This window comes from Schleiferia thermophila (assembly GCF_003337435.1).
GTDB lineage: Bacteria > Bacteroidota > Bacteroidia > Flavobacteriales > Schleiferiaceae > Schleiferia > Schleiferia thermophila.
This window is the reverse complement of sequence record NZ_QPJS01000002.1, coordinates 173015-230685: the sequence shown is the minus strand read 5'-3', so window position 1 is coordinate 230685 and position 57671 is coordinate 173015. Positions and strand designations below refer to the sequence as shown.

Annotated in this window: 50 protein-coding genes and 2 tRNA genes (2 of these 52 running past the window's edge); 15 read left to right on the top strand and 37 right to left on the bottom strand. The window is 44.9% G+C overall.

The features are described 5' to 3' along the window. The 12 genes from DES35_RS06165 to aceB all read right to left on the bottom strand — a co-directional run. Positions 1-37, bottom strand: partial view of an alpha/beta hydrolase gene (locus DES35_RS06165; RefSeq protein ID WP_114366115.1) — the 5' portion only. The gene continues 659 nt to the left of window position 1, outside the view; the window shows 37 of its 696 coding nt (coding positions 1-37); the start codon lies at positions 35-37; its stop codon lies off the left edge, out of view. Beyond that, positions 3-650, bottom strand: a complete 648-nt coding sequence (locus tag DES35_RS06160) for an AlbA family DNA-binding domain-containing protein (protein WP_114366251.1) — start codon at positions 648-650, stop codon at positions 3-5. The genes DES35_RS06165 and DES35_RS06160 overlap by 35 nt, the downstream gene beginning before the upstream one ends. Positions 651-672: 22 nt before the next feature. Beyond that, entirely contained in the window at positions 673-1317 is a 645-nt protein-coding gene (locus DES35_RS06155) for an O-methyltransferase (protein ID WP_114366114.1), read from the bottom strand. A gap of 79 nt (positions 1318-1396) precedes the next feature. After that, positions 1397-1672 (bottom strand): F0F1 ATP synthase subunit epsilon, encoded by a 276-nt coding sequence (locus tag DES35_RS06150; RefSeq protein ID WP_037359467.1) that lies wholly within the window; start codon positions 1670-1672, stop codon positions 1397-1399. A 17-nt stretch (positions 1673-1689) separates the two neighbouring features. Beyond that, complete coding sequence (atpD, locus tag DES35_RS06145) at positions 1690-3198, bottom strand: F0F1 ATP synthase subunit beta (RefSeq protein ID WP_037359464.1); 1509 nt, start codon at positions 3196-3198, stop codon at positions 1690-1692. Between the two features lie 176 nt (positions 3199-3374). Continuing rightward, positions 3375-4766 carry a YfcC family protein gene (locus DES35_RS06140; RefSeq protein WP_051889353.1) on the bottom strand — a complete coding sequence of 464 codons (1392 nt, stop codon included), beginning with the start codon at positions 4764-4766 and terminating at the stop codon, positions 3375-3377. A 72-nt stretch (positions 4767-4838) separates the two neighbouring features. Further along, positions 4839-5894, bottom strand: coding sequence for an NAD(P)/FAD-dependent oxidoreductase (locus DES35_RS06135; protein ID WP_037359461.1), 1056 nt, complete (start codon positions 5892-5894; stop codon positions 4839-4841). A gap of 6 nt (positions 5895-5900) precedes the next feature. Next, positions 5901-7169, bottom strand: a complete 1269-nt coding sequence (serS, locus tag DES35_RS06130) for a serine--tRNA ligase (protein WP_037359458.1) — start codon at positions 7167-7169, stop codon at positions 5901-5903. A gap of 32 nt (positions 7170-7201) precedes the next feature. Continuing rightward, entirely contained in the window at positions 7202-8215 is a 1014-nt protein-coding gene (gene recA, locus DES35_RS06125) for a recombinase RecA (RefSeq protein WP_037359455.1), read from the bottom strand. A 114-nt stretch (positions 8216-8329) separates the two neighbouring features. After that, positions 8330-9241: an AEC family transporter gene (locus DES35_RS06120; protein ID WP_051889352.1), complete on the bottom strand. Its 912-nt coding sequence runs from the start codon at positions 9239-9241 to the stop codon at positions 8330-8332. A 597-nt stretch (positions 9242-9838) separates the two neighbouring features. Further along, entirely contained in the window at positions 9839-11116 is a 1278-nt protein-coding gene (aceA, locus tag DES35_RS06115) for an isocitrate lyase (RefSeq protein WP_114366113.1), read from the bottom strand. A 35-nt stretch (positions 11117-11151) separates the two neighbouring features. Further along, positions 11152-12744, bottom strand: coding sequence for a malate synthase A (aceB, locus tag DES35_RS06110; RefSeq protein ID WP_114366112.1), 1593 nt, complete (start codon positions 12742-12744; stop codon positions 11152-11154). Between the two features lie 136 nt (positions 12745-12880). Between aceB and DES35_RS06105 the strand changes: the two genes are divergently transcribed. Genes DES35_RS06105 through DES35_RS06095 form a run of 3 tightly spaced genes read left to right on the top strand, consistent with a single transcriptional unit; the run spans position 12881 to position 16316 of the window. Beyond that, positions 12881-14371 (top strand): helix-turn-helix domain-containing protein, encoded by a 1491-nt coding sequence (locus DES35_RS06105; protein ID WP_114366111.1) that lies wholly within the window; start codon positions 12881-12883, stop codon positions 14369-14371. Next, positions 14368-15321 carry an alpha/beta fold hydrolase gene (locus tag DES35_RS06100; protein ID WP_037359443.1) on the top strand — a complete coding sequence of 318 codons (954 nt, stop codon included), beginning with the start codon at positions 14368-14370 and terminating at the stop codon, positions 15319-15321. Before DES35_RS06105 ends, DES35_RS06100 begins: the two co-directional genes overlap by 4 nt. An 11-nt stretch (positions 15322-15332) precedes the next feature. After that, a complete protein-coding gene (locus DES35_RS06095; protein ID WP_037359440.1) occupies positions 15333-16316 on the top strand; it encodes a GHMP family kinase ATP-binding protein in 984 nt (327 codons plus the stop codon). Positions 16317-16413: 97 nt separating this feature from the next. Here DES35_RS06095 and acnA read toward each other — a convergent pair whose 3' ends face one another. The 3 genes from acnA to mutS all read right to left on the bottom strand — a co-directional run bounded on the left by acnA (position 16414) and on the right by mutS (position 22270). After that, a complete protein-coding gene (gene acnA / locus DES35_RS06090; protein WP_037359437.1) occupies positions 16414-19140 on the bottom strand; it encodes an aconitate hydratase AcnA in 2727 nt (908 codons plus the stop codon). A 19-nt stretch (positions 19141-19159) separates the two neighbouring features. Further along, entirely contained in the window at positions 19160-19636 is a 477-nt protein-coding gene (locus tag DES35_RS06085; protein ID WP_114366110.1) for a Dps family protein, read from the bottom strand. Positions 19637-19714: 78 nt separating this feature from the next. Next, positions 19715-22270 (bottom strand): DNA mismatch repair protein MutS, encoded by a 2556-nt coding sequence (mutS, locus tag DES35_RS06080; RefSeq protein ID WP_051889357.1) that lies wholly within the window; start codon positions 22268-22270, stop codon positions 19715-19717. Between the two features lie 48 nt (positions 22271-22318). On the opposite strand from mutS, the gene DES35_RS06075 reads away from it, so the two are divergent. Next, positions 22319-22867 carry an RNA methyltransferase gene (locus tag DES35_RS06075; protein WP_037359431.1) on the top strand — a complete coding sequence of 183 codons (549 nt, stop codon included), beginning with the start codon at positions 22319-22321 and terminating at the stop codon, positions 22865-22867. 2 nt (positions 22868-22869) lie between these two features. On the opposite strand, the gene DES35_RS06070 is transcribed toward DES35_RS06075, so the two are convergent. Further along, complete coding sequence (locus tag DES35_RS06070; protein ID WP_037359428.1) at positions 22870-23766, bottom strand: flavin reductase family protein; 897 nt, start codon at positions 23764-23766, stop codon at positions 22870-22872. A gap of 125 nt (positions 23767-23891) precedes the next feature. Here DES35_RS06070 and DES35_RS06065 point away from each other — a divergent pair. From DES35_RS06065 to DES35_RS06045, 5 genes are all read left to right on the top strand, one after another. Then, positions 23892-23973, top strand: a tRNA-Leu gene (locus DES35_RS06065). Positions 23974-24031: 58 nt separating this feature from the next. Beyond that, positions 24032-25486 carry a sodium:solute symporter gene (locus DES35_RS06060; protein WP_037359425.1) on the top strand — a complete coding sequence of 485 codons (1455 nt, stop codon included), beginning with the start codon at positions 24032-24034 and terminating at the stop codon, positions 25484-25486. 40 nt (positions 25487-25526) lie between these two features. Then, positions 25527-25603: transfer RNA gene (locus DES35_RS06055), tRNA-Ile, on the top strand. 161 nt (positions 25604-25764) lie between these two features. Further along, a complete protein-coding gene (locus DES35_RS06050) occupies positions 25765-27321 on the top strand; it encodes an AAA family ATPase (protein ID WP_114366109.1) in 1557 nt (518 codons plus the stop codon). Then, positions 27318-28925, top strand: a complete 1608-nt coding sequence (locus DES35_RS06045) for a VWA domain-containing protein (RefSeq protein ID WP_051889351.1) — start codon at positions 27318-27320, stop codon at positions 28923-28925. The genes DES35_RS06050 and DES35_RS06045 overlap by 4 nt, the downstream gene beginning before the upstream one ends. An 18-nt stretch (positions 28926-28943) precedes the next feature. Here DES35_RS06045 and DES35_RS06040 read toward each other — a convergent pair whose 3' ends face one another. The 6 genes from DES35_RS06040 to DES35_RS06015 all read right to left on the bottom strand — a co-directional run bounded on the left by DES35_RS06040 (position 28944) and on the right by DES35_RS06015 (position 33835). Beyond that, positions 28944-29363 carry a hypothetical protein gene (locus DES35_RS06040; protein WP_125039402.1) on the bottom strand — a complete coding sequence of 140 codons (420 nt, stop codon included), beginning with the start codon at positions 29361-29363 and terminating at the stop codon, positions 28944-28946. 114 nt (positions 29364-29477) lie between these two features. Further along, positions 29478-30488 (bottom strand): type I glyceraldehyde-3-phosphate dehydrogenase, encoded by a 1011-nt coding sequence (gene gap / locus DES35_RS06035; RefSeq protein WP_114366108.1) that lies wholly within the window; start codon positions 30486-30488, stop codon positions 29478-29480. 11 nt (positions 30489-30499) lie between these two features. Next, the gene (gene pfkA / locus DES35_RS06030) at positions 30500-31483 is read right to left on the bottom strand and encodes a 6-phosphofructokinase (RefSeq protein WP_114366107.1); all 984 of its coding nucleotides are present in this window, start codon (positions 31481-31483) and stop codon (positions 30500-30502) included. 77 nt (positions 31484-31560) lie between these two features. After that, complete coding sequence (locus tag DES35_RS06025) at positions 31561-32661, bottom strand: DnaJ C-terminal domain-containing protein (RefSeq protein WP_037359408.1); 1101 nt, start codon at positions 32659-32661, stop codon at positions 31561-31563. A gap of 13 nt (positions 32662-32674) precedes the next feature. Continuing rightward, a complete protein-coding gene (locus tag DES35_RS06020; RefSeq protein WP_037359407.1) occupies positions 32675-33220 on the bottom strand; it encodes a nucleotide exchange factor GrpE in 546 nt (181 codons plus the stop codon). 72 nt (positions 33221-33292) lie between these two features. Continuing rightward, positions 33293-33835, bottom strand: a complete 543-nt coding sequence (locus DES35_RS06015) for a TlpA family protein disulfide reductase (protein WP_244906326.1) — start codon at positions 33833-33835, stop codon at positions 33293-33295. 24 nt (positions 33836-33859) lie between these two features. On the opposite strand from DES35_RS06015, the gene DES35_RS06010 reads away from it, so the two are divergent. Next, the gene (locus DES35_RS06010; protein WP_037359405.1) at positions 33860-34261 is read left to right on the top strand and encodes a hypothetical protein; all 402 of its coding nucleotides are present in this window, start codon (positions 33860-33862) and stop codon (positions 34259-34261) included. Positions 34262-34264: 3 nt separating this feature from the next. Here the strand turns inward: DES35_RS06010 and DES35_RS06005 are convergent, their stop codons facing one another. The 7 genes from DES35_RS06005 to DES35_RS05975 are packed head-to-tail and all read right to left on the bottom strand — an operon-like array spanning position 34265 to position 41246. Then, entirely contained in the window at positions 34265-35269 is a 1005-nt protein-coding gene (locus DES35_RS06005; RefSeq protein ID WP_037359403.1) for an FAD:protein FMN transferase, read from the bottom strand. 57 nt (positions 35270-35326) lie between these two features. Next, complete coding sequence (nqrF, locus tag DES35_RS06000) at positions 35327-36631, bottom strand: NADH:ubiquinone reductase (Na(+)-transporting) subunit F (RefSeq protein WP_114366250.1); 1305 nt, start codon at positions 36629-36631, stop codon at positions 35327-35329. A gap of 12 nt (positions 36632-36643) precedes the next feature. Further along, positions 36644-37261, bottom strand: a complete 618-nt coding sequence (gene nqrE, locus DES35_RS05995; protein ID WP_037359401.1) for an NADH:ubiquinone reductase (Na(+)-transporting) subunit E — start codon at positions 37259-37261, stop codon at positions 36644-36646. 12 nt (positions 37262-37273) lie between these two features. Then, entirely contained in the window at positions 37274-37957 is a 684-nt protein-coding gene (locus tag DES35_RS05990; protein ID WP_185714351.1) for an NADH:ubiquinone reductase (Na(+)-transporting) subunit D, read from the bottom strand. Between the two features lie 11 nt (positions 37958-37968). Next, the gene (gene nqrC, locus DES35_RS05985; RefSeq protein WP_037359399.1) at positions 37969-38658 is read right to left on the bottom strand and encodes an NADH:ubiquinone reductase (Na(+)-transporting) subunit C; all 690 of its coding nucleotides are present in this window, start codon (positions 38656-38658) and stop codon (positions 37969-37971) included. 3 nt (positions 38659-38661) lie between these two features. Next, positions 38662-39855, bottom strand: a complete 1194-nt coding sequence (locus DES35_RS05980; protein ID WP_037359396.1) for an NADH:ubiquinone reductase (Na(+)-transporting) subunit B — start codon at positions 39853-39855, stop codon at positions 38662-38664. A gap of 41 nt (positions 39856-39896) precedes the next feature. Beyond that, on the bottom strand, positions 39897-41246 hold the full coding sequence (locus tag DES35_RS05975) for a Na(+)-translocating NADH-quinone reductase subunit A (protein ID WP_037359393.1): 1350 nt from the start codon (positions 41244-41246) through the stop codon (positions 39897-39899). 165 nt (positions 41247-41411) lie between these two features. Here DES35_RS05975 and DES35_RS05970 point away from each other — a divergent pair, with 165 nt between their 5' ends. The 4 genes from DES35_RS05970 to rlmB all read left to right on the top strand — a co-directional run bounded on the left by DES35_RS05970 (position 41412) and on the right by rlmB (position 44504). Then, a complete protein-coding gene (locus DES35_RS05970) occupies positions 41412-42152 on the top strand; it encodes an SIMPL domain-containing protein (RefSeq protein ID WP_114366105.1) in 741 nt (246 codons plus the stop codon). Positions 42153-42248: 96 nt separating this feature from the next. Beyond that, a complete protein-coding gene (locus tag DES35_RS11675; protein WP_037359529.1) occupies positions 42249-42449 on the top strand; it encodes a membrane or secreted protein in 201 nt (66 codons plus the stop codon). Beyond that, positions 42422-43798, top strand: coding sequence for a GWxTD domain-containing protein (locus tag DES35_RS05960; protein WP_051889350.1), 1377 nt, complete (start codon positions 42422-42424; stop codon positions 43796-43798). Before DES35_RS11675 ends, DES35_RS05960 begins: the two co-directional genes overlap by 28 nt. Further along, positions 43746-44504, top strand: coding sequence for a 23S rRNA (guanosine(2251)-2'-O)-methyltransferase RlmB (rlmB, locus tag DES35_RS05955; RefSeq protein WP_037359387.1), 759 nt, complete (start codon positions 43746-43748; stop codon positions 44502-44504). Before DES35_RS05960 ends, rlmB begins: the two co-directional genes overlap by 53 nt. On the opposite strand, the gene DES35_RS05950 is transcribed toward rlmB, so the two are convergent. The 3 genes from DES35_RS05950 to lpdA all read right to left on the bottom strand — a co-directional run bounded on the left by DES35_RS05950 (position 44472) and on the right by lpdA (position 49754). Beyond that, complete coding sequence (locus tag DES35_RS05950; RefSeq protein WP_114366104.1) at positions 44472-45623, bottom strand: cysteine desulfurase family protein; 1152 nt, start codon at positions 45621-45623, stop codon at positions 44472-44474. The genes rlmB and DES35_RS05950 overlap by 33 nt on opposite strands. Positions 45624-45641: 18 nt before the next feature. Next, on the bottom strand, positions 45642-47156 hold the full coding sequence (locus tag DES35_RS05945) for an aminotransferase class V-fold PLP-dependent enzyme (RefSeq protein WP_051889348.1): 1515 nt from the start codon (positions 47154-47156) through the stop codon (positions 45642-45644). A 1206-nt stretch (positions 47157-48362) separates the two neighbouring features. Next, the gene (gene lpdA, locus DES35_RS05935; protein WP_037359381.1) at positions 48363-49754 is read right to left on the bottom strand and encodes a dihydrolipoyl dehydrogenase; all 1392 of its coding nucleotides are present in this window, start codon (positions 49752-49754) and stop codon (positions 48363-48365) included. A gap of 342 nt (positions 49755-50096) precedes the next feature. Here lpdA and DES35_RS05930 point away from each other — a divergent pair, with 342 nt between their 5' ends. Continuing rightward, the gene (locus DES35_RS05930) at positions 50097-50543 is read left to right on the top strand and encodes an Hsp20/alpha crystallin family protein (protein ID WP_037359378.1); all 447 of its coding nucleotides are present in this window, start codon (positions 50097-50099) and stop codon (positions 50541-50543) included. Positions 50544-50659: 116 nt separating this feature from the next. Here the strand turns inward: DES35_RS05930 and DES35_RS05925 are convergent, their stop codons facing one another. The 5 genes from DES35_RS05925 to DES35_RS05905 form a co-directional block, all read right to left on the bottom strand. Beyond that, positions 50660-51544, bottom strand: coding sequence for a hypothetical protein (locus DES35_RS05925; protein ID WP_125039400.1), 885 nt, complete (start codon positions 51542-51544; stop codon positions 50660-50662). Positions 51545-51546: 2 nt separating this feature from the next. Continuing rightward, entirely contained in the window at positions 51547-52023 is a 477-nt protein-coding gene (locus DES35_RS05920) for a DUF5004 domain-containing protein (RefSeq protein ID WP_037359373.1), read from the bottom strand. Between the two features lie 21 nt (positions 52024-52044). Continuing rightward, entirely contained in the window at positions 52045-53427 is a 1383-nt protein-coding gene (locus DES35_RS05915) for a RagB/SusD family nutrient uptake outer membrane protein (RefSeq protein WP_114366103.1), read from the bottom strand. 12 nt (positions 53428-53439) lie between these two features. Beyond that, positions 53440-56472 (bottom strand): SusC/RagA family TonB-linked outer membrane protein, encoded by a 3033-nt coding sequence (locus DES35_RS05910; RefSeq protein ID WP_114366102.1) that lies wholly within the window; start codon positions 56470-56472, stop codon positions 53440-53442. Between the two features lie 409 nt (positions 56473-56881). After that, on the bottom strand, positions 56882-57671 hold the 3' portion of the coding sequence (locus tag DES35_RS05905; RefSeq protein ID WP_114366101.1) for a SusD/RagB family nutrient-binding outer membrane lipoprotein. It continues 530 nt past the right edge of the window; the window shows 790 of its 1320 coding nt (coding positions 531-1320); its start codon lies off the right edge, out of view; its stop codon occupies positions 56882-56884.

Genomic DNA, 57671 nt, shown 5'->3' with positions numbered 1-57671 from the left:
GATTATTGGTCTGCACTTGTGAATAAAATTCGGCCATTGACGATGTGTGTGTCCACCAGGTTCCAGTAGATAAATCGGGCGAGTAGCTCAGCGGCCCGCCTGCGCTGAAGACCGGTGTTTTTCTGAAAATTTTCCAGTGAAATACCTGTGGGAAAATTTTCGATGATTTTTAGTCCGTCTACGATTTGCTTTTGGCTCAGGCGTTTTTTTGGTGCAGTATCGGATGCATATCGCCACAGCTCCAGGTGAACGGGTGAGGCGAGGAGATTCTGGTCCAGGTGTCGGATGTACGCCCATGATTTTCGGTGAATGTCCTGGGCTTTAATTCCTTTGACCTGATCTTCCGGCACGACGACTTCCAGCACTTTTTTGCCCTCTACTTCATGTTCCACTACTGTGAGTGAAAGGGGCCTGTTCAGGTATAGATCGTTGGCAGCTTCGATCATGTAAAATTCTTCATCGCTTCTGACCCCGGCAATGCGCCCGTTGTCTTTCACTCCAATCAATAGCCTGCCGCCTTTTGTATTGGCAAAGGCAGACAGACTGATGGCAATCTTCCGGCTGTCGTTGATAGCAAATTTGAAATCCAGCTGAAGTCCTTCGCCATGGCTGATAAGTTCAGACAGATAGGACGGAGCCTGTAGTTGCATTGGTATGGGAATTTTAAAGTCTTCATTCACTTATTTTGCGCATTATCATCAATCCGTCGCGCACCGGGAGCAATACATTTTCTACGCGTTGGTCATTGTGAACGAAAGTGTTGAATTCCCGGAGTGCACGGGTCTCCGGGTCGTTGACTGTTTCATCACACACCTTACCACTCCACAGCACATTATCGGCGATGATAAAGCCTCCCGGTTTAAGGGCAGGTAATACCATATGGTAATAATTGAGGTAGTTTTCCTTATCGGCATCGATAAATACCATATCCCATGAACCTTCGAGAGTGGGGATAATGTTCATAGCATTGCCTATGTGCAGTTTGATGGTTCTTTCCATACCGGCCTTATTTATATACGTTTCGACCATAGGCTTTAATTCAGCATTGATGTCGATGGTGTGTAATTCTGCACCGCTGGGCAGGACTTCGGCCATGGCGATGGCTGAATATCCCGTGTAGGTGCCGATTTCGAGTACGCGCTTTGGCCGGATCATGGCAGTAAACATGCGCAGGATTTGCCCCTGCAAATGACCGCTGCACATTCTGGGCATCAAGACTTTGAGGTACGTATCCTTTTCCAGCTCTTCCAAAACGAAGCCTTCATGACGTGTGTGCTGCTCAGCATATTTAGAGATGTGCTCCGGAATAAAATCCATAGGTGTCGTATTTAACAAATTAAAAAAAACCCCGCCATATGGGTGGCGGGGTCGAAGGTACATTGTATCGAAAAAATAATTAATCCACGAGGATAATCACCTTGTTAGCCAGCACTTCTACCACGCCACCTTTGATGGGCAAGAGGTACTGACTACCGGAAGTCTTTTCAAATACAGACGGGAGGTCAGCAGTTTTTTCTGAAATTTCAAGTTTTATGCTTCCGCTGGTCAGAGTGGAAATCAAAGGGGCATGGTTGTCCAGAATCTGGAACAATCCATTCGTTCCCGGCAGTTGAACTGCTTTGGCCTGACCTGAAAAAACTTTGCCTTCCGGTGATACGATTTCTACATTCATCTTTTAAAGATTTCGACTTATTTGGTCTCAGCGAGCATTTTTTCTCCTGCTTCGATCACGTCTTCAATGGTACCTTTCAGGTTGAAGGCGGCTTCGGGATATTGGTCCATGTGACCGTCCAGAATCATATTAAAACCTTTGATGGTATCTTCAATACTTACGAAAACGCCGGGAATACCGGTAAATTGCTCGGCCACATGGAATGGCTGAGAAAGAAATCTCTGCACGCGACGAGCCCTGCTTACCACAAGCTTATCTTCCTCAGAAAGCTCATCCATACCGAGAATGGCGATGATGTCCTGAAGTTCTTTGTAGCGTTGCAGTATCTGCTTCACTCGCTGAGCACAGCGGTAGTGTTCTTCTCCTACTATTGAGGGGCTTAAAATACGGGAGGTAGAATCCAGCGGGTCAACTGCCGGGTAGATGCCGAGCTCGGCAATTTTACGGCTGAGCACCGTGGTAGCGTCCAGGTGTGCAAATGTGGTGGCTGGTGCAGGGTCGGTAAGGTCGTCAGCGGGCACATATACTGCTTGTACGGAAGTAATGGAACCGCGCTTGGTGGAAGTGATACGCTCCTGCATGGCACCCATCTCTGTGGCCAGTGTAGGCTGATACCCTACTGCTGAAGGCATACGACCCAACAGAGCAGAAACCTCCGAACCAGCTTGTGTAAATCGGAAAATGTTGTCAATAAAGAAAAGGATATCACGGCCCTGACCTTCACCATCACCATCGCGAAAATATTCGGCAATGGTAAGACCTGAGAGGGCTACACGCGCACGGGCTCCCGGAGGCTCATTCATTTGTCCGAAGACAAACGTCGCCTTGGATTCCTTGAGCTGCTCAAAGTCAATTTTGCTAAGGTCCCAACCTCCTTTTTCGAGTGACTCCAAGAAGTGGTCTCCATATTTGATGATTCCTGATTCGATCATCTCACGGAGCAGGTCGTTTCCTTCCCGGGTGCGCTCACCCACACCGGCAAATACCGACAGACCGCCATATCCTTTGGCGATGTTGTTGATCAATTCCTGAATCAACACCGTCTTTCCAACACCGGCACCCCCAAAGAGTCCAATCTTACCTCCCTTGGCATAGGGTTCGATAAGGTCGATCACTTTAATGCCCGTGTAAAGCACCTCTGTAGAAGTGGAAAGTTCCTCAAACTTAGGAGGCGCAGCATGTATAGGTCTTCTCTTACCTTCTGTTACATCGCGGATTCCATCAATGGCCTCGCCCACTACGTTGAACAGACGGCCATGGATAGCTTCACCTGTAGGCATGGAAATGCTTGTACCCAAAGCTTTTACTTCCTGACCTCTTTGTAATCCGTCGGTTGAGTCCATCGCTATAGCGCGTACCGTGTCTTCTCCAATATGCTGTTGGGTCTCCAGGATGAGCTTCTGGCCGTTTTCTCTCACTATTTCGAGAGCTTCATAAATTCCGGGAAGTTCGTTACTTGTAGTGTCAAAGGTGACATCCACTACCGGGCCAATCACCTGTGATATCTTTCCAATTACGGCTGACATGAATGTATTTGGGTTAGTGAAATTTGCCGGCAAAAGTAGGCATCATCCTCCATGGCAAAAAAATGTTTTTTCGATTTTGTGACATCCAGCTTCGCCTACATTCTAACTGCCCAGGAAAATTTAATTTTTGTTTTACACTTTGTGCATCCATTGGCGGAGTCACACGTGCATTACGCTTATTGCCACACATTTGGAAAAAATACTCCGATAGCAAGTGCAATCCCTGCCAATATGACCAACCACAGTACTAATTTCATACACCATCGCACCCAGACATTGAAGGGGATCCCGGTCAAAGACAAGACTCCCACCGTGACTCCGCTTGTAGGTATTATCATGTTAAAAATTCCATCGCCAAACTGAAATGCCAACACAGCTGTTTGTCTGTTGATCTGCATCAGGTCTGCAAGCGGTGTCATTAATGGCATGGTAAGGGCTGCCTGACCAGAGCCAGAAGGAATGAAGAAATTGATCAATCCCTGTGTAAGAAACATCATCTGCACAGCAATTTCCCCGGGCAGACCTTCGGTCACTTGAACAATGCCGTATAACAGTGTATCAATAATTCCGGCATCTTCTGCCAGCACAAGGATGGACCGCGAAAGTCCGATTACCACAACCACAGGTACCATGTCCCTGCAGCCGTTTAAAAATGCATCTGTTGCTTCCTGTGGTTGTAACCTTCCGATTACAGCTACCACTACTGCCATGCCAATAAACATTCCTGCCAACTCGGCAATGTACCATTCCCATAATTTGACCCCGACCATCATCAGTACCAACCCCATTCCAAATATGATCAAAAGCGTGGTCACATTCCGCGAATGGGTTGGGTCCGAACCGGTTTCAAAACCACGAATATCCGAAAAGAAACCTGCCGAAGGATTTTTGGCCACCTTCCGAATATGTCCATACACATAGGCTATTGCAGCTAAAGTAAACACCATCCATACACCCATCCGATATTCAAATCCGGAGAACGGGGGTAATTGAGCGATTCCCTGCGCTACCCCCACGGTAAAAGGGTTAAAAGCAGCACCGGCAAATCCAACCGCAGCTCCCACAAATGGAATGGCTAAACCCGTGAGCGTGTCATACCCCATTTGATGGGCCATAGGAACTGTAATCATTACAAAAAGAAGGACTTCCTCACTCATTCCAAAGGTGTTTCCCGCCAGTGAAAAGACCATAAGCAAAAGAGCCGGAAAGAGTTTTTTTAGGCGTTTGTGTCTGGAGGTGACATGCACCATTGATTTGAGTCCTGCCTCAAGGGCACCTGTACGTCCTATTACCCCAAAAGCACCGCCAATCAGCAATACAAAAGCAATTACATCAGCAGAGGCACTGAATCCCCTGGCCGGTGCTGAGAGCAGCTCCATTACCGTAGGACGTATTTTTTGAATCTGCGAATAGCTTCCGGGAACAACCACCGTGATGCCATCCTCTTGCCTTCGTTGGTACTCACCCGAAGGCACTATAAATGCCAATACATATACCAATATCAGGATGCCTGATATCAGCAGCAAATTGTTGAGGGGTTTTGCAGCAATTTGATTTTGAGCGTTCATTGAGGAAAATTTTGCCTCCTTTTTGGCTTTCAAATAAAGTCGAAATACTCGAATACCCCTTGAATTCCGGACTCAATCCTTATTTTTCGGAAAACACCTTTTGATATCTGCTTCCTCAGGAACGGGACTGCCTTCTGTAATCCAATCGAGCAACCACTCCGACAGCTTAGGAGCCAACAATACACCCCGGCTTCCCAATCCATTGATGAAAAACACCTGCGGATGCTCAGGATGTGAGCCTATCATCGGCCTCCGGTCTTTGGTATTGGGACGTACCCCGGCCTCAGCTTTCGTCACGACAGGTGTGACCTCAGCGACCGACTTGAGTTCATCCAGCATCTGGCCAGCCATCAGCAGGTTGGGCTGAGGCGTCGGTCGTTTGAAGTCGTAAGTGGCTCCTAGCTTCCATTGGCCATCAGCCAGCGGCACTACAAAGTGGCTGAAATGTAGTATAAAATTCCAGTCTGCAGGCAGGTCGGTGAGCGTGAGTACATCCCCCCGCGTAGGGCGCATCCATGTACGAGGGAACCAGGGATTGTGCTGCCAGGCATACATTCCATCTGCAAAAACCACCCCATCGTACCACAAGCCCAGATATTCTACTCCCGAATCTTTAATTTTCAACTTGTCGTAAAAAAACTGCTCGTAGAATGCCCATTCCAAAAACTGCAATCTGCGTTGAACTCCCTCTATGTATTTGACCGTATTTACATATCCGGTCCGCAGCACCTTACCGGCTCCGTAGGGAGCCCGTATATACGCTGGCAATTCCACTGGGTCGGAAATTAAAAGTGTATTCCACAGAGGCAAGGTGCTCTTAACCTGCCACTCATTGACTTCTGCCGGAGAGTGAAAAATCCTGTATACAGGCATGGGATGAAAAAACACCTCTTCTGTAAGTGCTTGTGCTTTTGGGTAAAATGCTTCGAGTGCTTCCAGCATTTCTGCAGCCCGCCATACCAGAGTCATCCGTTTCAACACTATCGGATTCCATATGCCTGAGGCCACTGCCGAGCTGTTGCTTAATCCCGGCAGACCGATACAGGTTACCCGTATACCCCTTTCTTCGGCCAGAAGAGCCAGCGTGCTCCCGGCAATACCCTGACCCACAAGCAGCAGATGCTTCATCAGCTCTCAGATCGAGTCAAATCCGGCATACTGAGCCACTATTTCCGGCAGCTTTACCCTATTGCCATCAAAATTGTTTTCCAGCAATGCAGCCACTACCCGGGGAAGCGCCAGTGAAGAGCCGTTGAGTGTGTGGCAGAGCCGGTTTTTTCCATTGCTGTCTTTAAACCGGAGCTGCAGCCTGTTGGCCTGAAAGGTTTCGAAATTTGACACCGAGCTTACCTCCAACCACCGTTTCTGTGCCGCAGACCATACTTCGAAATCGTAGGTCATGGCACTGGCAAACCCCATATCACCTCCGCATAGTCTCAGAATGCGATAAGGCAATTTCAGCGACTGCAGCAATCCGGCCACATGATCTACCATCTCCTCCAATATCCGATAGGAGTCTTCGGGATGGCTGATCACTACAATTTCCACTTTATCAAACTGATGCAATCGATTTAATCCCCTCACATGGGCACCATAAGAGCCGGCTTCTCTGCGAAAACAAGGAGTGTAGGCCGTAAGCTTTTGAGGCAATTCATTTTCAGACAAAATCACATCCCTGAAAAAATTGGTCACAGGCACTTCTGCCGTTGGAATGGCATAGAGCCCGTCACGCTCAATATAATACATCTGACCCTCCTTATCGGGCAATTGTCCGGTGCCAAATCCCGACGCTTCGTTGACAAAATGAGGAGGTTGTACCTCCAAATACCCGGCACGTGTGTTGTAATCCAAAAAATACTGAATCAAGGCTCTTTGTAATCTGGCACCTTTTCCTTTGTAAACAGGAAATCCGCTACCCGTCACCTTTACCCCAAGCTCAAAATCAATGATGTCCAGCTCTCTGGCTATGTCCCAGTGTGGCTTGGCATCATCAGGCAATTGCAGCGGCTCACCCCATTGGGCCACCACTTCATTGTCCTCAGCAGATTTACCGGGCTTTACCGATCCGGCCGGTGCGTTGGGCACAGTGAGAAGAATATCGCGAAGTTGTATTTCAGCTTCTTTAAGCTGCTCGGTCAGCTCTTTGATGCGTTCTTTAAGCGCTGCACTTTTGTTCATCAGCTCCTGAGCTTCATTCCTTTTGCCTTCTCTTTGCAGAGCGCCTACCTGTTTTCCGATCAGATTGGCTTCGTTGCGAATGTTGTCCAAGTCAGTCTGTATGGCTCTGCGGATGGAATCAGCATCCAGTATGCTGTTTACCAAACCTTCGGCATCCAGATTGCGCTTTTTCAGCGCTTCGATGACTTTTTCCCTATTTTCCCTGATTTCTTGCAGTACCAGCATTTGCAGTAGAATCTTAGTAATTGACCAGGTTGTTATTTGCTGTTTTCCTGAGCCTGCTTGAGTTTTTCGCGCACTTTGGTTTCTAGTTCTTCCAGCAGTTCCGGATTGTCCATCAGCAACATTTTTACTGCATCGCGTCCCTGAGCCAGCCTCGTGTCGCCGTAGCTATACCAGCTTCCGCTTTTTTTGATGATTCCAAAGTCAGTTCCCATATCAATGATTTCTCCGACTTTGGAAATTCCTTCCCCGTACATTATATCAAATTCTGCCGAGCGAAAGGGCGGAGCCACCTTGTTTTTTACCACTTTTACTTTCACGCGGTTGCCAGTCACCTGTTCGCCCTCTTTGATTTGTGTACTTCTTCGGATGTCTATCCTCACTGAAGCATAAAATTTCAATGCATTACCACCGGTAGTAGTTTCCGGATTACCAAACATAACCCCGATTTTCTCCCTGAGTTGGTTGATGAAAATACAGCAGCAATTCGTTTTGCTGATGGTGGCCGTCAGCTTTCTCAATGCCTGCGACATCAGCCGGGCCTGCAGACCTACTTTGGAATCCCCCATTTCGCCCTCTATCTCGCTTTTTGGCGTCAGGGCAGCCACAGAGTCAATTACAATCAAGTCGATAGCTCCGGATCTGATTAAGTTATCTGCGATTTCCAGTGCTTGTTCCCCATTGTCAGGCTGAGATATGATTAAATCATCGGTATTCACTCCCAGTTTTTCGGCATAAAATCTGTCAAATGCATGCTCGGCATCGATAAAGGCCGCTATACCACCCTGCTTTTGCACCTCTGCTATGGCATGGAGTGTCAAAGTAGTTTTACCCGATGACTCCGGTCCGAAAATTTCCACAATTCTCCCTTTCGGGTAACCCCCCACACCCAGAGCCACGTCAAGCCCTATGGAGCCTGTACTTATTACTTCCATTTGCTCCACTGGCGCATCTCCCATACGCATTACAGCACCCTTTCCATAGGTCTTGTCCATCTTCTCCAGGGTGAGCTTAAGCGCTCTGAGCTTGGCCTCTTTATCTGCACTCATAAACACAAATTATTGAATATTAAACAATTGAATCACAGCTTCCGCTCCTGCAATCCGGCGTTGAAAATACTCCGATTCTTCCTTTTGCCGGGCAATTATTTCCATCAGCCACATTTAGCCCTCCCACCACCATTCCAGCAGATAGTACCAACCCGCTGTACTCAGCAGCGAAAGCAGTATCCCCACACCTACTGTATACCCTGCCAAAGTCGAATTCAATCTAAACTGTGAAGCCACTACATACGCCGTCACCATTGGCGCCATTGCCGATTCAAAAACCGTAACTTTAAAATACTCCTCCGGCATGTCAGCCACCCACCACAGCATCCCCAGCGCCACTGCCGGCACCACCACCAGCTTCACCATCAACGACCACCACAGCTCCCCCCACTGCCCAAACCGCTCTCCAAATGAAATCTGCAACGATACAGAAATCAGCGCCAAAGGCACCAGCGGAGCCGACAACTTTTCCATCAGAACCCCCCACCAGCCTGGCAAAATGTTCACCGGTAACAAAACCGCCAGCACAAAAGCAATAAACGGCGGAAAACTCACCACCCTTCGCACCAGATAGCCCACACTCACATGCCCCTCCGCATACCAAGTCGCGAAACCCACCCCAAGCAAGCTCAACACAAAAAAAGCCCCCTGATCGCTCAGCAGAGCCACCCGTATCGCATCGGCCCCATACCAGGTCTCCACCAGCGGAAATCCCACAAAACTCGTGTTACAAAGCCCCATCGTCAGCAGCATGGCACCCCGTGTAGCCGTATCCAACGGTTTCATCCTTCCAAACAACCACACCGCACCAAGCGCCACCCCAAATCCGACAAATTGCACCACAAACGGCCACACCACAGCCCCTGACCATTCGATGGCCGGCACATATCTGAAGGCCACCGCCGGAAGGGCCACATAGATGATAAAAGCATTCAATGCCCTGTGCCCATCCCTGGGAAAGTCCTTCACCCTCCTCAGTCCCTGCCCTATCAGCAGACACAATACAATTAAAACAAAATTTGCCAAAAGTCACCCGGTTAAAAACGGCCAAAATTACCTCCTCTAACCCCCACCACTCCATCATTTTTTTTTACGTGGGCGCCTCCCCCGGCCGCTTTTACACAGGCGGCCGGGGGCCGGTCTGCGGCTCCTATTCCCCTTGCGGATCGGGCGTGACACATCGGGCTGCGGTGGCTTGCTGCCGCTCCGCCTCCTCGCCCGTGTGCCACAGAACCCGCCCGCTACGGCTCATATCCGCCTCCGCCCTGGCGCAGGTTACAGGACGCCACCCGATAACCTAATCACCAGCTTCAAAATCCAATACCCAGCATTTCATTTACAGTACAGACATTCATCAGCACACATGGTTCTACGACTTTTCACACCTTCCTTTCCACCAACCCCATCAATCAATGCCATCCTGCACCTCAGGACCGTTTTGAGCTAGGGCAAACCCACACCAGCCGAAAAGTTCGCGCACAACGAATGAAAACAGGCAGCCAGCCGGTTTCCTTTCTGCCTGAATACGAAGAACACCACACAAAAAAACCGCCTTATTGTACAATGAGACGGCTTCCTTCACTGAAGTCAGAGCACAAGAGAGCAAGCAAAAGGGGAAAACTACTAATGAAACTGCTCTGACTCTGTAGATCCGGCCAATGCCAGGGTAGAGGCTACGCCACCTGTTATGGTATTCTGTACGGCATCGAAATAGCCAGTACCCACAAATGCCTGGTGTTTTACCGCCCTGTATCCAAAGGCTTCATTTTCAAATTCACGCTGCTGCAGGCGGCTGTAGGCAACCATCCCTTCCTCTTTATATGCCAGTGCCAGCTCAAACATGCTGTTGTTGAGCGCATGCCACCCGGCCAGGGTGATAAACTGAAACTTATACCCCATCTCCGCCAGTTCCTCGCGGAAGGTTCTCATCTGACGCTCGGTGAGTTTTGCCGCCCAGTTAAACGAAGGTGAGCAATTGTACGCCAGCAATTTACCCGGATACTTGCTGTGAATGCCCTCGGCAAACTGACGGGCTTCCTCCAGCGAAGGTTTGGAAGTTTCACACCAGATCAAATCAGCATACGGAGCATAAGCCAATCCACGAGCTATGGCCTGCTCTATGCCTTTGCGCACATAGTAAAATCCTTCCGAACTTCTCTCACCGGTCAAAAACGGCTGGTCTCTCGGATCTACATCACTTGTGAGCAAATTGGCCGCGTCTGCATCGGTACGGGCTATAATCACTGTAGGTACATCCAGCACATCAGCAGCCAGGCGGGCCGCCACCAATTTATTGATGGCCTCCTGTGTGGGAACGAGCACCTTGCCGCCCAAATGACCGCATTTTTTGGCTGAAGAAAGCTGATCTTCAAAATGCACACCAGAAGCCCCTGCTGCAATCATCGCTTTCATCAGCTCAAAAGCATTCAAATTACCTCCAAATCCAGCTTCGGCATCTGCTACGATCGGCACCAGCCAGTCGATGGATGTATCATCGTTCATCCAATAAATCTGATCGGTACGCAGCAGAGCATTGTTGATCCGGCGGACAAGCTCAGGTACACTGTTGACAGGATAAAGACTTTGGTCAGGGTACACTTCACCGGCTGTATTGTTGTCTCCGGCCACCTGCCATCCAGAGCAGTAGATAGCACGCAGGCCAGCCTGTACCTCCTGAATGGCCTGATTGCCTGTAAGAGCACCCAAGGCCGATACCACCGGCAGCGTATTGAGCTCTTTCCACAGTCGCTCGGCACCCCTGCGTGCCAGCGTGTATTCAAGTTTTACAGAGCCTCTGAGATTGACGACTTCTTCGGCTGTGTACGGGCGGGTAATACCAGCCCAGCGCTTATTGGTAGCCCAGTCTACTTTGAGGGCTTCCACGGCTTGATGTCTGTTCATAGTTTGGGGGGATTATTTGGGTTTGACATGGTTTGCTAAGGCAAGAATTCGTAAGCAGGCAGAGTTAAGAATTCGACAAATTCCTCTTCCAAAACCAATTGGTCCAGTATGCCTTCTGCCACCTTAAATCTTCCATTTTCAAAGCGATCATCTCCGAGTAGCTTTCGTATTTTCTGAAGTTCTTCACTTTTAAATTTTTGATACAAAAGCTCGTTGAAGGTGGTCCCCTCTTCTGTCACTACTTTATTTCTGAGCCACTGCCATAGCTGAGCCCTCGAAATTTCTGCAGTGGCCGCATCTTCCATCAGATTGTAGAGGGCGGCAGCACCAACCCCGTTTAGCCAGCTCTCTATATACAATAGGGCTACATTGATGTTGTGTCGTATACCTTTTTCGGTGACAACCAGCTTCGGAGGGCTCAGGAGCTCAGCAGCCGTAATCGTCTGTTCATCTGACCGACTTGAAATCTGATTTGGCCCTGGCATATATTGGTCAAATACTTCTCTGGCTACCGAAACCAGAGCCGGGTGAGCCACCCAGGTACCGTCATGACCGTTTTTTACCTCCCTGAGTTTGTCTTGCTTTACTTTTTCAAATGCGGCAATGTTTTCTTGATCTTTGCCCTTTACCGGAATGAAAGCCGACATGCCTCCCATGGCATGAACACCTCTTTTATGGCATACCTGCACTACATATCTGGAATACGCATCCATAAAAGGGGTTTCCATGGTTACAAGGGACCTATCCGGCAATACATACCCTTTGTGATTTCTCAGCTTTTTTATGTAGGAAAAAATATAATCCCACCGACCGCAGTTCAGCCCTGCAGAATGCTCGCGCAGTTCGTATATGATTTCATCGGCTTCAAAAGTCGCCAATATGGTCTCTATCAGCACGGTGGCCTTGATGGTGCCTTGTGGTATGCCCAAATACTTTTGTGAAAAAACAAATACATCATTCCACCACCGCGCCTCCAAATGGCTTTCCAATTTAGGAAGGTAGAAAAACGGCCCCAAACCGCTTTCAATTGCTTTGTGTGCATTGTGAAAAAAGTAAAAACCAAAATCAACCAGTGCGCCGGATGCATATTGACTGCCAAAGCGGATATGCTTTTCGGGAAGGTGAAGGCCCCGTGGCCTTACAAAAAGAACAGCCAACTCATCCTTGAGCTGATACACTTTACCCTCAGGAGATGTGTATTCAATTTGCCTGCGGACTGCATCGTAGAGATTGACCTGTCCCTCGCACACATTCGTCCATGTAGGTGAATTGGCATCCTCAAAATCGGCCATGAACACATTGGCTCCACTATTCAGAGCATTGATGATCATCTTTCTGTCCACCGGGCCGGTAATCTCCACTCTGCGATCGGCGATTACCTCTGGCACCGGAGCAGCTTTCCATCCGCCGTTTCGTACGGATTCAGTTTCCGGCAAAAAATCAGGCAATCTTCCCATGTCAATCTCTTTTTGCCGTTGAATTCTCAGGTTGAGCAATTCAAGCCTTCTTTCATTGAATTCCTTGTGAAGGGCTTCAACAAAGGCCATCGCTTCATCACTGAAAATACCCTCAGCACCGGAAGGTATCGGGGCTGAAATTCTGAGAAGTGAGGTTTTGTTTGTGATCATGTGTCTGGGCTTATTGTGAAGCAAAGATATAAGATAAATTTCATTTGCAGCGAATTTTCGCTATTAAAAAATTTTCGATTATCGCATTTTATTCGTGAAAAGTGTACTTTTTTCCGCCAAACATTACTTTTGTACCATGTACAAACTCACAGAAGACAAAATCCGCCTAATTTTTGGCTTTAAAGTCCGGCATCTCCGTTCCGAACAAAACCTCTCTCAACAGGAAATAGCCGATAAAAGCGGCCTTTCCGTCTCTTATATCAACGAAATAGAAAAAGGTAAAAAATTTCCAAAAGCCGATAAAATAGCCGAACTTGCAGAAGCTCTCGGCACATCCTACGATTATCTGGTCAGCACAAAGCTACCGCGGGCGTTGACCCCTTTAGTTGACATTTTCAATTCGGGAGTGCTCGATGAACTGCCCTTCGAACATTTCGGTATCGATTACCAGAAATTTGTGGAAATCATCACCCAATCCCCGGCCAAGGTAAGCGCCTTTATCTCCACCTACATCGATATAGCCAGAAACTACGACCTCAACAAGGAAAAATTCCTTTCAGCTGCCCTCCGCTCCTATCAGGAATTGCACGACAACTATTTTCCTCAGCTCGAAAAAGAAGCCGAACTCTGTGCCAGAAAATACAAAATACCACTCAATGAACCGGTTGACTGGACTTTCCTGAAGGAAATTCTCACCAAAGAATATGGCACCACAATCACTGAACTCCGCGAAAAAGACGACAACAATGCCCTACCCTATCTGAGAGCCTTATACTATCCGGAAAGAAGAGAACTGGCCATACATCCCGATTTACACCCCTATCAAAAAGCATTTATTCTGGCCAAAGAAATTGGCTACCATTGGCTCAAATTACCCCTCGATCAGCGCATTTACTATTACAAAGACTGGAGCAGTACCGAAAAATTTGATCAGGCATTGGTCAATTTTCAGGCCTCTTATTTTGCGGGTTCCCTTCTGCTCCCACTGCAATCCTTTTGCAGCGATGTGTCTTACTTTCTGGAATCAATGGAATTTCCTGGCCAGTTTCTCGAATCACTGCTCAAACGTTGGAATACATCCCCAGAAACCTTGATGTATCGCCTTACCAATGTGCTTCCGGGCCGGTTTGGGCTACAAAAAATTTTCTTTCTCCGTTTTAATCAGGATGGCAACAGGCAGAGCTTTCACCTCTCAAAGGAACTTCATCTCGGAAACAAGCACCAGCCTCATGGCAACGAAAGCGGTGAGCATTACTGCCGCCGGTGGATAAGCATCAACATCTTCAACCAACTCTCAGCCGAGAAGAAACAGGCCCTCGGTATTCAAAAGTCTTCTTACATCGACACCGGACTGCAGTACATCGTGCTCTCTTGGGCCAGACAAACCCTCATTCACCCTTTCAGCCGCACTTCCGTTAGCATAGGAATTGAAATCAACAACGAAGCCCGCAAAAAAATTAGATGGATCGATGACCCAGATATACCGGTCCGAGAAGTCAACATCACCTGCCAGCGCTGCCGACTTGAAGATTGCAGCGAGCGTGCAGCCGAGCCAAGAATTTACAAAAAACTTCAGGAAATTCAACGAGTAAAAGACCTTCTGAAATCCCAAGGACTCATCAAATGATTCTACATCACAATAAAAATAACAGCAAACCAGCCCCCAGCTTCAAGGTTCCTGCATGGATTCCGGTCACAATAAAACTGCTGGAAAAAGCCTTTCCAAAACTGGCTCTGAAACTGGCTCTGAAAATATTCTTCCGCCCCATCCCCTTCAAAACCCCACCTAAAGAGCTCAAATGGCAGCGCAAAGCCTCCGTAAAAACCCTCTATGCCGATGGATTGCCCTTTACCGTATACAGATGGAACAAAAAAGGCAAAAAAATATTGCTTGTACATGGATGGAGCGGACGCGGTACACAGTTCTACAAACTCATCAAAAAGTTGCTCGAAAAAGGCTATCAGCCCATAGCAATCGATGCCCCTGGACATGGCAGATTTCCTTCCAAATTTACCGACCTGGTTAAGTTTATTCAAGCTATAGAAGTTACTTCCGCCTCATATGGGCCCTTCTATGCAATGGTCGGGCATTCGTTGGGAGGAGTGGCCATAGCCAATGCAGCTCATGGAAAGGTTCACGCCTTGAAATTGGTGATCATCGCCTCCCCGGCTCGCATAAGCTATACCGTCCGCGATTTTTGTGTACGAATAGGTGCATCGAGTACAACTCAAACTGCACTCTACAAAAAACTAGAACAACTCTACGGGACCAAAATCCACCAATACTCCCTGGCAGAAGTAGTCAAAGGTCTTAGCATGCCCGGACTCATAATACACGATACCGATGATGAAGATGTATCCTATGCAGAGGCCATCGAAATCCACAATCACTGGCCGGGAAGCAGGCTTCACACAACGTCAGGCCTGGGACACAGACGAGTGCTGCGCGACAAGGCAGTGATAAAACGCATCTTGCGCTTTCTGGACAAAAATCCCGAACTAAAATCGCTCACTGACCAACAAATTCGCTATCTGATCCCCAAAAGAAAACAAGACGATTCAAATCCCAACAGCTAAAACCTAATCCATTGATCATTACGAAAACACCTTTCAGAATAAGTTTTGTAGGAGGTGGCACAGATTTGAGAACCTTTTACAGTCGCCGAAAAGGAGCAGTGCTTAGCGCCACCATTAACAAGTTCATGTACATCAGTAGCCACGACTTCTTCGAACCCAAAAAAATAAGAACCAAATACTCCATCACCGAAACCGTAGACCGAGTTGAAGAATTAAAGCATCCCATTCTTCGCACAGTACTTACCAAACTGCAGGTAAACGGCGGATTAGAAATCAGCAGTATTGCCGATGTGCCCGCAGGCACGGGCATGGGTTCCTCTTCCTCCTTTACCGTGGGTGTACTTCACAACCTGATGGTGCGAAAACAGCTGCCCGTCTCCAAAGAAATACTCGCCTCTACAGCCTGTGAAATAGAAATCGACATTCTGGGAGAACCCATTGGCAAGCAAGACCAATATGCTGCAGCGTATGGGGGTATAAACCTGATAGAATTCCACCCGGATGAAACCGTGCGGGTATCCCCCCTTTATCTAAAACCGCAAAACAGAAAAGCCCTGGAGGAACACCTGATGCTCTTCTATATAGGAAGTCAAAGAAGCGCTAGTGCCATCCTGGCCGAACAAAATAAAAACACTGCTATCCAACAAGAGAAATTCAATGCCCTCTGCTCAATGGCCGATATGGCTGAAGAGCTTTTTGATAAACTGATCCAGGGCGAAATTCTCGAAATGGGTACTTACCTTCACAGAAACTGGCTTCTAAAAAGACAATTGGCCGGAGGCATCACCAACGCTGTAATTGATGAAATTTACCAGACTGCTCTCTCGGCTGGAGCCATTGGGGGAAAACTGCTCGGCGCCGGGGGTGGCGGTTTTATGCTCTTCTTTGTTGAACCTGAGAAAAAAGCAACTGTAATGAGCAAGCTCTCCTCTCTGCGACACTTTCCCTTTCAGTTTGAAAATGAAGGTTCTAAGCTGATCTATTTCGGCGATTGACAGTCGCGATATCTTTTCCAACCCATCACCCAATTACCATAAAAAAACCCGGGCAGTTGCCCGGGTATAGCGTATTATTTGAATTTGTCAATCGGGACTATGAAGCCAAAAACTGCCTCAGAACATACTGCAAAATGCCCCCATGAGTGTAGTATTCAATTTCAATTTTTGAATCTAGGCGGCAGATGACTTCAAAGGTCTTCTCCTTGCTGGAATCGTCTTTGGCAATGACTTTTAAAATTTTTCCCGGCTCGAGACCTTCGCTTATGCCTGTAATGGTAAAGGTCTCTCGTCCCGTCAGCCCAAGGCTGTCAGCGTTTTGACCATCCAAAAACTGAAGCGGCATTACCCCCATACCCACCAAATTGGAGCGGTGGATGCGCTCATAGCTCTCTGCGATCACAGCTTTAATACCGAGCAAATAGGTGCCTTTGGCAGCCCAGTCACGCGATGAGCCGGAACCGTATTCCTTACCTGCAAGCACTATCAAAGGGGTGTTTTCAGCCTTGTACCTCATAGCAGTATCAAAGACCGTATCTTCAATGCCTGTAGGCAAGTGCACAGAATATCCTCCCTCGCGGGTTGCAATACGGTTTTTGATGCGTACATTGGCAAAAGTACCCCTTACCATCACTTCGTCATTACCACGTCTGGAACCATAGGAATTAAAATCCTTCTTTTCCACACCCTTAGAAAGCAGATATTTCCCTGCTGCAGAATCTTCTTTGAACGAACCTGCCGGGGATATATGATCTGTGGTAACACTGTCTCCCAGCCAAAGCAGTACTTTGGAGTTCACAATATCTGCAGGCCGGTCAGGGTTTTCTTTTAAGTCTTTGAAAAATGGTGCCTCTTTTATATATGTGGACGAAGGATCCCATCGGAAGGTCTTTCCTTCCGGAGCATCAAGGGCTTTCCACTGCTCATCCCCCTCAAATATGGTCGAATAACTACGCCTGAAATCCTCCGGGGTAATTACACTTGTCATGGTAGTTCGGATTTCATCTTCTGATGGCCAGATATCCTTGAGGTAAACAGGTTCCAGATTGGGGTCGTAACCAATAGGTTCGTTGTTTAAATCAATATCTACGCGGCCTGCTATGGCATAGGCTACTACCAGAATGGGTGACATCAGAAAATTCATCTTTACCTGGGGGTGCACGCGTGCCTCGAAATTTCTGTTGCCTGAGAGCACTGAGGCCACCACGAGGTTATTTTCATCGATGGCTTTGGCTACCGGAGCTGGGAGGGGACCAGAGTTTCCTATACATGAGGTACAGCCATATCCAACCACATGAAATCTAAGCGCTTCAAGGTCTTTCAGGAGTCCGGAGCGCTCTAGGTAGTCGGTCACTACTTTGGACCCAGGGGCCAGCGATGTCTTCACCCAGGGTTTTACATTCAGTCCTCTCTCACGGGCCTTTCTGGCTAAAATTCCCGCGCCGATCATGACAGATGGGTTAGAGGTATTGGTGCAGGATGTGATAGCTGCGATCACTACACTACCGTCGCCTATGAGTTCTGTCTCTGTTCCTATTTTAACGGCGACTGTTTTCATGGTCTTTACCTCTTCAGCTACTGCCACATCTGTACCTGCATACTCCTCTCGTTCATCGGATGGCAGATAGGTTCGGCCATAACCTGTCTCCAGCAAGTGAATGAATTTTTCCTTAAACTCTTTTAGCAGAATTTTGTCTTGTGGGCGTTTAGGGCCTGATACCGTTGGCTCAATAGTAGAAAGATCGAGCTCTATAAGCTGTGAATACTGTATAGTAGCCTGGTCATCGCGCCAGAGCATGTTGGACTTGCAATAATCTTCTACCAGTTTGATGGTTTCTTCGCTGCGGTTTGTAAGGCGCATATATTCCAGCGTGCGATCATCTATGGGAAAATAGGTAATCGTACAGCCAAACTCCGGAGACATATTGGAGATGGTGGCTCTGTCGGGAACTGTCAGATTGCTGAGCCCCGGACCAAAAACTTCTACAAATTTTCCAACTACTTTGTGCCGGCGCAGAAGTTCTGTGATGGTAAGCACCAAGTCTGTAGCAGTAGTACCGACTGGCAAAGCACCGGTTAGCTTAAGACCTACTACTTCTGGTGTAATAAAATAAATAGGCTGGCCAAGCAACGCAGCTTCAGCTTCAATGCCGCCCACACCCCAGGCTACTACACCAATGCCATTGACCATAGGGGTATGCGAATCTGTGCCGACTAAAGTATCCGGAAATGCGATACCATCCCTTACTGTGACTCCGGTGGCCAGATATTCCAGGTTTACTTGATGGCAGATTCCGCTTCCGGGAGGCACTACGGAAAAATTTTTAAAGGACTTCTGAGCCCATTTTAACAATTGATAGCGCTCTCGGTTTCGCTGATATTCCACCTCTACATTTTTCCGAAATGCGTAATTGGTACCGAAATAGTCTACAATTACCGAATGGTCGATGATAAGATCGACCGGTATTAGTGGATTGATGGAATCTGGGTCTTTTCCCCTGCGTGCAACTTCATCTCGTATGGAAGCAATGTCTACTACAGCAGGCACACCTGTGAAATCCTGCATGAGCACCCTGCCCGGTTTGAAGGGAATTTCCTGATTGGGAGGAACGGGTGCCCAGTTTAGGATGGTGCTGATGTTTTCGCGCGTAATGCCAAAATCATCGTAGTTTCTCAAGGCATTTTCCAGCAATATCCGTATGGAATATGGCAGATGTGAAACCTTGTAGCCCTGCTCTTCCAGTGCTTTAAGAGAGTAATATTTCACCTTTCCTGAGGAGGCATGCAACTCTCTGACTATACCAAAAATGTCATTGTTGCTCATGTATTTGGATTTTGGGGGGTTACTTATTAAGGTAGGCAGAATACATCCAGCTGAGCTTTTCCTGTTCGCGAATGTAGTCGCTCATCAGCGCATTAGTACCCTCGTCGTTTACTTCGTCCGAAAGTTCGAGGAGCTCTCTTTGCTGCGAAATGATGACCTTTAATGCTCCGAGAATACCCTCTACACACTGGTGACCATCGGTCACGTTTTCATCTATTTTCACGGTGGCATTTTTTATAATTGTGGGATAGGAATGATAGGGCGTATGACCAAGTGTCAGGATTCGTTCGGCTATTTCGTCAATTTTTACCAGCAGGTCATTGTATAGTTCCTCAAACTTCAGGTGGAGTTCAAAAAATTTATCACCCCTTATGTTCCAGTGATAGCCTCTTACATTCATGTAATAAACAGAGTAATTTGCCAGAAGTTTGTTGAGCTTTTCTGCTAATTCCTGAGATTTTTCTTTGTTCAATCCTATGATACTCAAATTGTTCATTGAATTATGGTTTTCTGCAAAATTACATTTCGAGCTAAGAGCTTACTATCGGCCCGGGCTATTTAGAATTGTTCTATCCTATTTGCCGCTATTGATGATTTTTTTGATCTCGTTGAGTTTTATCAGTGCTTCTATAGGGGTGATGGCATTCAGGTCGAGCATGTTAAGGGATTTTCGTATTTCTTCGAGCACCATATCTTCCATCTGAAAGAGGGATAGCTGTATTTCCCTGGGAATGCCTGTTGGTTTATTTTTCGAACGTTCTTCGAGTTTTTGCAGCATTTGCTTTGCATTTTGGACCACAATTGCAGGCAATCCGGCCATTTGGGCTACGTGAATCCCAAAGGAATGCTCACTGCCGCCGGGTATGAGTTTACGGAGAAAAACAATGTTGTTTTTTTCTTCTTTCACGCAGATTGAGAAGTTTTTTATCCTTTCATACTGACCTTCCATTTCATTCATTTCATGGTAATGAGTAGCAAAGAGGGTAAATGGTCTGCATGGATGATCGTGGAGATAGGCCGCTATTGACCAGGCTATGGAAATGCCATCGTACGTGCTGGTACCTCGTCCGATTTCATCCAACAAGATAAGGGAGCGTTCCGATACATTATTGAGAATCAAAGAAGTTTCAATCATTTCAACCATAAAGGTCGACTCTCCCTGCGAGATGTTATCTGAAGCTCCTACACGTACAAAAATCCGGTCCAAAGGAGTGAGTACTGCTTTTTCTGCCGGTACAAAGCTACCTACCTGTGCCATCAGGCAGATGAGTGCCGTTTGTCTGAGTAATGCTGATTTGCCCGACATGTTTGGTCCGGTTATCATCATTATCTGACAATCTTCCTTATTGAGCTTTAAGTCGTTGGGTATATAATCACGTCCTGGTGGAAGGCGATTTTCGATCACAGGATGCCGGCCTCCTTTGATGTCAATGACTGGATGATTGGTCATCTCTGGGCGAGTGTAGTTGTTTTCAATCGCCAACAGTGCCAGCGAAGCATAGCAATCGATTTCAGCCAAAGTCTTGGCTATTTGCTGCAATACGGGAATGTGACTGGTCAACTCTTCCAGGAGTTCGCTGTAAAGTCGCATTTCCAGAGCAAGGATTTTTTCTTCGGCATTCAGGATTTTATCCTCAAAAACCTTGAGCTCTTCGGTAATGTAGCGCTCTGCACTCACCAAGGTCTGCTTGCGAATCCAGTGCGCAGGAACGCGGTCCTTATGTGTATTGCGGACCTCCAGATAATAACCAAACACGTTGTTGTAAGCTACTTTTAAGTTTGGAATTCCGGTATTATCCGATTCTCTCTGCTGGAGGTTGAGCAGGAAGTCCTGAGCATTGGACCTTAGCGTTCTGAGTTCATCCAGTTCAGTGCTTACTCCTTGTTTTATAACATTCCCTTTATTGATGGCGACCGGTGCGTCTTCGTGTAATTTTTCATCCAGAAGATTTTTTATGGGTATGGTATCTGGAACTTTTGACCAAAATTTTGCTCCTACACCCTCTTGCTGATGCAGCAGTTGTCGAATTTCGTGACATAAACCCAAACTTCTGGAAAGTACTACCAATTCGCGGGGTGAAACTTTTTGCGCTGCAATTTTGGAAGTGACCCGCTCCAGATCCATCACTTGCGATAGTTTTTCTGACAGCTTCCTGAGAACATCTATTTTTTCCGTAAACCATTGGACAACTTCCAGGCGCGTATTTATTTTTTCAATGTTTTTGAGGGGTAGGGACAACCATCGTTTCAGCATACGGGAGCCCATAGGGCTACTGGTACAATCGAGTACCTCTACCAGGCTTGTCCCGTCCGGCGATATGGGACTGAAAATTTCCAGATTTCTGAGCGTGAAGCGATCAATCCAGAGGTGATTTTCATTTCCGATGCGTTGAATGGAGGCAATGTGCGAAAGGTCACGCTGCTGTGCTTCGCGCACGTAATGAAGCGCAGCTCCGGCTGCCAACAAGGCTTCCGGTGATTCGTGTAACCCAAAACCCTTAAGCGTGCTCACACCAAAGTGCCTGAGCAGTTGCTCCTCGGCATAGTTTCCTCTGTAGATCCAGTCGTCCAACCCAAAATGAAACCCTCCCAACGAAAGCAGTTGCTTCAAGCTTTCGGATGATTTCTTGGGGTATATTATTTCACCCGGTTTTGTAGCCGATACTATTTTTTCTACATCGGGAAGCTGTCCTTGAGTATAGTAAAATTCACCTGTGGAAATGTCAATCAGAGCCACGGCAGCATTGGGTTCGCGATACATTACAGAAGCAAGGAAATTATTGGATCGAGATGGCAACAAATGATCGCTGATGGCCAGTCCCGGTGTTACTAGTTCGGTGACACCTCTTTTGACAATTTTTTTGGCCAACTTCGGATCTTCCAACTGTTCGCAAACAGCCACCCGATACCCTGCACGCACCAATCGCGGTAAGTAGACTTCAAGGGAATGGTGAGGAAATCCCGCCAATTCTATATCGGCTGCAGCTCCGTTGGATCGCTTTGTCAATACAATATCAAGAGCTCGGGCTGTCTTTATAGCGTCATCGCCAAAAGTCTCATAGAAATCTCCCACCCGGAATAGCAAAATGGCATCAGGGTATTTTGCCTTAATGCTGTAATATTGCTTCATCAGTGGGGTATCTGCTCCTTTGCTCAATCTTCTGTCCTTTTTGTAGCTATGCAAAAAATTGCAAATCAAGACCTCGGAAGGCTCGATGTTGCCGCATTCAAAACTGCACCAAAAATACCGCTTACGGTAGTTTTAGACAGCGTCAGGAGTATGCACAATGTGGGTTCCATCTTTCGCACCTGCGATGCTTACAGGGTTGAGCACATCCTCCTGACCGGTACCACGCCGGTACCACCTCATCGCGAAATTCATAAGACGGCTCTGGGTGCTACAGAGTCCGTAAGCTGGAGCTATGAGCGCGATATACTTACGGCTTTAAACAATCTTAAATCAGACCACTACACCTTGATAGCCATCGAGCAAGCCACAGAAGCAATGACTCCCTCGCAAATTCCCAGGATATGCCAGCAGGCAGAAAAATTAGCCGTAATCTTTGGCCACGAAGTGATGGGAGTTAGCCAGGCAGTCATTGACTTGTGTCACTACTGCCTGGAGTTGCCTCAATACGGCACGAAACACTCACTGAACATCTCCGTTTGTGCAGGAATTGTTATTTACGAGCTTTTCAATCAGCTGAAAGACAGGATTTCTCTGTGACCTTATCTGTTCAAAGCGTATAAGATCAGCATCCACGCGTCTTTGGCACTAGAATCCTGGTCTGCCAGGAAATCTCTGGCCAGTTGCATAAGTTCCTGCTTTGAAAACTGTTCGATCTCTCTGTAGGCTGTATCTTTTCTAAGCGTTTGAACAAACAGCTTGGCTTCTTCCAAGGTGGGAATTACTTCTACATTGCCAAGGCGTCCTAGGTCATTGCCGCTGAATATTCCGCTTTTTTTCACCTCTTCGGGAATTGAATCTACCCCCACCCCCAGTTTCTCCAGGGGCTTCTCAATTTCAAACAAAGCTTCTCCACTGTTGCGCGAATACCAATTTCGCCCCAGGCGGGCCACCAGGTCGATTTTATGCTGGTCTATCAGCCCATCTGGTCCAAGGATATCGGGGGAGAGATGTACCAGCTTTACCTCACTGATGACTAAGTGACCCGCTCCGCCCTGGTGGCCCAGAGCTATAATGTCGTTGACTACACATTCAAACTGCACAGGCGATTCTTTCACCCTGAAGGGTTTTACCAATTCGGATTCTACAGGTGTGAAACCAGCTTTTACAAACTCATTGACACCAGTTGGATACTCTGATGAAGCAAGAGAAGTCTGCTGAACCATGGCATAGGTAACAACATTAATCACGACTTCCTTTGTTACTTTTACATTCTCAAGGGTGTCTTTGGTAGTGTTGTTTCTAACTCTGCGCGCCGGGGAAAACACCAGTATGGGTGGATTCGCACTGAATACATTGAAAAAGCTGAATGGACTCAGATTGGGATTGCCCTGAGCATCAACTGTGCTGGCTAGAGCTATAGGACGTGGAGCTACTGCATGCTGCAACAAACCTTGAAAGCGCGGAACCGGAATGTCTCCTGGTTTAATCTTTATCATATGAATGTTGTCTGAATTCGGGCGGCAAAGTACACTCCGTAAAACAATATAACTCAGTAAACAAAATTGCAGGACAAATGGATTTTTTCCATTAGCTTTGCAGACGTTTTTTGGAAAATCCAAAAGCGGATGTGGCGTAATTGGTAGCCGCGCCAGACTTAGGATCTGGTGCCGTGAGGCGTGGGGGTTCGAGTCCCTCCATCCGCACAAACCTCAAAACACCTCCTGAAAAAGAGGTGTTTTTTTTGTTGAGTGTCAAAAGCCAATGGCGCATCCCCTCTATATACTCCTGCTGATTGTCTCGTACTTTGGGATATTAATCTGGATATCATCAAAGAGAAAAAGATCTGACAATTTTCACTTTTTCACCGGTGGACGCAATGCGCAATGGTGGATGATTTCCATTGGAATGATTGGAGCATCGCTCTCGGGCGTCACTTTCATCTCCATACCCGGCTGGGTAAAAACCCAACAGATGGCCTACATGCAGATGGTTTTTGGCTACTTGGTCGGTTACGCCTTAATTGCCAGTGTATTGCTACCACTTTACTACAGAATCCGTCTTATTTCCATTTACCAATATCTCGATGAGCGGTTTGGCAAAGCTGGCTATAAGACCGGTGCCGCGTTTTTTATTTTTTCAAGGCTGTTTGGTGCAGGATTCCGGTTGTATCTGGTGGCATTAATACTTCATACCCTGGTCTTTGAACCTTTTGGCTTCCCTTTTTGGCTCACCGTATCGATCAGCATCGTTATGATTTACCTCTACACCTTCAAAGGTGGCATTGGAACCGTCATTTACACGGATGTGGTGCAAACCGTCTTTATGATCGGTACCCTGATTACTGCCATGTATTTTTTATGGCAACAGCTCAAAGGTGAAACTGAGGGTGGCCTATTTCAATTTATTACCTCAAACAGCATGTCCAAAATCTGGCACTTTGAAAATTTCCTATCCGACAGTAAGCATTTTATCAAGCAGTTTCTCAGCGGTGTTTTCATAGCACTCACCATGACCGGGCTCGACCAGGATATGATGCAAAAAAACCTGGCCTGCCGCAGCCTGCCTGAGGCTCAGAAAAACATGATGGTCTTCTCCTTTCTGCTCATTCCTGTGAATTTGCTATTTCTGTCGTTGGGCGTGCTCCTTTATGAATGGGCAGAAAGATTTGGAATTGATGCTGCCGGCGACGAACTATTTGCTGCGGTAGCCTTTAGCCCGAATGCCCCAGTGATTTTAGGTATATTGTTTATTGTTGGAATCATAGCTGCAGCTTACAGCAGTGCCGATAGCGCTCTTACTGCTCTTACTACCTCTTTTACTGTCGATGTGATGGGGATTTCTTTGGAAGACACACGGAAAAACCGCCAAATCCGAAAATTAACCCATCTGGGTTTTGCTCTTGCCCTTTTGCTGTTGATAGCGATTTTCAGGTACTTTGTAAGTCAAAGTGTAATCAATGAAATTTTTACTGTAGCTGGATTCACTTACGGGCCCCTGCTTGGGCTGTATGCTGTGGGCATGTTTACCCGATGGAATATCAAAGACCAATACATTCCGGTAGTTGCCGTGCTGGCTCCCGCTTTTACCTATATTCTAAAAGTCAATAGCGGGAAATGGTTCGGTTATACCTTCAGCTTTGAACTGATTGTAATCAACGGCCTTTTGATGGTTTTAGGGCTTTGGTTCATTCGAAAAAGGATTTTTTCTCACAATTAATTCATGTGTGAATGTATATTTGCAGCCCCTGCAAAAGGGAGGGCCTATAGCTCAGCTGGTCAGAGCACCTGACTCATAATCAGGGGGTCACAGGTTCAAGCCCTGTTGGGCCCACCATTGAAAATATAGGTTGCTTAAAGCAACCTTTTTTTGTATCAACATCTATCCTGGCCCACCTGGGCAAGTCCCTTCGTCCTTTTCAATTAGCCATTTCTTTTTTAATGAGATACATTTATCTTTAAAAACAATTCTATATCCTGAAGCTGTTAAACATAGGAATGAAAAACAGATTAAAACAGCTACTCCATTACCTGACCGAAGGACTTGTAGAACGGGAAGAAGCAGTTAAGCTCACCCTCCTGAGTGCAGTAGCCGGAGAGAGTATTTTTCTTTATGGTCCTCCTGGAGTAGGAAAAAGCCTTATAGCCAGAAGATTGAAACATGTTTTTTCCGATGGAAAATCGTTTGAGTACCTCATGACCAAGTTTAGTACACCGGAAGAGATTTTCGGCCCGATTTCCATCAAAAAACTCAAAGAAGAGGACAAATACGAGCGACTGACAGAGGAGTATCTTCCCGGTGCCAATGTGGTTTTTTTAGACGAAATCTGGAAATCAGGACCTGCTATACAAAATGCCTTGCTCACCATCCTCAACGAGCGCATCTATCGAAACGGCACCCAGGAAATACACGTCAATCTGCACGCCATCATTGGAGCAAGCAATGAACTGCCGCCCGAAGGTGAAAGCTATGGACCTCTTTGGGACAGATTTTTAATCCGCTACCAGGTTCACCCGGTAAAAAATGCGAGCGCATTTCTGAAACTTATTTCCGGAAATCAAAATTTGTATACTGACAACATTCCCCCTGACCTCAAAATATCGATCGAAGAGTTAAGGCAGTGGTCACAGATGGCTGATGAGGTGGAGATTCCTGATGAAGTGGCCACTGCCATCAGGGTGATTTATGAAAAACTGGAAGAAGTTAACAACCGACAGACTGAGATTCCCCCTTTCCAAATTTATGACCGACGCTGGAAAAAAATCGTGCGACTGATGAAAGTCTCCGCAGTATGTCATGGGCGCCGGGCCATTCATTTGAGCGATGTTTACCTGGCCGTACACTGCCTTTGGAACCATACCTCCCAGATTCCGATTTTGAGAAAAATCGTAAGCGAGACCATCCGCGAACACGGATACAACACGGCCATGAAGCTTTCACTTCTAACTGCTGAAATTCAGCGCTATGAAAATGAAATCCTATCAGAAACCAAATTAAAAGTCATCGACCTGACAGATGTGCCCCGTACAGTGCGTGATGAATTCTTTCCTCTGGAAAAATGCGATGACCTTCCTAGTGCCACCTACCTTAAAATAATTGATTTCAAAGCCCTATCGCCAGGAGAATTTCAAGTCATCAATTTTTACGACCAGGATTTAAAACTTGTCTACAGATTGCAAACATCCCTTGGCAATAGACCGTATACTATCAAAGTGCTCCACAACAGCAGAACATTAACTCTCGATATTCAGACCGTAAAACAGGAAGTTACCAGGTACGTTTACAAGGCGCCTCACCCGTTGGTAAAGGCTTATTGGGACGAGTGGGGCGAAAAACTCGAAAAATTTATCGATGAGCGATTTGAATGGCTTCAAAACAACATGCCTCGTGAACTTGATGACAATTCCGAACATCTTTTTGTAGATGAAAGTATATTGCATCTGATTTCTGAAAACTACACAAAAACCACCTCGAGGTTAGAACAGCTAAAGCTGAGGCTGGAAAAAGCACGGTTTCAATACAGCGCTCATACATCTGCTGAAAAAGTGCTATGAAATACACCGATGAATTGAAATTGTCCGATGAGGTAGAGGCCTTTGTAGAATTTGGTCAGGTACTCAATCGCCGGATGCGCGAGTACATAGCTTCATATCTTCTTCAGAAACTTCGGCTCCAATCGACCTGGAAACCTTCCGTTGAACTCAAAGAAAATTATGCTGCCGAGCTCAGACAACATCTCGACAAACTTTTCGAAAGGGAAGAAGTGCTGGCAGAACTGCAGCAGAACACTTTATTGTCGCGTAGAATTCTCTCTGAAATACTGTTTTTTTTCAGAAATGTAGCCAAAAAAACCCAAAAACAACATCCGTGGCAAGCAGAGCAGGCTACCCTCGAAGGTTGGACAGCCAGGCCTCTTCACATCCTCAGAAAACAATGGCCATACTTGCTAAGAGATATTCTCTCGACCGCAGAATTTGAGAGCCGCGATCTCGAATATCACCGCACCCGGCTCAAGGAACTAGAAAACCATCCGGATCATCATATCTTCAATCTGCTGATCGACGATTTGCTTTCCATATGGGATGCCGGATTACAGGTGCGCATCCTTCGCTGGCAAATCAGCCAAATCAAGGAACAGTATGAGGAACTCGCGCAAAACATCCAAAACAAAACTCTGGAAATAATTCGCGTCAAATCTATTTTGGGCAATTTTTCAGACTATCTGGAGCCGGAGTGGAATCTCAACAACTCTGTAATCAAAGAGGACGATTTTGAAATCCTAGACCGGTTTCACCAGTATTTGAAGGATGTCTCCTCCATACAGCAACTAGCCGACACTCTGGGCAGTCTAAGGGAAGCAGAGCTCGAAACCCTCGAAGAACGGTATGAAGTACAACTTACCACCTACAGTACTACCCGGGATCCCCATTACAGATCAGAAATATCGGGAATTACCTTAGGAAATTCCATACCACTCGCGCTGCCTCAGGAACTTAGCCTTCTCGACCAGGAAAAACTTGAATGGAATTTTCTGAAAAAATTCGCTGATAACCAATTGGTGCAACTTCACTACGACGACCAGCTAAGAGTAAAAGGTACGGAGCATACCTCCCAATCGCGTACTGTAACCCGAAAAAAGAAAAAAGGTCCTTTTATTGTCTGCGTGGATACCAGTGGCAGCATGGAGGGCGAACCCGAAAAAATCGCTAAAGTTCTTTGTTTCGCCATCGTGCGCATGGCATCCCACCAAGACAGAGCTGCATATCTGATAAATTTTTCCACCGGTATCAAAACAATTGATCTAAAAAACATTACTTCAGAACTCAGTGCACTTGTGGATTTCCTCAAAATGAGCTTCCGTGGAGGAACCGACATCTCGCTGGCACTCGATGAAGCATTGCGCCAACTTGAAACCAATCATTACAAAGATGCCGATGTACTGGTGATTTCAGATTTTATAATGTACAGAATATCGGAAGAAATCATGCAACGCATAGCGCGCCAACAACTCCATCAGGGTACAGCTTTTCACAGCCTCATTATTTCCAACGAAGCCAATGAAAGAGTCGTGGAGCGCTTTGACCATGTGTGGCTTTACAATACAGAAGAAAAAAATGTAGTGAAAAGAATTTATCGCGAAGCACTAAGCTCCCTGTAGGAAATGAGCTCTCCGGCTCTAGGGAGCGGGGCGTAAGCACGGATTGCACATCACATCGATGACGACAGCTTGAGTATGTTTTCCCTTTTTAAGCAGTACAACAAAATCTGGTGTTTTTCGCCATTGTTCGCATTGAGGTCCCTGCATTTCCACTTTGGTAGAAATTTTTTCGGAGATAAAAACCTCTGCTCTTCCTCTCCTGCCTTTGAGTACCAAAAGCCCTTTATCATTCACTTTTACCGGCTTGGGTCTGGAGTTGTCTTTTTTTACAAAAAACACTTCGCCGATTTCAGGTACTTGCTCAAACGTCAATCCCATACCAAATGCCCCACCGCATTCCCGCTTGTTCATCACTACGTTTACAGCTGTGTACGAGGATTGGCAGGAAACACAAGAAAGGGCAGCTATCAATGCAATAAAACTTCTTAATAGGTACATACCATTTTTTTCTGATAGGCAGTGTACATGCTTCCTTACTCAGGATTTTGAAAATTCAGTGATGAAAGCAATAAAACCGGCCTGTCTTCACAGGCCGGCTCTTATTTTTTATCGCTAAATTATACCGGAAATTTTAGCAAATTTTACCACCAGGTCTGCTATTCTAGCTGAATAGCCAGCTTCATTGTCGTACCATCCTACAACCTTTACTATGCGACCATTGGCAGCTGTCAGTGCAGAGTCGAATATACATGAATACGTAGACCCAATAATATCCGCTGAAACGATCGGATCCGTACAATATTCGAGAATTCCTTTCAGCTCGTTTTCAGCCGCTGACTTCATAGCTGCATTGATTTCTTCGGCGGAAACTTCTCTACTGAGTACCGCTGTCAGATCGGTCACTGAGCCTGTGGGTGTAGGGACTCTGAGAGCATACCCATCGAGCTTTCCTTTGAGATCAGGCAAGACTTTTCCTACTGCCTTGGCAGCGCCGGTGCTAGTAGGTACTATTGAAAGGGCAGCTGCTCTGGCTCTCCTCAGATCTTTGTGTGGGGCGTCCTGCAGGTTTTGATCAGCGGTATAGGCGTGTACGGTAGTCATGTACCCGCTTTCGATACCAAATTTTTCGTGTAATACTTTGGCCATCGGCGCCAGACAGTTGGTCGTACAGGAAGCATTGCTGATTACGTTTTCATCTGCTGTAAGTTGTTCATCATTAACTCCAAGCACAAACATTTTGACATCGCCCTCCGCTGGTGCCGTTAAAATGACTTTTTTTGCCCCTGCATTAATGTGTTTGCTCATTTTTTCCCGATTCCTGAATACCCCGGTAGCCTCTACGACGATGTCAATACCCAGTTGGCCCCAAGGCAGCTGCTCGGGATCTTTCTCGGCATACACTTTAATGGTTTTTCCATTTATGGTGATGGATTCATCTGTGGAAGAGACTGTATGTGTGTATCTGCCGTGAATGGAGTCATATTTAAGCAAATGCGCCAATGTGTGAGCATTGGTCAGATCATTGATCGCTACAACCTCAATATGGGGGTTTTCAAATAAATTTCTGAAAGAGAGTCTTCCGATTCTCCCAAAACCGTTGATAGCAACTTTGATGGTGCTCATTGTATGTATATTTAGATGGTTAAAATTTTGTTGATTCGTATTAATTCGGGGTTAATATACGCTTTTCTGGTAATGGCTTCTTCGAATGGGGTATAAATGATCTGTTGATGCATAACACCTGCCATCACTTTGTTTCGGCCGATAAGCAGACCTTCGACAGCGGCCACGCCCAACTTTGAGGCCAGTACTCGGTCGTAGACAGTAGGGGAACCTCCGCGTTGTAAATGACCCAGTATGGTTACTTTAATGTCTAAATGCGGAAACTTTCCTTTCAAAAAGTTGGATATTTCAAAAATGTTTCCCAGTTTATTGCCTTCTGCAACGACTATTATGTTAGAAAATTTTTTGTTTTTCCCTGCTCTGTTGATTGTTTCAACCAAATGGTCATAGGTGGTGTCGTTTTCTGGCATGATCACATCGAGAGCCCCGGCTGCTATGGCAGACCGCAAGGCTATAAACCCGCTGTCGCGTCCCATTACTTCTACCAGAAAAAGCCTGTCGTGCGAAGAAGCAGTATCTCGGATTTTATCGATACACTCGATCGCTGTGTTGGTGGCAGTATCATAGCCTATGGTGAAGTCCGTTCCATACAGGTCGTTGTCTATCGTTCCAGGTACTCCAATGACCTGAAAGTCGTATTCTTCTGAAAATATTTTTGCCCCTGTGAAGCTTCCGTCGCCTCCGATTACAATCAAAGCATCTATGCCAGTTTTTGCAAGGTTATCATAAGCCTGTTTTCTGCCTTCGGGTGTGCGAAAGCGATCACTCCTTGCGGATTTTAAAAATGTTCCTCCCTGATTTAATATATATTTTACCGACCGCGAGTTCAGCTCCTGAAAATTTCCATTAATAAGTCCTTCGTAGCCATTGTAAATCCCTGTGATTTTTTTTCCATAGTAAACAGCCGAACGCACTACTGCCCGAATGGCGGCATTCATGCCCGGCGCGTCGCCTCCCGAAGTAAGAACAGCTATATGGCTTGGGATTTTTAGCATATTTCAGTATTCAGGGCAAACTTAGTGTCAATGGTACGCTTTTACAACTGACGTTTATCATCCCTGAATTGAACTTTCTATGAAAACATTTCTTTTACCCTTTCAAAAAATGTCTTATCTGCACTTGTCGGAGAGGGTGTAAAATTTGGGTCATTGGCCCAGGATTGCATGATTCTTTGCTGCTCTGAAGAAAGTTTTTTGGGAATCCACACGTTCACATGTATCAGCAAATCACCTTTTTCATATCCATTTACATCGGGAATACCCTTGCCCTTCAGTCTCAGAATTTTTCCGCTTTGGGTTCCTGGGTCTATTTTAATTCTCAACTTATTGCCAAAGTAGGGAATTTCTACCTGACTGCCAAGTACAGCATCAGGTATTGAAACATATAATTCGTAGTGCAGATTCAGGCCTTCGCGTTTAAATTTATCATGCTCGACCTCATCGATGACCACAATCAGGTCGCCCGGAGTACCACCTCCTGGAGGTTCATTCCCTTTGCCCCTCATCTGCAACTGCATGCCTGCCACTGCACCTGGAGGGATTTGAATGGTTACTACTTCTTCCTTTCTTTCCAACCCATCAGGACCTACTCCGGGTGGAATAGAAGAGGCTGTCTTTCCCGTGCCCTGACAATGACCACAAATGGATTCAGTACGCATGGCACCAAAAATGGTGTTTTGCACGCGATACACCCTGCCGGTACCATTGCAGATTCGGCAAGTGGTAAAATTCACGCCTTTTGCCAGGACTGCTCTTTTAATTTTTATTTTTTTCTCTGTGCCATTAATGATTTCATCTAGAGTTACTTTTATTCGAACTCTCAGATTTGAACCTTTGCTGGTTCTGGAGCCCCCGCCAAAGTTAAATCCGGTATCAAACCCAAAAATGTCTTTGAATCGCTCAAAAATATCATACGGGTCAGCGTAAGTGTATTGACCTCCGATGTCCGAGGTACCGGCATGGCCAAACTGGTCGTATCGGGCTCTTTTTTCCGGATCACTTAGTACTTCATACGCCTCAGCCGCTTCCTTAAACTTTTCTTCTGCCTCTTTATTGTTGGGATTTTTATCGGGGTGGTATTGAATTGCAAGTTTTCTATAGGCTTTTTTTATTTCTTCCGGTGTCGCGTTTTTGCTGACTCCTAGTACTTCATAATAATCTCTTTTGGTTGCCATACCTCAATACATTCTATTCTCCAACTACTACTTTGGCAAATCGCAATATTTTCTCCCCAAGCATATATCCCCGCTCGAGTTCGTCTATGACTTTTCCTTTTTGGCTTTCATCCTGTACGGGCACATTGGTCACAGCTTCCATGGTTTCCACGTCAAACTCTTTCCCAACGCTTGATTCCATGGGTTTTAAACCTTTATGGTTCATAATGTCGATCAGTTTGTGGTGAATAAGTTTAAAGCCCTCGAGAACGGGATCACCTGAAGTTTTGTCACCTAAATTTTTAAATGCTCTGTCAAAATCGTCAAGCACTGGCAACAATGCAAGCATCAAGTCTCTGTTTGCACTTTGAATTACTTCCAGTCGCTCACGATTGGTTCTCTTTCTGAAATTATCAAAATCTGCGTAAAGTCGTATATACTTGTCTTTTAGCTCGGCTAATTCCGCATTTTCTACAGCAGTAGCATCTTGATTCTGAGTCTCTTCTGCTCCAGACTCATGGGTGTCTACTACTGTTTGATGTTCATGGTTTGAGTCCGTATTTCTGGTGGTTTGTTCCATTGTAAATAGCATTATCGGCAATGATTTTCTCAAATCAATTGCCAGGTTTTTTAGTACGACAAATTGTCTGGATTATCTCTGATTGTTCCGAAGCCCTTCGAGTGCGCGCTCCAGTGCCTGACCTTTGAGCCCTCTAGCAATAATTACCCCTTTTTCATCGATCAAATAGGTCATCGGTATAGAGTTTACGTTGTATATTCTGGCTGCTTCAGATTTCCAGAATTTTAAATCGCTTACATGCCCCGTCCATAGCAAACCGTCTGCTTTGATGGCATTAACCCAGTCCGCTTTGTTTTGGTCTAATGACACGGAGAATATTTCAAAACCGTTGGCTTTGCCAAATTTTACATCATTGTAATTTTTGTAGAGTTTAACGAGGTTGGGGTTTTCCATACGGCATGGCCTGCACCACGATGCCCAAAAATCAATTAAGACTATCTTACCTCTGTAATCCGATAGTTTAATGATTTTTCCCTCGGGATTTGGAAAAGCAAGTTCGGGCGCCACATCCCCAACAGAAAGACCTACTGATTGCAACTTTTGCTTATACGACAAAAAAGCAAGTGAAGCAAAAGCCAGGAATGCTGTTAAAAAAAGGACTTTGATTTTTTTCACTTTCAAATTTATTTTTACAAATGTATGAAATTTGCTCATATTGCTATTGTTATCTCATTCACATTCTCGATTAGTATGAAAAGCAATGTCACACAAGAGAAAGATCTCATCAAGGTAAAGATCAAATCTGTTGAGAACCCTTCAGATTTATTTTCTGATATGGACCGCCTTCTAAATAATTACTTAGAAGAGCATTGTATTGCTGATGTTACAGAAATTAAAATCAATGAAGCTTTATCCAGAGAAATAAACAAGCTATTCGACAAACACAGAAGCACCAGGCGTTCCCTAATATTTATAACAAAAATTGAAGATCTTAGTTATTTTGACGAGCATGCGCCCGTTGTACCGACTGAACAGGAAGCCCGTGATTTTCTTGAAATGGAAGAAATCGAGAGGAAATTGTTAGATTCTGAAGAAGAATGAATTTTATTTGAACATCATCTCTTTGAAACCATCTGAGCTCCAGGTATTGTATCCTTTATATTTATCAAAATATATAAAATAATAATCCCATTCCGGATGGGCTTTGGCAAATTGCTTTGCATCCTCAAGACCCATGACAAGCAGTGCTGTAGCCAAAGCATCGGCTGTCATACAATCATCGGCTACTACCGACACGCTTAGCAGATTGTGATTGGCAGGGTAGCCTGTAATTGGATTTATAACATGTGACAACCTCGACCCGTCAGGCATTGTTTTGTACTTTCGGTAGCTGCCTGATGTAGCCAGTGATTTGTCCTTAAGTACAATTACTGTTTGAAAGGCAGTCTGATCCGTGCTCTCTGTCGGTTTTTCAATTCCGATCTTCCAGATATTCTCGTTGATGGTTTTCCCTTTGGCCCGCACTTCTCCTCCTACTTCTACCATGTAATTTTCTACACCTTTTGACTCAAGAAATTCTGCGATAAGATCTACCGTATATCCCTGAGCAATTGCGTTTAGGTCAAGACTCATGCCTTTAGGCAGCGAAACAGAATTTTCAGTGAAAACTACCTTTTTAAACCCTGTAATGTGCAGAACTGAGTCAACTTTAGATGAGTCTGGTATGACGTTTTCGTCCTTATTTTCAATCTTCCAGAAGTTGACCAATGGAAAAACCGTAACATCAAAAAAACCACCGGTTAACTCATATACCTCTTCTGACTTTTTTAAAACTTTAAAAAAGTGTTCGCTGATCGGCGCATTTTCGCCCTTGTTTAGCTTCGAAATGGTGCTGTTTGGTATGTACGTACTCATTTCACTATCAACAAACCTGAAAATAGAATCAATATTTATTTGGTAGTCAGTACCGGTTTTTACCAGATACTGAATGTTGTAGGTAGTTCCCTGGGCATTACCACGATTGATTCTTTGAACGAAGTCATTGCTATTGGAGTTGCACGCCAGGAGCAATACGACGATTGGAAATGACAAAAAATTGAAGTGTTTCATAAAAATAATTCTTCTAAGAAGTGAAAAAGCCCCTCGAGTAGGGGCTTGTGCTTTTAATTATCCACCGAAGTCATCGAAGGAAATGTTCTCTTTAGGTACGCCCCAGTCGTCGAGCATTTTCAATACAGCTGCATTCATCATCGGTGGCCCACAGAAGTAGTATTCTACTTCTTCCGGCTCTGGGTGGTGCTTCAGATAGTTGTCGATCAAAGCTTGATGTACGAACCCTACAAAACCATCAGCGTCCCTGTCGTTAATGTCTTTTGCCACCTTCCAATTATCTTCAGGCAATGGTTCAGAGAGCACAACGTAAAACCTAAAATTTGGAAATTCTTTTTCAATTTTTCGGAAGTGATCTATATAAAAAAGCTCCCTGCGGCTGCGACCACCATACCAGTATGAAACTTTTCTTTTGGTTTTTAAAGTGTGAAAGAGGTGGAAGATGTGAGCTCTGAGTGGTGCCATACCAGCACCCCCACCAATGTATATCATTTCCTTGTCGGTATCCTTTATAAAAAATTCTCCAAATGGCCCTGAGATTGTGACCTTATCTCCGGGTTTACGGGAGAATATGTAGGACGAACAAATGCCGGGATTTACATCCATCCATTTGTTTTTAGCTCGGTCCCAAGGTGGGGTGGCAATCCGAATATTGAGCATTATGATATTGCCTTCGGCGGGGTGATTCGCCATGGAATACGCCCTGAAAATAGGCTCATCGTTGACCATCTTGAGCGACCACATGTCATACTTATCCCAGTCAGGCTTAAACTTGTCAGGTCCTGCTGGATCATCGGGATAAGGCTTGATATCAATATCTTTATAGTCGACAACACATGGGGGAACGTCTACCTGAATATACCCTCCTGCTTCGAAATGAAGGTGTTCACCTTCAGGGAGTTTTACAACAAATTCCTTTATAAAAGTTGCAACATTGTAGTTGGACACAACTTCACATTCCCACTTCTTGATGCCAAATATTTCCTCTGGCACCTTTATTTTCATATCGTTTTTTACCTTGACCTGGCAGCCTAGCCTCCAGTGCTCTTGTATTTGTTTTCTGGTAAAATATCCAACTTCCGTGGGAAGGATTTCTCCTCCGCCCTCAAGTACCTGGCATTTACACATGGCACAGGTACCTCCGCCACCACATGCAGAGGGGAGAAATATTTTGTTATTGCTCAGCGTAGTGAGCAAAGTGCTTCCTGCTTCTACTTCTAATATATTGCCATTCACATCCAACTTTACCTTTCCTCCCGGTGAAAGCTTTGCTTTGGCATACAAAAGGATTGAAACTAAAAGCAGAATTAGGATAAAAAAGACTACCACACTGACCAAAATCACATTTACACTCAAAAACATACCATCCATTTTTTAAAGTTTAATCCCCATAAATGCCATAAAGCCAAGGCCCATTAGACCTGTGATGACGAACGTAATTCCAAGACCTCTCAAAGGAGCTGGTACATTGGAATATCTTATTTTTTCTCGAATAGCAGCTATTGCAACTATTGCCAAAAACCAACCCACTCCACTGCCAAGACCGAAAACTGTAGCTTCCGAAATATTGCTGTATGCTCTTTCTTGCATAAAAAGAGACCCTCCCAAAATCGCACAGTTCACTGCGATAAGAGGAAGAAAAATTCCCAAAGCATTGTACAGAGCAGGAGCAAATTTCTCAACGGTCATTTCAACCAATTGTACCATTGAGGCGATTACAGCAATGAACATAATGAAACTCAGAAAGCTTAGGTCAACCGTTGCAAAGGATTCATCTAGCCAAGTGAGTGCACCCTCTTTAAGCACATAATTCTCCAGAAGATAATTGATAGGAACGGTTATTCCCAACACAAAAATCACTGCTATACCAAGACCTACACCGGTTTTTACCGTCTTGGATACCGCAAGGTAAGAGCACATTCCGAGAAAATAGGCAAAAATCATATTTTCAACGAAGATGGCCTTGACGAAGATATTGATCAGATCTTGCATCTTTTTTACATTTTAGTTGTTTTCAATCAATTTGGTATTTCTGGATCTTTGTACCCAAATAATAATGGCAACGACGATTAGTGCCATTGGGGGCAGTAGCATTAGTCCGTTGTTGGCATAGAAACCTCCATTGCTGATCATCCAGGACTCGGGTATTACATGGAAGTCAAACAAGGTACCGTTGCCGAGCAATTCCCTGAAAAAGGCTACTATGATCAGGATAATTCCATATCCAAAGGCATTGCCTACTCCATCGAGAAAAGATTTCCAAGGCGTATTTCCAAGTGCAAAAGCCTCAAACCTTCCCATGATGATGCAATTTGTAATGATCAATCCCACAAAGACTGAAAGTTGCTTGCTCACATCATAAACATAAGCTTTCAGCACCTGATCAACCAATATCACAAGTGAAGCCACAACTACCAGCTGTACAATAATTCGTATCCGATTGGGGATAAAATTTCTCAGTAGTGAGATGACCACATTTCCTACACCAAGCACAAATAGAACCGACAAAGCCATCACAACGGCTGGTTTTAATTTTACAGTGATGGCCAATGCTGAACAGATGCCCAACACTTGTACGGTAATTGGATTATTATCGTTCAGCGGATCTGTGATTAGTTTTCTGTTTTTCTTGGAAAAGAGAGGTTCTCTCTTTGTTTCTACCACATTTTTTTCAACAACTTCGCTCATGTCAGATGGAATTATATGTTACCGGATTTTAAAAACTCTACGTAATTAGCAAGAATATCTCTCAGCATAGCATCTACACCCACTGATGTGATGGTCCCTCCTGAAATTCCATTAACCTGATGATCGCCGGAGGCATCGCCTTTTCTTACCTCGATGGACACAAACTCTCCTGATCTCATGATCTTCTTGTTTCTGAACTGAGACTGAAATCCAGCTGTATTGATTTCAGCTCCCAATCCAGGTGTTTCCGATTTATGATCAAAAGTGACACCGTAAACCGTTTCAATATCATCCATCAGGGCAATATATCCCCAGATAGGTCCCCACAGTCCCTTTCCTCTCAAAGGTATGATGTAAAATTTCTGACCCTCTTTTTCAGCCACGAAAAGTGGATTCAAACGGTCTTCTGGACGTTTTTTAATTTCGTCTGCAAGATTCACTGATAATGCATCGATGCCTTCTACCGGCTGGTTGTTTTTTACTACCAGGGACCTTTTTATGTAATCATCAAAGGCTTTATCTGCTTCGCTTCTTTCTACTTGGACTCCTATCGACCTTAGTATGTTTTGCTTTATTTCCAGGTCGATGTTTTTCTTTTGTCTGTCTTTGAGTGATATAGCGGTAAAGGAAAGTATGGCTGCTACTAATATTACCATCACACCTGCAAACCCAAAGGTGTACCCGTTGCTGTTGACGTTCATGGTTTACGCTTTTACTGTTTGAAGTTTCATTCTTTTCATCCTTTTTCTGATGTTTGCTTCAACCACGTAATGATCGATCAGGGGAGCAAACACATTCATCAAAAGAATAGCGAGCATAATGCCCTCTGGATATGCTGGATTGAGTACACGGATCAGAATAGCAAAGAAACCAACCAGAAATCCATAAATCCATTTTCCTTTTTCCGTCTGGGCAGCACTTACTGGGTCTGTAGCCATAAAAACAATACCAAAGGCAAAACCTCCCATAATAAGATGTTGCCAGGCAGGCACACTCAAAAATCCTTGCATTTCAGGTGTAGTGGCATATCCACTGATACCATTTAATAGAATACCCATAAACAAAGCGCCGATTACACCACTCAACATAATTTTCCAACTGCCAACTCCCGTAATCAACAGTATGGCTGCACCTATTAAAATGGCCAAAGTTGAGGTTTCACCCACAGATCCCGGAATAAAACCTATAAACATATCCATCACGGAAAATTGGGTAGTGCCGGTAGTAGCCAAATCACCGAGAGCAGTAGCTCCTGAATATCCGTCCACAGCTTCTCCTCTGAGCATTCCACCTATCCATACTTTATCCCCAGACATGTACGACGGATAGGCAAAGAAAGCAAATACGCGGGCTGTAAGTGCGGGATTTAGAATATTCATTCCGGTTCCTCCGAATACCTCTTTCCCGATCACTACCGCAAAAACTACTGAAATTGCCAGCATCCAAAGAGGTAAATCAATCGGCATAATCAATGGAATCAACATTCCAGTGACCAGATAGCCTTCGTTTACCTGATGACCTCTTGCTACCGCCATACCGAATTCAATTCCAAGCCCTACTCCATAAGAAACAATCAGCATAGGAATGATTTTGCCCGCACCGTAGAGAAACATGTCCCAAAAAGTAACCGTCTGAAGCATATCCGCAGCCTTAAAATGCTGGTATCCAGCATTGTACATTCCAAATAGCAAGGCAGGTATTAATGCGATTATTACTGTAAACATGGTGCGCTTGAGGTCGATCCCATCGCGTATGTGAGCCCCTCTGGCAGGAGTGGTATGACCAGGGACAAATAAAAAGGTATAAAAGGCATCGTATGCCGGCCAGAATTTGTGATACTTTCCTCCTGGCTCAAACTGTGGCCTGAGGGAATCCATCAGATTTTGAATCGCTTTCATTTTGTTTTTGCTATTTTTATTTCATACTACATTACTACTATCTAACCCACTTCCTTTTTCAGTAGTTCAAGACCTTTGTAAACTGTTTCCTGAACCGGAATTTTGGAAGTGCATACCACCTCACACAGTGCAAAGTCCTCTTCAATGACTTCATATAGGCCCAATTGTTCCATTTTATCAATGTCATTGACCATTATAGATTTGAGCAGTTGTACCGGATAGATGTCAAAGGGAAATACTTTTTCATATTCACCTGTCATCACAAAGGCCCTTTCCTCTCCATTCATTTTTGTATTGTATGGCAGCGCTTTTCCATTTTGAAACCAGTTTAAAAGGACTCTGTGTATGGTAAACTTACCAATACCTGGAAGTAACCAACCCAAAAATTCTGGCTCATGGTTTTCTTCCAGAACGGAAACTGTATAATCATAAAAGCCTAGATAGCCGTCTTCATCCTGTTTTACACCTGTCAATATATTGCCAGAAATAATTCTTACATCTTCGCCTTTTAAATGTTCTTTCAAACCTGATAGAGATGCGCCCGCAATCGTTTCATAGTAACCGGGATTTTTCACCATAGGACCAGTGAGTGCTACAATTTTTTTGGGATTATATTGACCGGTTTGAAACAATTCACCAATCTGAGCCAGGTCTTGCGGATATAGGTACCAGACTTTTTCTCCCTTGTTGATAGGGTCTATGTGGTGGATGTGAACCCCAACATTTCCAGCTGGATGTGGACCAGAAACCGTATGGGTTTCTACGTTATCACCTATAATGCCGGAAAACAAGTCCGGATTAGGCTCTGTGGCTGAAAAAGTCACATGAACCTTTCCATCAGTGAGTTTTTTGATGGCGTCCAACCCCACTTTGAGGAAATTTTTCTTATCCTTTACGATAAAAAGAGGATCTGCGGAAATCGGAGCTGTATCTACACAGGAAATAAAAATTGACTTCGGCATGTCGTCAGGGTTGGCAATACACCCGTAAGGCCTCTGCCTGATCAAAGACCACAGGCCTGAAGCAAGAAGTTTGTCAATAATTTCCTGCCGCGAAAGGTTCTTGGGATCTGCTACTCCAAAATTTTCAAACTCAAGATTATTGTCAGCCTTGATTTTAATGGCTAGGATTTTCCTCTTTTCACCTCTTTTTACTTCAACCACCTCCCCACTTACAGGACTGGGAATCACAATTCGAGTATCGTCCTTACTGAATATAACCGGAGAACCAACTTTGACCCTATCACCCTCCCTGACGGAAAGCTTGGAATATAAAAATTTAAAATCATCGGGCTTAATAGCCACTACCGCACTACTGATCTTACCTAAAACTGCTTTTTCGGGGGCTCCGGCAATGTTAATGTCGGCTCCTCTTTTTACCCTGATGTTCATTTAATAATTCGAATTTTAAGGTGCACAAAATTATACAGGTTCACTTTTTAAATATTTGTTTTTTAAGCCATAGCATGCAAAATCATTTCGATTTAAAATATTGTTTGTAACTTGTAAACAGGTTTGCAATGCAACAGTTCAATTCGTTAATTTTGAAAAAAACTTATGAAAAAGCAAATCAACCTACTGGCATACGCTATGATCTGCCTGGCAGCCATCGTCATCGCACTATTAATTCGCAGTGCTATCCTTGAAAAGTACACATCAAATCACACAATAGCTGTCACTGGGCTCGGAAGCGTTGATTTTGATAGTGATTTAATCGTTTGGTCAGGAACTTTTTCCAGGATCGATAAGGACCTGAAAAAAGCCTACGCAGAAATCGAAAAAGATCGGTTCATCATCTTACAATATTTAATTTCCAAAGGAATAAAAGAAAGTAGTATTGTTTTCCAAAGCATTCAGATCAACAAAGAATTTGACCACCAATACGATGATACATATAACCTGAGAAAAAAAACCTTCGTTGGGTACAACCTCAGCCAATCAGTCACCATTGAATCAGACCAGGTGGATGTGGTGGAAGAGGCCGGACGTTCCATTACTGAACTAATCAATCAGGGTATTGAATTTTACTCCGCAAGTCCACAATATTTCTATACCAAACTGGCCGAATTGAAGCTACAAATGATTGAGACAGCAACACTAGATGCCAATAAAAGAGCACGTATACTAGCCGAAAATTCTGGTAACAAAATTGGAAAACTCAAAAGGGCCACATTGGGTGTATTTCAAATCGTAGGGCAAAATTCCGGGGAAGACTTTTCATGGGGAGGCACCTTCAACACATTTTCTAGAAAGAAGACTGCTCACATCACTGTAAAACTCGAATACCTAGTCGATTGACTCACTCAAGAAAGGCTAAAAAAAGAGCGCCTGTACGATGGAATACCGGTGAACTCAGCCTATATTTAGTACCTTTGTAAAAATTTATGTAAAATGTTGAAATTATTTATAATAGCGTTTGTGTTGATCGGAATTGCCTTTGCCGGAATTGCCATAAAAATTTGGGCCAAAAAAGATGGAAAATTCGCAGGTACCTGTGCATCAAATTCTCCTTTTCTGAACAAAGAAGGAGAGCCATGCGGTTTTTGTGGAGCAATGCCCGATCAGCAATGCAAAAAAACGGAATCAACTACGTAAATTGCTTAAAGAGCATCGCGGGAAGTGCTCTTGTACTGCTCATTGCTACGGCATGTAAAACTTCGCCGGTCAAGCAGGGTTTTACCAACATCAATTTTTCCAATCTCTATCAACCTTCGGAGACCCTTCTAAAGCCAGATGTCCGATTTCAATTTCTGACCCATGATTCAGCAGAGCTGCATTATAAAATTTCAGAGGGACAGTTTCTCTACATGAGAGACTCGGAAATTGATGATTTTATAGCTAATGTGGAATTGCACTATGCCATAGTGACCGGATATAGTCCACCAGTTCAAATTCTAGATAGCGGAAGTATAAAAATCAAAATTAAAAAATCGGAACAAAACGGAAAGATCATCGGAAGCATTCCCATCGAAGTTAAGTCCAATGAAAACATCCCCAGGCCATTGGGGCTGCTTACTGTCAAAGACCTTAATAGAAATCTAGAATACAGCTTTTTTGAATACCTGGACAGATCTTCAAATCAATCACGTACCTTTTTTAACATCGAAGATTCAGAAGGGAACCCATTGGTCAACAAGTATTTTTATTCAGGTGACACAATATGTGTCACGCATCCCGGGAGTGAAAAAATCTTCGTGCGCTATCTTTTTGAGCCATTTCATGTGGCTCAACCTCCCTTTTCCAATTCCCAGGAAGAGCTCAATATTGGAAAGGTAAAATATCTTGGATATTTGGTTAAGGATTCCAGTTGTATGTGTTTAGAAAAATCTGGATTTTATCTCTTTCAGATAGACACAACCAGTCTGGAGGGGTTTTATCTGATGGTTCGCAACGACGATTACCCATTAATTAACAGGCGAAATCAATTGGTCGGTCCACTCCGATACCTAACCACCCAAAGAGAATTTGACAACTTGCAGGCCAATGAACCTGACTCATTGAAATTCCTTGCAGACCAATTCTGGCTATTAAAAGCCGGTAATCCGGAAAAAGCCAGAAATCTCGTAAAAGCCTACTACGGAAGAGTACAGCGTGCCAATGAGCTTTTCACATCTTTTAAAGAGGGGTGGAAGACAGATAGAGGAATGATATACATCATCTTTGGACCTCCCAACATCGTATACCGATACAACGACAAAGAACTATGGATTTATGGCGATGACAACAGCACGATGCAATATCGATTTAATTTTCATGTAATCAGGCTTCCTTTCTCGGGTTTTTACCATGTGCTGGAGCGAAACGACCAATACCGCTACATTTGGGGGCAGGCAGTGGATGCCTGGCGTAATGGCCGCATCTACTCCATCAGGGACATCAAGAAAGAACAAGATGAAAGAGACCAACAAATCAGACTCCAGCGACAACCTTATTTTTGGTTCTAAACCCATACTTGAAGCTCTGAAAGCTGGAATAAGCCTGGATAAAATCATTGTAAAAAAACACTACAATCCGCCTATAGTACAAAAAATCAAAGCGGAAGCAAAAGCAACAGGGGTTTTTGTACAGGAAGTTCCACCTGAAAAATTCTCTTTTATCAGAGACAAAAACCACCAGTTTGTAGCAGCTTGGCTTGCCGAAGTTGAGTTCTACCGTGCGGAAGAGGTGGTAAATCGTTTGTTGTCAAATGGTACGTTGCCTGTTTTAGTGCTGCTGGACAGAGTAAGTGATGTCCGAAACTTTGGCTCTATAGTTCGCACAGCTGAGTGTCTGGGGGCCCATGCAGTAGTCATACCCAAAAAGGGCAGTGCCTCCGTAAACAGCGATGCAATGAAAACCAGTGCCGGTGCACTGGCACGTTTGCCTATTTGCAGGGAAGACAATCTGAGAAACACTCTCAGGTACTTAAAAGACAGCGGGTTTGAGACCATAGCCTGCACCGAAAAAGCCCAAAAATCAATCTATGAACTGAAAGTACAAAGACCTTTCGCCCTATTGATGGGAAATGAAGAAAATGGAATTGCCACGGATTTGCGAAAACTTTGTCAGAATGAAGTCAAAATTCCGATGAAAGGCAGTACTTCGTCGCTTAATGTGGCCGTAGCTGCAGGAATAGCTTTATCCGTGCTGATGGCTGGAAGTGAGGGATGATTTTGGCAAACATTTTTTCAGTATCTGACAAAATTCGATGATTTCATTGGAAGTGGTTTCAGAACCCATTGATATTCTAAGGTTTGCATATTTTACTCGCTGAGGATACAAATAGCTAATGACATGGGATGGTTTTAGACTTCCACTGTTGCACGCACTGCCCGCTGACACTGCTATGCCAGCTAAATCGAGCTCAAACAGCAATCGACCTGTGTCATCTTCATCAGGCAAACTGATATTGACAATTCCCGGAAAATGATTTTCATCAGATGATGCCGCTCCATTGAACTCAACCTTTATATCCGAAAGCCGCTCAAAAAGAAGCCTTTTCAGATTAATAAGTTGTTTGTAATGGTCCTCTCGTCGGGCTAAGGTGTGATGAAGTGCAGCACTCATTCCAGGAATGAGAAGGGTGGGTTCAGTGCCTCCTCTTATGCTTCGTTCTTGGCTTCCTCCGGCTATTAAGGGCCATTTGTGCGAGATATTTTTGTGAATAAAGAGGCTTCCCACGCCTTTTGGTCCATAAAATTTATGTGCTGAAACAGAGGCCAAATCGGCCAAGTGCAAATCAACAGGTATCTTGGCAATTGCCTGGACCGCATCGACATGCAAAAGTGCTTTATACCGGCGGCATAGGGTGGAAATTTCCTTAATAGGTTGAATATTTCCTAGTTCATTGTGGACCCAAATCGAAGAAACCATTGTTGGGTCTTTACTGTCCGACAAAAGTTTATCCAGATGTTCCAGGTCATATTGCCCATCTGCAAGAACATTAAGCCAGCTTATGCTTATATTGAAAACTTCAACCAGTTGGTTTAGGGGTTCTAAAGTGGCTTTGTGTTCGATAGGCGATGTGATGATTCGCTTAATGCCAGAACGTGCCGCTATCCACAATGCCCAATTTGTGGCTTCTGTGGCACCGGACGTAAAATATAGCTCTGCAGGTAATACTCCCAGGGCTTCGGAGAGCTTACGTCTGGAAAGCTCCAAAAATGCCTTAGCCTTACGGCCGACCGTATGAAGTGATGAGGGGTTGCCCCAGACTTCAAAAGCTTCAGAAATAGCTTCGCGCGCTATGGGGCACAGTGGTGTGGTAGATGCGTAATCGAGATAAATCAAGGCACTAAAACTTAATACTTAATCTAAAAACCACTGATGGGCCACCTGAAGTTCAGGTGAATTAGCTTCTGATTTATGTGTAAATGTGTTGGAAGCCTGATGATAGACATAATCATTTGCGTAGCTGGTATAGTTAATGGCAATGTCCGCAATGGCATCTGCGATATACACTATTTCTTCTGCTGACATTACCGGATGGAGGGACAGCCTTATCCAGCCGGGTCGAATTGAAATATCGCCATTGTCGATTCTGCATTTAATCATGTTTGATATCTGCTGGTCGAGATTCAACAGGTAGTGTCCGTACGTACCAGCACAGCTGCATCCTCCACGTACCTGAATGCCATAAAGGTCGTTGAGAAGCTTTACACCTAGATTGTAGTGCAAGCCATCTACTGTAAACGAAATGGCCCCAAGCCGCTCCCTATTATTTCCGGCTAAAATATTGAGACCTGGAACGTTTTTAAGACGGTCAAACATATAATGAACCATGGAGTGTTCACGTTCTACGATTTTGACGGGGTCCAGTTGCTCTTTTAGCTGAAAGGCTTTAGCCGCCCTTAACAATTGTAAAAAGCCTGGTGTACCCCCATCCTCCCGAACTTCAATATCTTCAAAATAACTATGTGCCCCCCAGGGATTGGTAAAAGTGACCGTGCCCCCACCAGGCATATCAGGAGATTTTAATCGATAATATTTTTTGTTGAAAATCAAAATCCCCGGTGTACCAGGTCCTCCAAGAAATTTATGCGGGCTAAGAAAAATGGCATCTAGCCAAGCCATTGGCCTATTGGCCGGATGCATATCAATCGAGACGTATGGGCCAGAACAAGCAAAATCCACAAAACAACAACCACCAGCACGATGCATCTTCTCGGCAATTTCATAATAAGGAGTTTCAATGCCTGTCACATTGCTACAACCGGTCACTGAGGCATATTTGTATTTTCGATGCTGATGCTTCTTAAGCAACTCATCCAGATGTGAAAGATCCACGAGGCCGCGAGCATCAGCGCGTATGAGTTCCACATAAGCAATGGTCTCAAGCCACGATGTCTGATTGCTATGGTGCTCCATATGGGTAATGAAGACCACAGGACGTTCCTCATCGGGGATGTTAAAATAGTCGCGTAAGCAATCCGGATATTTCAGACCAAGTATGCGCTGAAATTTGTTTACTGCAGCCGTCATACCCGTGCCGACCGGCAGAAGTACATCGTCAGGACCGGCATTCACTGACCGCTTGATAATGTTTCTGGCCATGTGGTATGCATGGGTCATCACTGCTCCTGTGTAGCTGGTCTCGGTATGGGTATTTGCTACCATTGGACCAACGGACTCCAGCAACCATTGTTCAATAGGACGATATAATCGGCCACTTGCAATCCAATCTGCATACACAAGAGGTTTTCGACCGTAAGGTGTGTCAATAAATTGATTTTGGCCAATGATTTCAGACCTGAAACTGGCAAAATGCTCTTCAAAGGGCAAGACCGGTATATCCACTGAAGCTGATATGCCTGAATTATTCATGGCAAACAGAAAATTTTATTTTCACAAAGATAGAGGAATGAAGATTGGCCGGAAGCTCAAAATACGAGTACATCAAGAGATTTATCAAAGTACTGTCCCTTCAAAGACTTTTTAAACAGAGGATAAAACCAAGGCTTGCCAAAATACATGTCCAACGGTCTTTCAAAATCGACTGGAGTGATGTAGATCGTTTGTTTATCTGGCTACTAACTGGCATGTCGGAAGTAACTTTTCGGACGGGTTTTTGGTAATGGGGTACATGCTGAAATCGGTCTGGCCGGGGCGCGTGGTAAGATGTATTTGTGAAGCAAATTCTTTCCTGCAGAAAGTTTTTTCACAAAGTCTCACCTTATAAGGTCTTCTATCGGATGCCAATTGCCGGCATACAGCCGGTTTGAAAATGCTCAATCGGGAGAATAAATGGCTTTTTGGCTCAGTATTCCAATTTGTTAAAATACACATGTGATTGCTCTTCGAAATTCCGATCCCTCTCGTCTTGCTCTTACCTGCATCGCCCGAAGAGAGTCTTCGATAATCAGACAGGTTTCTTCCCTACCATTGTAGAGATGGACACCACGATCGTAAAGTTCAGCGAGACCAACACAGACCGTACCCGGCAAAATGCCTCCGCGGCCGGCAGCCGGTCTGACAACTGCACAGATAAGTAAAAAGTTAGAAAGAGGGGGAGGATTGAGGAGCTTGAAAAGGGCAGGGATGTAAGGGAAGAGAATGCTGTGGTCAATATGTTCAAAATTTGGATTGGAAATGGACGGGGATTCGGAGATTGCCGGGCTTCCGGGGCCAGGCGGGCCGGTGGTTTGAAATCAGGAAGGTCTGATGCAGTGGCCGATTTGTGGAGGTAAAGAACAGCAGGAAAAAGAGCGGGTGTGGGCTTTAATAGTCCGCAAGGATACGGGAGGCCGATGGTGATGAGTCAGTGGGATGCTGTAATTTCCGGCTTAGGCGCCGGATAGGTCCTTTGCGGGTCGGAATGTGGGGGCGTGCGGCCTTCTGGGGAGGTGCGTGAGGGATGCGGAGGGCGCCCGCAGGGCGGTGCGCAGCGCAGTGGAGCACGGGAGCGAAGCGCACCCCGGAGCAGCCCGACCCCGCGCGGTAAGGCCGCAAGGCCGGCGCGCGGGGGCACGCCCTGCTAAGAATAAAAAAACCCGGTGTGTGGCCGGGCTTATGACTTGTCGAAAGATGGAATCAGAGATGTATGACTTCACCATATGCATCGGCCGTAGCTTCCATGATGGCTTCGCTCATTGTGGGATGCGGATGAACTGATTTTATGATTTCGTGTCCTGTGGTTTCAAGTTTGCGGGCTACAACGGCTTCGGCAATCATTTCGGTGACGTTGGCGCCTATCATGTGGCATCCAAGAAATTCGCCATACTTAGCGTCGAAAATGACTTTGACAAAGCCGTCTTTATGACCGGCTGCGGAGGCTTTTCCACTGGCTGAGAAGGGAAATTTTCCAACTTTGATTTCGTAGCCGGCTTCGCGGGCGGCTTTTTCGGTGTAGCCTACGCTGGCGATTTCGGGTGAGCAATAGGTACAGCCCGGGATGTTGTTGTAATTGAGCGGCTCGGGGTGAAGGCCTGCGATTTTTTCGACGCAAATGATGCCTTCGGCTGAGGCTACATGGGCAAGTGCCTGACCTGGTACACAGTCGCCAATGGCGTAGTAACCCGGAATGTTGGTGCGATAGTATTGGTCGACGGTAATTTTTCCTTTTTCGGTTTTAATGCCTACTTCTTCCAGGCCAATGTTTTCGATATTAGCGACAATGCCAACTGCAGACAGAACGATGTCGCATTGGATGGTTTCTTCTCCTTTTGGAGTTTTGACGGTTACTTGAACTGCCTGGCCGGAGGTGTCGGAGGCGATGACTTCGGAAGATGTAAGAATGCGAATGCCTTGCTTTTTGAAGGAGCGCTCAAGTTGTTTTGAAATTTCTTCATCTTCGAGCGGTACAATTGTGGGCATATATTCGACAATGGTGACTTCGGTGCCCATGGTGGCGTAGAAATAGGCAAATTCGACGCCTATAGCGCCTGAGCCTACGACTACCATGCGTCGGGGCTGTTCTGGAAGTGACATGGCTTCGCGATAGCCAATGATTTTTTTGCCGTCTTGGGGAAGTGCGGGTAGTTGTCTACTGCGGCCTCCGGTGGCGATGATGATATGGGGAGCGGAATAGGTCTTGCTAGTGCCTTGGGAATCGGTAACTTCGACTTTGTTGCCTGGCTGAATTTTACCATAGCCTGATATGACGGTGATTTTGTTTTTTTTCATCAGAAAATTTACACCATTGCTCATGCCGGCAGCTACCTGGCGGCTTCTTTTGATTACCGAGCTGAAGTCGGGTCTGGCTTCGCCTTTAATTTCTATACCGTAATCACTGGCGTGCTTGATGTATTCGAATACGTTAGCGCTTTTTAATAGTGCTTTGGTGGGAATGCAGCCCCAGTTGAGGCAGATACCACCGAGTGACTCTTTTTCTACTACTGCTACTTTCATACCGAGCTGAGAGGCTCTGATAGCTGCTACATAGCCACCTGGGCCTGTACCTAATACGATGAGGTCAAAATCCATAATTAGAGGCTTTAATTGGGAAAACAGGTGCGAAAGTAGCTTATAAATGTCAGTGCTGGACAGAAAGGTTGGTTAATCCTGAGAACCTATTGGAGAGCAATGATCTGGATAATATAAGTAAAGGTCCTGGGTGGATATCCTTTGTTGTGCTGTAGACGATGTTTTCTTTATTTCTCCAATTGATGCCATTATGTCTTATTTTTGTGGTTAGTTGGATAAACAGATGTCAATATGTCGTGTTTTTTATTGAAATCGGTAAAATATTAGGCAAAATTGTCTGGGAAAGTGGGTGGGCACTTGGTTTGACTGGTAGGGAGTAGTCTAACCAAAAATTCAAACACCATGAGCACACTAATGAGAAGACCCGGAACAGCTTTCGGAATGTTCCCATCTATACTGGATGAGTTTTTTAACGATGACTTCTTCCGCCTTCCGGCGGTAGTGACAAGGTCCAGTTCCTATCCGGCTGTAAACATAAAGGAAACTGAGAAAGACTATACACTTGAGATGGCAGTACCTGGACTGAAAAGAGAAGACATCAAAGTAAATCTTGAAAAGAGTGTTCTGACCATCAGTTTTGACAAGAAAGAGGAGCATAAAGAAGAGAATGGCAAGTACACCAGAAGAGAGTTTTATCATCAAAGTTTCTCAAGGTCTTTCACTTTACCTGAAGGAGAAATTGATGAAGAAAAAATTTCGGGTGACTATAAAGATGGAATTTTAACAATTGTACTGCCGAAGAAGAACAAGGAAGAAGTGAAAGTATCCCGATTGATTGAAATCAAATAAGAGCGTTGAAAATGGCACTGGAGCTCGAAGCCGGCTTGTTTTAGCCGGCTTTTCTATTAAAAAAAGCTGCCTTATGAGGGGCAGCTTTTTCGTGAATAAAATCTCTATGCTCTTTTTTAGGGGCAATCGAATTTGATTTCAATTTCGTAGTTGCTGCGATCGAGGCCGGTAAGGAATCTCTTTTTGACGATGACAATACGCATGGTTTGGATTACGGCATCGGGCGGCAAGTTGGCGGGTCTGTTTTCATTGATAAACTCGTCAGGGATGAGTAGTTTTCTAAACATGCCTTTTCCTCTGTAGCTTAACTTCATATTTGGGTTGTTGCCGGCGTTAAAAGCCGTAGATAGGTTGTAGACGATGCCGGCTGTATCGACAACTGAGACAGCAAGGTATGCTGAGTCTGGGTCGAGGTTTTGCATAGAGGGCTTGTCTTCGCGGGCATTGTCATAGATGACGGCCACGATGTCGTCCTTTTGTGGTTGTGAAGGGAAGAAGAAGGCCGGAGGAATGACTGTGGAGGGCGGATCGACTTTGAGTACGAGATCGGGAGACTTGCGGTCGGGCTCTCCGTAGCCACCGCCGTCTTTTGGTTTTACGAGGAAATGTACATCTTCTTTGTATACGGTGGCGGCATCTACTTCGTACCAATCTTTTAATGAGGGTTCAAAAGTAAAACTATAAACGAGGTTGGATTCTTTAGTCATTTTCAGTGCTTCATTAGAATTTTTCCAAGGTTGGCTACCAGTGCCATTTACAAATGGATGACCTTGAGGATGTTCTCTTGGTTTCCAGGTCCATATATAAAGGTCTTTACCATCGTTGGCATCCTGAATCAGGTTTTGAACAAAATCCAGGTTTTGATCGAGTAGTGCCAGGTTTACAATGAGTTTAACTGGTTTGGAGGGATCAATTTCAAGGGGTTCGCTGGTGACTACCTGGCTGCTTGCCTGAAAATGCAGCACTACGGGAGCGAATAACGCCAGAAAAATTTTTTTCATGTTCATTTTCTGATTAGGGTTAGATTATAACCGACGTAGAGTTCGTCATTGCAATCGTTTCGGCGAATTTGAATTTTCCAGACCGGGTCATAGTCGCGAGCCATTGATAAGAGGTATATTGTGTCGGATTCACCGTTGTTGTTGAAGATGCCCATTTTAGTGGGAAATTCCGGATTGTTGAATGCCCATGTGCCTGAGGTGCCAAATTTGTGGGGTACTTTTCCCGAAGTGATAATCTGATAGGTATTATCATTGTTGAAAATAATTTCCATTGGCTGTCCGAGGGTTGGAAAGTCTTCTGAAACGTTGAGCTGGTCTCCAAGTGGAGATTTAAAATCTTCAATAATGAGTTCAGCAGCCTGCCATCTGCCAACTATTCCAAAGGCAAGATCCGGGTCCGGGCCAAGTTCGCCTTTGCGTTCGGGGCGACAAGCAATTGCCAGATATATTGTACAAATTGTTAGTAAGGATTTTTTCATTGGATTAGTGTTTTAAGATTATTAATTACATCCTCCTTCGGGATTTCCAAGAAATGTTTCATTGATATCGCTGGCCGGAAATTGAAGTACCATTCCGGGGCAATTCCATGCTGCTCCGCGTACGGTGATGTTTTCTCCTTTTGTCCCACGGCGTTTGAGGTCTTGTATGCGGTCTCCTTCAGCGAACATTTCAATTCGTCGCTCCAGACGTGCTGCATCGCGAATTTCAATGGCTGTGGCAGTAGCAGGAAGGTTTTCGCTGTCATCTCCGAAAGCTCTTTCTCTTATTTGATTGATGAGATTGATGGCTTCAGGCAAATTCTGGCTAAGCTCAGCTAACGATTCAGCACGGATGAGCATCATTTCGGTAAGGTGTAAAACAGGAATACTAAAGGCGTCTTTATTAAATTTTGTAACTGCTACAAATTCAGTGGGCAGGCCTTCGTCTCGGACTTCAAAAAAAGACAAACGAGTGTCGTTGGGTCTTTGTGCCACCAAGTTGTAAAATTCTTTGGACGCACGGAGGGTAGGGTTGGGATTGTTGTCAGAACGATAATTGCCTGTGAAAGCTCCACTTCGACCATCGAGTAAGGTGGGCGTTTGGGTGGAAACTGTAATAAAAATTCCTTCTGAAATTGGACCTAGTTTGAATCGATCAATACCTTCAAGTGTAAACTGGCCTGAATTAATCACCTGACCGGCATAGAAGGCTGCACTGTCAAACTTATTCATTTGAAAGTACACTTTGGCCAAGGCTGCCATGGCGGAATATTTTGTTGCATAATTGCCATTGGTGGCAGGAAGGTGGTTTTTAGCAAACCATAAGTCTTGTAGTATAGCGTCGTATCCTTCTTTTACTGTGCTGCGTATCTGAAGCTGAGTTCCTGTATTTTGATTCTGTATCCGGATTCCCAGGTGACTGTTGTCTGTTGTGTATCCATAGGGCTGTGCCCATAATTTGATGATTTCGAAATGTCCAAGAGCTCTGAGAAATCTGCCTTCGGCCTCGAAGGTCAGCCTTCGGGATTCGGGCATTTCTACCATTCCGAAGTTTTCAATCATAAAATTGATCCGGAAAATGGAGCGGTAGGGTTCCCGGTATACTCCATTGGTGGTTCCGTTAAAGAAATTCACCCTTCGCAGGTAAACTTCATTTAAGTCGTTGTTGTTAATGGGCGCTGCCAGATTGTCGCTTAATACTTCGTTTAACATTTGAATGCGCCCGTTGTAGTAGTTGGCTGCAACGTCGTAGCAGGAATTAAGCACTTTTTCAAAGTCTTCGGGAGTTTTCAAGGCATCTTCGATCAAAAGTACTCCTTCGGGCCTTACGTCAAATAATTTTGAGCAGGAGCTTAGAAAAATCACTCCAGCTGCTGTGAGGGTTATGGGTAGAAACTTTTTCATCGTTAATTGTATTTAGAAACTGATGTCAATTCCAAGGTTGAAGGTTTTCTCCTGAGGTGGGGTGAGGAACGTGATGTTTACACTCATATTACGGTCGGTTACGTTTTCAAAATCGCGTGCAATTTCAGGATCAAGACCAATAAAACGTGTGAAAGTAAGCAGGTTAGTGCCTGTGAAATATATTCTTGCATTTCTGACTTTGAGCTTACGCGCTGCTTCTTGTGGGAGTGTATAGCCGATGGTCAGGTTTCTAAGGCGTGCATAGGAAGCGTCGTGCAGCCAGAGTGTTGTGTTGATCCAGGGTGTACCGGTTCCATATGTCTCAGGGGTAGTTGTCAGTCTAGGATAGGTAGCTACGTCACCAGGTTTTCTCCAGCGATCAAATTGATCTGTACGATGATTCCATCCATCGGAGTCGAATGTGCCGAGTTGTCGCTTGGATGAAGAGTCGTATATGTTTCCACCAATTGTGAACACAAACAGAAAACTGAGGTCGTAATTTTTGTATCTCAGAATGTTGGTGACTCCACCGATGGCATCAGGCAGTACACGGCCTGCCGGCACCCTGTTGGCTGGATTCCACTCAAAGGTAGGTTCTCCGTTGATGTCTAGATACACAGGACGGCCTGTGGCCGGATCTACATGGGAGAATCGCACCAGAAAGTTTGTTCCTACCGGATAGCCAAGTACTACGCGAGTATCGTTGGTACCTCCTGAAACTGCTTCTTCGTTGAAACCACTGATATCGGTAATTTTATTCCAGTTTCTGGCAATATTGAATTCGGTGGTCCAGCTAAAATTTTGTTTTGCGATGTTTTTGGACTTTACGACCCATTCGACTCCCTGGTTGTAAATGGTGGCCAGATTATCAAAAAAGTTATCAAATCCGGCGTAGCCCGGCAGTGATACATTGAGAAATACATCGGTTGAATATTTGTAGTAATAACTGAACTCGGTGGTGATGCGGTCTTCCCACAATCCCATTTCCACGCCGGCATCAAAGATTTGGGAAGTTTCCCATTTGAGGGTTGGGTTTTCGAGAAGTAAGGGAAAGAGGATGGGCTGACCATTGTAACCGCGCACGGAATCTATTCCAAAGGAAGATCGCCACAGGTCTCTATTGCCTGGAGGTGCTACACCAGCTATTCCGTAAGATGCTTTTACCTTCATAAAGTTGATTACCGGATTGTATTTCATAAAGGCTTCTTCTGATACAATCCAGCCTCCACTCACAGAGGGGAAGAAGCCGACTCGATTGTCAGGGCCAAATTTGGAAGAGGCATCTGCTCTGATCACTCCCTGGACAATATACTTTTCTTGATTGGTAAAATTAATTCGACTGAATACGGATCCGAATCGGGATTTTTCGGGAGTGAAATCTTGTCTGTTGTCCAGCATGTCGCGAGCTTTCCAGAAGGGTGCACCCGCAACTGTAGAGAAATAGCTCATCCCCCCTCTAGCCTGTTCCTGAAACTCTAATCCAGCCATTATGTTTAAACGATTTTTTTCATTTACTTTCCAGTCATAGGTAGCTGTCAGGAAGGTGTTCCAGTTGTTTATAATGTTTGTAAATCTTCTTGAGTCACCAACCCTATCCGTTACCAGCAGCAATTCTGCCGGTTCATAGATATCTTCGACCAGATTCATGTAGTCATAATTGGTATTTAGATTGATGTAAAGATTTTTAGCAGGATTGTAGGTGAGGGTAATTCCTGAGATGGATCTCAACTCACGGGTTCTCCATTCTTTTAATTCACGAAGTCTCACGGGATTTGTGCCACCTATAAAATAGGAGCCATCTGGATTTCTAATTGGATAAATGGGAAGAGCTGTGGACATGGCCGCGCCTAAACCGCCTGCCCAACCTTCATCTACACGATTGTTGATCCCCTCTATGAGCGAGAGATTCGCAGAAATTTTTAGTTTACTGGTGATATTATAGCCCCCGTTGAGCCGAATACTGGAGCGATCATAGTTGTTACCGGTCAGATAACTCTGGTTGCCATCAAATGAAATTCCTGCAAAAAAGTCATATTTATTGGTTTGTCTTCCTGCAGAGAGGTCATAGCGCTGTTTTACACCGACTCTAATTACTTCATCTACCCAATTTGTATTAATATTCTGGGCATCCTCCCATTTAATGCCACCAGGTAGCACAGGTACACCTACCTTTCCATCGTTGATCCAGGCCTCTTTATACATTTGAAGGAATTCGGGTCCGCTTAACATATTGGGTCTTGCCACCGGAGAAGATGTACCGACTCTTGTAGAAAAATTAAACGTCCAATCTGGTGTTTTTCCTCTCTTTGTGGTAATTAAAATAACTCCATTGGCACCTCTTGAGCCAAAAATACCAGTAGCTGAAGCATCTTTGAGTATTTCAATAGACTCGATATCGCCAGGGTTAAGTACAGCTAGTGGGTTGTTGTTCATTGCTCCAGCATTGCCTTTAATAAAAAAGTCCTGTGTGATTGGTATCCCATCCACAACATACAACGGATCACCAGACCCTGAGATGGAGGCTATACCTCTAATTCGCACTACAGAACCGGATCCAGCTAATCCGCTGCCGGTTATAATTTGAACCCCCGCAGCTTTACCTTGTATAGCTGTCTCGAAGCTGGGTGTCGGCATATCTGTTACTTCCTTGGCACCCAGTTTAACGACTGAACCCGTTACATCACGTCTTCGTTGAACCCCATAACCTACGACTACCACCTCATCGAGGCGACTGATTTCTTCTGCCATAGTAATGTTGATTTCGAGTGTCTGACCTGGTTTAAGATTGATGGGCCTGCGCTCCGTGCGGTAACCAACAAAAGAGTACACTACGGTCAGATTAGTATTTGCCGGAAGTCCTCTCACCTCGTATGAGCCATCCATGTCGGACACAGCACCTTTACCAGTACCTTCTACAAGAACATTTACGCCGGGAAGCGGACCGGATTTGTCGCTGATTTTTCCTTTAATAGCCTGCGCATAAATTCCTGAGGTAAAACAGGTTATTAGCAGAAAAACCATCATTGGGGTAAATTTTCCATTCATGGTTTATATGTGTTAATGAATCTTTAAGCGCCAAATATACACCACTTTTCAGTTAGTGTATATATTACACATTCAATTGCCAAAAATCGATTTTCGAACACAAATAAAATCTTGTTTTGCTTTGAGTAGGCTGACTTTTATCATTCAGATTCAAATTGTATCCTTTACACTATTTCTATTAAATCTTCATGCTCCATTGCTCTTCAATATAGTAGGAAATAATTCCAGCACGAAGTTCGCATAGGTATCTACTTCGTGTTTAACCATTGTTTTACTGTTACTTGTTTTACCAATTTACATTGGTCTGATAAAACGTTTGTATTAATGAAATTGCAGTTTTAAAAAAATATTTGATGGAATGGAAATAAAAAAAGCCGGGACTTAGCCCGGCCTTTTCGGTTATACGAATTTATTCATCCCACCACAACCTTTTCAAGAAGGCGTCATTTCCGGTGAGATTTATAAAGTTGTCGTTGTAGAGTCTTTCTGTTTCAGGATACGGCAACCTGCGGGGAATTGCGGGAAGGTTGGCACCTGGAACAGGTACAAGTGTCGGAAAATCTGTTCTTCTCCAGTCAGTCCATGCTTCCACATGTGAGAACATGGCTATATATTTTTCATACATGATGTCTTCCAGTGTAGGTGTAAGTGGAAGTAAAGTCAAATACGCATCTCTATCGACTGCTGGGATTCCCAAAAAGTTCATATTTGCTTCAACCGCCTGAACCAGATCATTTCTTGTAAAGTTTCCTGCCCTGAATTTGGCTTCCGCAATGATAAATTTTGTTTCGTGATTGGTAATAAAAGGCAGTGGAGAAGTTTGGCTTCCGTAGAAGGGCATAGTTGCTGAATCGGCTGATCTATACACCGAAATCCGAGGATCATTCTTGGCCTTCATCATGTCGTACATAGTTCCAGTCTGGGTGATATACGCCAAACGTTGTGTATTGAATTGAAACCAGGGGTTGGTATTGGGGGGACCCGCAAACACCATCATCGCATTGTCGGCATTTGCATCAATGCCTTGATTGGCCAGAGTGATCACATCATTTGGATTAAAGCCAGGCTTTTTGCTAAGATGAAGTGCATATCTAGCTTTTAGGGAATATGCTGTTTTAACCCATTTGGTTAGATTTCCTCCATGTACCAAATCTTCAGCTCCTGGCTTCAGTGCGCTGGTAGTGGCCTGTAGCTCATTT

What these genes read in the sequence shown, in the direction of transcription:
- DES35_RS06040 (WP_125039402.1), bottom strand. Translation starts at nt 29,363, where the DNA reads ATGTACCTATTAAGAAGTTTTATTGCATTGATAGCTGCCCTTTCTTGT.
- DES35_RS06070 (WP_037359428.1), bottom strand. Translation starts at nt 23,766, where the DNA reads ATGATAAAGATTAAACCAGGAGACATTCCGGTTCCGCGCTTTCAAGGT.
- DES35_RS05975 (WP_037359393.1), bottom strand. Translation starts at nt 41,246, where the DNA reads ATGAACATCAGGGTAAAAAGAGGAGCCGACATTAACATTGCCGGAGCC.
- DES35_RS05960 (WP_051889350.1), top strand. Translation starts at nt 42,422, where the DNA reads ATGCAAAAAAACGGAATCAACTACGTAAATTGCTTAAAGAGCATCGCG.
- gap (WP_114366108.1), bottom strand. Translation starts at nt 30,488, where the DNA reads ATGAGCACCATCAAAGTTGCTATCAACGGTTTTGGGAGAATCGGAAGA.
- DES35_RS06045 (WP_051889351.1), top strand. Translation starts at nt 27,318, where the DNA reads ATGAAATACACCGATGAATTGAAATTGTCCGATGAGGTAGAGGCCTTT.
- recA (WP_037359455.1), bottom strand. Translation starts at nt 8,215, where the DNA reads ATGAGTGCAGATAAAGAGGCCAAGCTCAGAGCGCTTAAGCTCACCCTG.
- rlmB (WP_037359387.1), top strand. Translation starts at nt 43,746, where the DNA reads ATGAAAGAGACCAACAAATCAGACTCCAGCGACAACCTTATTTTTGGT.
- DES35_RS06075 (WP_037359431.1), top strand. Translation starts at nt 22,319, where the DNA reads ATGCAAAAAATTGCAAATCAAGACCTCGGAAGGCTCGATGTTGCCGCA.
- DES35_RS05980 (WP_037359396.1), bottom strand. Translation starts at nt 39,855, where the DNA reads ATGAAAGCGATTCAAAATCTGATGGATTCCCTCAGGCCACAGTTTGAG.
- nqrE (WP_037359401.1), bottom strand. Translation starts at nt 37,261, where the DNA reads ATGCAAGATCTGATCAATATCTTCGTCAAGGCCATCTTCGTTGAAAAT.
- DES35_RS06050 (WP_114366109.1), top strand. Translation starts at nt 25,765, where the DNA reads ATGAAAAACAGATTAAAACAGCTACTCCATTACCTGACCGAAGGACTT.
- DES35_RS06020 (WP_037359407.1), bottom strand. Translation starts at nt 33,220, where the DNA reads ATGGAACAAACCACCAGAAATACGGACTCAAACCATGAACATCAAACA.
- DES35_RS06150 (WP_037359467.1), bottom strand. Translation starts at nt 1,672, where the DNA reads ATGAATGTAGAAATCGTATCACCGGAAGGCAAAGTTTTTTCAGGTCAG.
- lpdA (WP_037359381.1), bottom strand. Translation starts at nt 49,754, where the DNA reads ATGGATTTTGACCTCATCGTATTAGGTACAGGCCCAGGTGGCTATGTA.
- DES35_RS05925 (WP_125039400.1), bottom strand. Translation starts at nt 51,544, where the DNA reads ATGAAAAAAATTTTTCTGGCGTTATTCGCTCCCGTAGTGCTGCATTTT.
- nqrC (WP_037359399.1), bottom strand. Translation starts at nt 38,658, where the DNA reads ATGAACGTCAACAGCAACGGGTACACCTTTGGGTTTGCAGGTGTGATG.
- DES35_RS05915 (WP_114366103.1), bottom strand. Translation starts at nt 53,427, where the DNA reads ATGAAAAAGTTTCTACCCATAACCCTCACAGCAGCTGGAGTGATTTTT.
- pfkA (WP_114366107.1), bottom strand. Translation starts at nt 31,483, where the DNA reads ATGCTAAAAATCCCAAGCCATATAGCTGTTCTTACTTCGGGAGGCGAC.
- DES35_RS06060 (WP_037359425.1), top strand. Translation starts at nt 24,032, where the DNA reads ATGGCGCATCCCCTCTATATACTCCTGCTGATTGTCTCGTACTTTGGG.
- DES35_RS06005 (WP_037359403.1), bottom strand. Translation starts at nt 35,269, where the DNA reads ATGAAACACTTCAATTTTTTGTCATTTCCAATCGTCGTATTGCTCCTG.
- DES35_RS06085 (WP_114366110.1), bottom strand. Translation starts at nt 19,636, where the DNA reads ATGAACAATTTGAGTATCATAGGATTGAACAAAGAAAAATCTCAGGAA.
- mutS (WP_051889357.1), bottom strand. Translation starts at nt 22,270, where the DNA reads ATGAAGCAATATTACAGCATTAAGGCAAAATACCCTGATGCCATTTTG.
- DES35_RS06105 (WP_114366111.1), top strand. Translation starts at nt 12,881, where the DNA reads ATGTACAAACTCACAGAAGACAAAATCCGCCTAATTTTTGGCTTTAAA.
- aceB (WP_114366112.1), bottom strand. Translation starts at nt 12,744, where the DNA reads ATGATCACAAACAAAACCTCACTTCTCAGAATTTCAGCCCCGATACCT.
- DES35_RS06160 (WP_114366251.1), bottom strand. Translation starts at nt 650, where the DNA reads ATGCAACTACAGGCTCCGTCCTATCTGTCTGAACTTATCAGCCATGGC.
- DES35_RS05970 (WP_114366105.1), top strand. Translation starts at nt 41,412, where the DNA reads ATGAAAAAGCAAATCAACCTACTGGCATACGCTATGATCTGCCTGGCA.
- DES35_RS05930 (WP_037359378.1), top strand. Translation starts at nt 50,097, where the DNA reads ATGAGCACACTAATGAGAAGACCCGGAACAGCTTTCGGAATGTTCCCA.
- DES35_RS06025 (WP_037359408.1), bottom strand. Translation starts at nt 32,661, where the DNA reads ATGGCAACCAAAAGAGATTATTATGAAGTACTAGGAGTCAGCAAAAAC.
- DES35_RS06135 (WP_037359461.1), bottom strand. Translation starts at nt 5,894, where the DNA reads ATGAAGCATCTGCTGCTTGTGGGTCAGGGTATTGCCGGGAGCACGCTG.
- aceA (WP_114366113.1), bottom strand. Translation starts at nt 11,116, where the DNA reads ATGAACAGACATCAAGCCGTGGAAGCCCTCAAAGTAGACTGGGCTACC.
- acnA (WP_037359437.1), bottom strand. Translation starts at nt 19,140, where the DNA reads ATGAGCAACAATGACATTTTTGGTATAGTCAGAGAGTTGCATGCCTCC.
- serS (WP_037359458.1), bottom strand. Translation starts at nt 7,169, where the DNA reads ATGCTGGTACTGCAAGAAATCAGGGAAAATAGGGAAAAAGTCATCGAA.
- DES35_RS05945 (WP_051889348.1), bottom strand. Translation starts at nt 47,156, where the DNA reads ATGAATAATTCAGGCATATCAGCTTCAGTGGATATACCGGTCTTGCCC.
- DES35_RS06010 (WP_037359405.1), top strand. Translation starts at nt 33,860, where the DNA reads ATGAAATTTGCTCATATTGCTATTGTTATCTCATTCACATTCTCGATT.
- DES35_RS05910 (WP_114366102.1), bottom strand. Translation starts at nt 56,472, where the DNA reads ATGAATGGAAAATTTACCCCAATGATGGTTTTTCTGCTAATAACCTGT.
- DES35_RS05990 (WP_185714351.1), bottom strand. Translation starts at nt 37,957, where the DNA reads ATGAGCGAAGTTGTTGAAAAAAATGTGGTAGAAACAAAGAGAGAACCT.
- atpD (WP_037359464.1), bottom strand. Translation starts at nt 3,198, where the DNA reads ATGTCAGCCGTAATTGGAAAGATATCACAGGTGATTGGCCCGGTAGTG.
- DES35_RS06100 (WP_037359443.1), top strand. Translation starts at nt 14,368, where the DNA reads ATGATTCTACATCACAATAAAAATAACAGCAAACCAGCCCCCAGCTTC.
- DES35_RS06155 (WP_114366114.1), bottom strand. Translation starts at nt 1,317, where the DNA reads ATGGATTTTATTCCGGAGCACATCTCTAAATATGCTGAGCAGCACACA.
- DES35_RS06140 (WP_051889353.1), bottom strand. Translation starts at nt 4,766, where the DNA reads ATGAACGCTCAAAATCAAATTGCTGCAAAACCCCTCAACAATTTGCTG.
- nqrF (WP_114366250.1), bottom strand. Translation starts at nt 36,631, where the DNA reads ATGTTTTTGAGTGTAAATGTGATTTTGGTCAGTGTGGTAGTCTTTTTT.
- DES35_RS05920 (WP_037359373.1), bottom strand. Translation starts at nt 52,023, where the DNA reads ATGAAAAAATCCTTACTAACAATTTGTACAATATATCTGGCAATTGCT.